Origin of the sequence: Veillonella agrestimuris (assembly GCF_943193065.1) — a bacterium.
In the GTDB taxonomy this organism is placed as follows: domain Bacteria; phylum Bacillota; class Negativicutes; order Veillonellales; family Veillonellaceae; genus Veillonella; species Veillonella agrestimuris.
Map to the genome: position 1 here is coordinate 1 of NZ_CALPCS010000013.1, position 57,671 is coordinate 57,671.

Sequence of the window (57,671 nt, forward strand, 5' to 3'; positions counted from 1 at the left end):
TTATTTTTTTTGCAAAAAAATAATGTTGGTTGTGCCACCTTGATGGTGACACCCCAACATTTATTATAGAACCTTTTAACATCATATTCTGTTTCTTATGAATAAGAATCCCAATCAACAATCTACCACTAATCAATCACCAATACGTGTCTTGGATTAGCAATAGTTACAACAGCATGTTTTGGATTGTTATTGTGTTCTAAATAAAGTTGATTACCTTCTAAATGGCCTCGCCAACCAACGACAATAGGATAGGTTTTACTGATTGTCTTCAAAATATCTAGAGGTTCTAAATTTAGAATTGGTGCAAATAATACATTGATGCCATCTAATAAAACGACTTCGGTATCACTACGGGTCAAAGCGCGGCGAATAACTTCTTCTGCTAATTCAGGTCTATCATCGCGAGGGACTAATAAAATTTCCTCTTCAATGAGCTGTTTCGCTTCCAAGTATTTCCAGCCTTTTTGCTCCGACAATTCACGTATAATAGCGCTTTTACCAGAACCAGGACCGCCTACGATAAACAGTATGCGATCATCATCATTTTGAATTTCTGCCCAACGTTCTCTCACATCTTGTACAGTAACCATATCCTCTTCCTCCTTGCTGAAATCAGCCTATTTAACTGGTCTATCAGATAACATAACGGACTTGATATATTGGTTTTTATCATCTAGAGCGAACTGTAAATAGGTATTGTTCGATCTTGGATGTTTGTACTCGTATACGGTAGCAGTCCCCATATCAGTAGTAGATTCTACAATACGCGTCGGCATGCCGTATACAAAGAGGAGCAAATACTTCGTATCTCCTAATGCAATGCCACGACGAGTTGGCGTATAAATATTAAGCAACACGCGATTGATGAGACTCGCATGGTCTACGCTAACGCCGTATTCATTATAGCCAATGAAACTAGACCCAAATAACATCCCCTGTGTACGCCATTCGCTATTGGCATCATTAACAAATTTCTCGTTTAAACGAAGCCCACGAAGGACGAAATCATCATCAGTCATTTGGCCTGCTCTGAAATCATACATAGCAGCTTTCGGCAATCCAAAACGGGTCCACACTTGACCATCAATAAAATCGATAGCTTCGATAGTATTATTTTTGATGGTGAAAGCAATATACCCTTTGCCTCTTGTAATAGTATTGCCAGATTGGCTATTACTATTAGTATTCGCTACGGCAGAGTTGAACCCCTCTTTTTGGGCCCATTCTTTTTCAGCATGGCCTTCATATAAAAAGATATATGATTCATTTTTCGCGTCGCGCCACATAGCATTTGGGCTACCATAGGCGAAAATCAATTCCATGCGCGAATTGCCAATACCAATATCGCGAACAGTGAGATAACCTTTATCGGTAGTGTGAATATTAGTAATCGTTCCTGTTGGGTAAAGATAAGTTGCCCCTTGTCCACGCAATTGATTATTATCCAATCTAGATTGATCAGGACCAGTATAAACAGTAATATCCGTGTTATCTCCATGATAAGTAGTAAATACACCTTTTACAGTCTTTCTGGTAAATTCTGTTTCTCTAGCAGAATCAAATACATCCCCAAGGGCATAGACGATAGGGCTATCTTCGATACGTTGGACTTTCTTTGCGAAAATTAAGAAATCATCTAACGCCCCTAATGCCGGTAGGTCATTCGATGTATAACTGCGCCCAATTTCTGCCAAATTATTACGCGAATCTACAGGCATAGAACCGCTATTTTCTTGTGCTGCTTGCCAGTATTGCAAAGAATCCCCAAAAGCAGTAATAGCCAACTGTTCCGCTAACCAGCCTTTTTTAGATCGCACCGGTTCTTCACTAGGGTCTACTATAACAATATTCGGTAGGTCGTCAAAGTCATCATCTCCGTCTGTCGTACGAATTCCTGCTGATTCGTCACGCTCAGATACATCAATGTGATCAGCTATTTCAGAACTACCATTATCATCAACCTTATTCTCATCACTTTTAGCAGAAGTCTCACTTGTAATAGAGGCAATTGCTTGGCTATCGTTAAGCAATCGCTCCAGGGAAAACTCATTCGTCGCCCCGCTAGCAGCATAGCTCGTCGTCGACATAGCAGCGAGGACGACAGCTGCTAAGGCAAGTCGTGATACTCTATCTTTCATCGTCTATTCTCCATTTGTTCTCGTACCCATGCGAGCCATGGTGCTAAACCGTCTTTTGCAGTACAGCTCACTTCAAAGACAGCCCCTGTAGGATTTAAATTGTTAATATCTTTGAGGGCTTGCTCTCTGTTAAAAGGCACATACGGGAGCAAGTCTATTTTATTCAATAGCACTGCTTTTGATTCTTTAAAAATAAGAGGATATTTCAATGGTTTATCTTCTCCTTCAGTGACGGATAAAACAGTAACCTTCATAGCCTCACCAATTTCAAATTCCGCAGGGCACACTAAATTCCCTACATTTTCTATTATGATCATGTCCAATGCATCTAAGTCTAATTCTTCTAAGGCATCTTCGATCATATGCGCATCTAAATGACAGCCCCCTACAGTGTTGATTTGGATAACTGGCACGCCTAGGGCATGAATGCGTTCTGCATCTTGGTTCGTAAATAAATCACCTTCAATGACGGCAATGTTGTAATCTTTTGATAAGTCTTGTAACGTTGCCTCTAACAACGATGTCTTACCGGCCCCAGGGGAGCCCATCAAATTAAAGACGAATATATTTTTTTCTTCGAATCGTTGTCGCAATGTATCGGCAATGGCATCATTTTTAGCGAGCACATTCGTTTTAACTTCTACTTGCATAATAACCTCAATTTATATAGATACTGTGTTCATGTCAGGCTGAATCAAGGGGGGTAATTTATATAAGCTTAATTAACACCAAATTAATATATACAATTAATCAATATCGATAGACGTAACCTGCAATTCCCGGCCCCCGATAGTATTGATTATATTACTTTCACAACTAGGACATATGAAAGTTCGATCTTTCACATCAAATACGGTGTTGCAATCTAAACATTGTCCAGTAATAGGAATTCTGCGAATGTCTAGTGTAGACCCTTCTGCAGGAGAGCCTTGCGTAACCGCATCCCAACAAAAGAGAAGCGCATCTGGCTCGACACCGCTCATGAGACCTAAGTCAAGTTGTACCGAGTGAATAACGGTAGCCTTATGTTGATGCATCGTATCTAAGGAAATATCGAGAATCCCTTCAGCGATAGACATCTCATGCATGGTAAGCCTCATATACGGCGGCTAGCATCATCGTAGTCGTCACAGAACCTACTCCACCTGGTACAGGTGTAATAGCGCTAGCTACTTGGCTAACCGCTTCATAATCGACATCACCTACAGTTTTTCCATCTAATTCATTAATGCCTACGTCAATAACGACAGCACCAGCTTTCACCATGTCGGCCGTAATCATATGGGCACGACCAGCAGCGGCGATAACAATATCACCTTGGCGAACGTGATGCGCTAAATCAGCGGTCCGAGAATGGCAAATTGATACGGTTGCATTCCGCTCAAGAGCCATCAACGCTACCGGTTTACCGATTACTTGACTGCGACCCACAACAACGACGTGTTTCCCTTCCACAGGAATGTCATAATAGTCGAGAATCGCCATGCAAGCCTTCGCTGTACACGGTGCAAAACCACCTTTACTAGCCGTTACGAGACCGATATTGTAAGTCGTCAATCCATCAATATCTTTTTTAGGATTGAGAGCGTCAATGAGCTTTTCTGTATCGACTTGTTCTGGCATTGGCATGAGTGGCAAAATACCATGAATAGAGTCGTCATCGTTGAGCTCCATTAAAGCCGCATATACTTCGTCATGGGTCGCTGTCTCAGACAATTGGGTGCGCACAAAGCGATAACCAAAATTTTTCGCTGTTTTCTCCATAAAATCAGCGTACATCATCGCTCCGTGATCATTGCCGACTAGAAGCACCGCCATAGTAATAACATCACTTCCGATGGCTGCTACTTTTTCTTGCAATCTAGCTTTATGAGCATCAGCTACAGCTTTACCACGCAATTCTATCATATCTTTACCTTTCTCGTCATAACTAATTAATGAGTGAAATATACGGTCACAGCAGTACCTTTGTCGACTGCGGACCCTGGTTCTTCATCTTGGGAAATAGCTCGCCCCGTCCCTTCTGGTTTAAAAGATAAACCTGCTTTATGGAGCCAATCACGCACTTCCCCAAAGGTAAAACCTGCGAAGTTCGGCACTACCACTTGCCCAGAAGCATTCGTATTAACCGGTGGTAAGGATAATGTTTGAACTGGCACCACTGGTACATCGTCTTTTACATATGGTGAAATTTGGTAATACCGTACCAATTGAGAGACAATATCTTTAAATACAGGAGCCGCAATTTGACCACCGTAAATTGAACCCTTCCCTGGATCATCGATAGTGACAAGAACAACAAATCGTGGTTGTTCTACAGGACCAAAACCAATAAAAGACGCAATATAACGGCCCGCTAAATAACCGCCATTTTTGGTATCTAGTTTTTCCGCCGTCCCTGTTTTACCGCCAAAGCGATAGCCTTCTACCATGGCTTTCGCTCCGCCCCCTTCGGATACTTCTTTTTCCAAAATCTCTACGATTTCTTTAGCAATTTCTGGGGGAACCGGTTGACCGACTTTTTCAGGTTCCGTCGTTTTCACAACTTCCCCTTTGTCGTTGTTGTAGGACTTAATGATGTGTGGTTTCATCATAATGCCACCGTTAGCAACAGCACCAAAGGCACGCACCATTTGGAGTGGCGTTACTGCAATACCTTGACCGATAGACATAGTCGCAATATCAAGGCGGCTCATGTCAGCTGGATTGTCATATAAAATACCATCCCCTTCGCCAGGCAATTCAATACCCGTAGCGTGACCAAATCCGTAGGCATCCATATATTTTGAAAGCGTTTCTGCCCCTGTGGCATTACCAATTTCCGCCATTCCCGTATTGATGGAATATTTTAAAATATCGATGAGCCTAACAGGGCCATAACCTTCACCATTCCAGTTCCGTATCACATGACCATTCGCCATAAAGGAACCAGTATCATTATAGACTTGATTTAAACTCCATTTGCCAGATGCCAAGGCAGCCGACGCAATGAGCGGTTTAAAAGTAGACCCTGGTTCGTATAAATTCGTAACGGCAATATTTTTAAACTCCGCTTCTGTCCCTTTGTCATAGAAATTAGGATCATAGGTCGGACGATTAGCCATAGCTAAAATTTCACCTGTCATCGGGTCCATAACGATAACGCTAGCATTCGTAGCACCTGTATCGTCCATGGCTTTATCAAGGGCCCGTTCCGCGATGAACTGTACGTTCTCATCGATGGTGAGGGTTACACTTTTCCCTTTATCAGGTAAATATTTAGAAAGGACGGAGCCAAAAATAGCGTACCCATTGCCATCAGTAGCAACGAGCTCCATTTGAACGCCCCCTTTTAATTCTTCGTCGAGAACCATTTCAAGGCCCCCTAAGCCTTTGTCATCCGTTCCTACAAAGCCAAGAACTTGCGCCGCCAAATTGCCATTAGGATAGTAGCGCTTAGACTCTTCCACGAAGTTGAGACCTACAATTTGATGTTCCTCTATAGCTTGCTCTAAAGCCTTCGATTTATCAGCATCCATCATGCGATTAATCCAAACGAAAGCCGTATCTTCTTTGAGAGCTTTTGCGATGTCCTCTTCTTTCATCTCCACATAAGGAGCAATGATACGAGCAATGTCCTCAGGCGTTTGTTTAATCATCTTCGGATCCGCGTAGAGAGACTTCGTCACTACACTCATAGCCAAAGGACGACCATGGCGATCATAAATAGTACCGCGCGGCGATTGAAGTTTTCGATTCTCTTGAACTTGGCTCAAGTTCTGCGCTTGCCGCTCCGCCCCTTGGACGATTTGAATCATCCCTAATTTACCGACAATGCCTACAGCAGATAACAATAAAATCCAAGCAAACAATTCAATGCGAGCATTTTTACTGCCAAAGGTATTACGGCGTATTAACTTTTGTTTCCATTTTGCAAAGAAACCTTGTTTCATCTTATTGAACTTCCTCTTTTGGTGCTATAGGGCGTTGAAATTTATTGGACAACGCTTGTACTAGCACATCTGGTTCATTCTTCAAAACTCCATTTTGTACTTGTTGCAATAAATACTGCAAGCCTTCTGCAATACGATTACCGGCTACAGTAAAAATACGATTATCGTAATTCAAATCTTTCGTATGAACAGGTATTAATAGACTCAAATCTGCCATACACTCTGCAAACGCCAAGGTCCCATCCGTAGCAGCATAAGGCTTGCCGCAACCTAATACATCGGCGGCACACACATGGCCCAATTGTAACCACGCTTCTCGCATGATTTGACTATCTCTAAACTCACCGCTTCGCGCTTCTTTGCGAACCCACTTCTTCTCATCGGCCTCTCCATGCTGCACGAAAAAATGAAAGCGCATATGATTTTTCACAATCCACGATACGCGGCGCACAAATGTTTTTGGATAACCGAGACGAGTCAATAATTCCTGTGCCATTTCAGCTCCTAATACATCGTGCCCGCGGTCCGTAATGCGACCATCAATGATGGCTCGTATGCCAGGCATACCTTTTGCTACATCATGCAATAAAGCCCCCCACCGCAACAACAGATCTGGTTCCGTATGAGACACTACCGCCAATGTATGATACCATCCATCAAACTCATGAAATGCCTTCTCTTGAGGTAAATCCACCAAATGGTAGAGCTCCGGTAATATCGGTAATTCTCGCACTGTTCCATGGTCTACAACGCGGCACGAACATTCGGCTAATCGAGATTGAACGAGTATATCGAGCCCTTTAGCTACTGCCGGTTCCATCATGAGACGATCAATTTCATTGCGCACACGCTCTAGTGATAAACCTTTCACTCGATGAAATGCTTTCGGCATAGCCGCTAACAAATCCTGATGAGGCAAGAAATCTAGCTTCGCCACAAAACGACAAGCTCTAAATAGGCGGAGTGCATCTTCTTGAAACCGTTCCACTGGATTACCGATAGTGCGGAGCACTTTATTCTTTAAGTCCTTTCGCCCTCCTACGAGGTCAATAACTTCTTGGTATCGGTTCATAGCCATCCCATTAACGGTAAAATCGCGGCGCAACACATCTTCTTCTAATGTATCTGCATAAGTAATCTCTTCTGGTCTATGACTATCAATTCCATAACGCTCTTTGCGATAGGTAGCAATTTCATAGTGTGCCCCATCGAGGATAGCCACCACAACGCCAAAGGACTTACCTACAACACCAGGTGTATCGATACCGTACTGGTCTAATACTTGAACCACTTGTTCTGGACGAGCAGACGTAACAATGTCAAAATCATGAGGCTCTACGCCCATCAGTACATCTCGAACAGCGCCACCAATAATGAAAGCTTCATAACCGGCATTCTCCAATATAGTTAATAATCGCAAAGCTCCTTCCATCGTCACGCCTCCTTTCCTACTCATCTATCAAAACGCGCCTACTACACGCTTAGTTAAGCCTATGTTTTATTATACTATACATAAAATAAAAACGTTTAGTCCTAGTACAACAAACTATAGCGATTGTACTCGTTCTGCTATGGCCAAACCTGTAGGTGTCACCGCAAGGCCCCCATCGCTCGTTTCTCGTAACGCCGCTGGCATTGCCCGACCAATATTATTCATCGCTTCGATGACATCGTCAGCAGGAATTTGGCTTTCAATACCTGCTAGGGCTAATTCTGCAGCCGTAATTGCATGCACAGCATACACACCGTTCCGCTTCACACAAGGCACTTCTACGAGACCTGCTACAGGATCGCACGCAAGACCGAGCAAGTTTTTCATACCTAATGCAATGGCTTGCACCACTTGGTATGGCGTGCCCCCTAGCATTTCTACGATAGCAGAAGCAGCCATACAAGCAGCTGTGCCGATTTCCGCTTGACAACCGCCAACAGCACCAGCTACACAGGCGCGGTTGGCTACTACATTGCCTACCCCAGAAGAAGCAAGGAAACCTTTCACCATCGCATCTGCATCGAGTTGATACTCCTCTGCTACGGCTTGTACCGCACCAGGCATAACACCACAAGAACCAGCCGTCGGACATGCTACGATGCGGAACATTTTAGCATTCGCTTCATTCACCGCAATGGCATAGGTCATCGCTTTGTACGCAATATCACTCATCAAACGAGGCTTACCAGCATGTAAAGTAGCTGCATCACCGCCAGACATGTTCGACTGAGTTCGTTCTATATGATTTAACCCATCTTGAATAGAGCTTTCAAAAATAGCGAGGCGCCGTTTAATTTCAGCAACAATTTCCTCTTCGCTACGATCGTAAGCTTCTAATTCATGGCGGATCACTACGTCACCGAAGGAAATCTGATGCTCTTCGGCGAGGCGCAATATATCGCCAATCGTTTCATATGTATAACTCATCATACCTCCTATAATGCTTCAAAGGTCATAACGTCTTGAATGCCTGGGCACTCGCGCATAAATTGAACGGTTACAGGATTTACAACAGAATCGGTAGTAATCACCATAACCGCATCTTTATATTTTTCTTTCCTGAATACCCGCATAGAAGCAATGTTAATATCCGACTCACTCAAAGCTTGGCTAATGAGAGAAATAGCTCCAGGACGGTCAGAATGGAATACAACAAGAGTAAATTCATCACCCGTAATCGACATATCATGACCATCTACTTCGGTAATCATAATTTGACCGCCTCCAAGAGACCGTCCTACCACCGACATATAACGGTCATTGTCACCATAGACATCAAATTTCACCACATTAGGGTGTCCAATATCGAGGGGAGATTCAATGAAAGTATAGTCTAACTGCGCTTCCTCTGCCAATACACGAGCATTGCGAATGCGCTCATCATCTTCTCTAAATCCCAATAAGCCCCCTAATAGAGCTCGGTCTGTACCATGCCCTTTATATGTTTTTGCAAAAGACCCGTATAAGGTCATGTCAACGCGTTTTGGCATAGCACCAAAAATACAGCGCGCCATTTTTCCCAATCGAGCAGCACCAGCAGTATGAGAACTAGATGGGCCAATCATTATAGGGCCAATAATATCAAAAATACTATTCATATAGCACCTCGATGCATAATATTAAACATCATTTATGGAGTAAAGATGTATAGATATGGTTAATTTATTCAACACTCTATTATACCACGAAAGATACAAAAAGACTGCATCCACAAGAGTGAATGCAGTCTTTTAGGGATATGAGGAGAAACTTATATATGTACTGTCTATTATCCTAAGATCGCCTTCATATCTGCTTCTGGCGTTGTAATAGGATGTAATTGGAATTTCTCTACTAAAATGTTCAATACATTGGAAGAGAAGAATTTAGGCAAGGATGGTCCGATATAGATGTTGCGGATACCTAATGCCAACAATGTTAACAAGATACATACTGCTTTTTGTTCGTACCAGGACAATACCAATGTCAATGGCAAGTCGTTTACATCACATTCAAATGCACCCGCCAAAGCGACAGCTACTTGAATAGCAGAGTAAGCATCGTTACATTGACCCATATCAAGGATACGAGGGATACCACCGATTTCGCCGATGTTCATATCGTTGAAACGGAATTTACCACAAGCCAATGTCAATACTACAGTATCATCTGGAGTTTGTTTAACGAATTCAGTGTAGTAGTTACGGCCTACTTTAGCACCGTCACAACCACCTACTAAGAAGAAATGTTTAATAGCACCAGCTTTTACAGCATCAATCACTTTATCAGCAATACCAAGCACTGTGCCGTGACCGAAACCAGTCGTTACTTCTGTACCACCGTTGATGCCAGTAAATACTTTTGCTTCTTTATATCCACCAAGTTCGATAGCACGTTCAATAATTGGCGTGAAATCTTTTGTACCATCTGCTTTTTCTTCGATATGCGCACAACCGTCGAAACCAACCATGTCAGTCGTGAAGATATTAGCACGGTAATTTTCTTTTGGCGGCATAATGCAGTTAGTCGTGAAGAAGAACGCACCTGGTACATCAACGAATTCATTTTGTTGGTTTTGCCAAGCCGTACCGAAGTTACCTTTTAATTGAGGGTGTTTTTTCAATTCAGGATACGCGTGACAAGGCAACATTTCACCATGGGTATAAATATTAACACCTTTACCATCTGTTTGCTCTAACAACATTTTAAGATCGTGTAAATCGTGACCTGTTACAACGATGAACGGACCTGGTTCAACTGTCAATGGTACTGTTGTAGGAACTGGCGTACCATACGTTTCTGTATTAGCTTTATCGAGAATAGCCATGCATTTCAAGTTCACATGACCAAATTCCATCAACAAATCAAGCCACTCTTCAGCACTGTGGTCTTTCGCAAATTCTACTAACCCTTTTACGAACCATGCATCTACTTCAGCATCGTGGAAACCTAAACGAGCTGCATGCCATGCATACGCAGCCATACCACGCATACCAAGCAATAAAGTAGAACGAAGAGATACAATATCTTCTTCACCTTTCCACAATTGTTCCCAATCAAAGTTTTGTTGTGTGCTATCCACTTGTGCATGGTATGCATTTACTTCGTCGATGAACGCTTGCATACGGCTTTCAGAGAAATTAACATTTGTGACGCACATGAATAAACCGCGCATTAAATAAGCAATGCCTTCTTTTGTATGGCCTTTCACATCTAAGGCGCGCGCCAAACCAACCAAAGCCGCTGTTAATTCGTCTTGTTGATTCGCTACTGTTGCCGTTTTACCACATACACCTTGTACTGTACAACCTACTGGTGCTGCAGATTGCTCACATTGATAACAAAACATACTCATAATTTCCTCCTTGCAGGACTTTCCCAGCATAATAAAACATATATCCGACCGTAGCCTACGACGCATTACCCTATCGTTAGCTTAGGGCACCGTTTTCAAGATACGCTCATGGATAAGACCTTTCTGATTACATTGAAAGTATAGCCTATGCGTGATACAATTTCTGTAGCCTGAGCTACATAATAAATAATTATTTTAACAGGAGGCTTTTATGAAACAATTATTATCATCATCCCTAATTGATCAATATATCAGCGTATTAGAACAATGCCCTCTATTCCAAGGACTAGGGCGCCCAGAATTAACTAGTTATTTACGAAATGCCTCTGTTATTGTACGCAAATATAAGAAAAACGATTTTATCGCTATCTCCGGCGACCCTATGGAAGGTATCGGTGTCATTCTCGAAGGGAGTACTATGTTGACCCGCGAAAACGTCCTCGGTCAACGCGTCATCATGGCTACCTTTGAAAGCTCCGCCATGTTCGGCGAAGCCTTACTTTTTAGCAAACGTCCTCTTTGGCCCGCTACCATTAAAGCTTTAAAACCGACCACCATTATGTTTATCCCATTGGAAACATTTATCGAAACATTACCAGACTGTCAACAATGCCAAACGAAAATCCTTTCTAACCTACTAGAAGATTTATCTGAAAAAGCATTAATACTAACAAAAAAAGTCCACTACTTAACACTAAAAGGCATGCGCGAAAAAATCTTTGCCTACTTTACTGACTTACACACGGCGCAACATAACCAAACCATTACATTACCACACAACAGAGAACAAATGGCTGAGTTCCTCAACGTCTCTCGCACCTCCTTGAGCCGAGAATTAGGGCGACTCCGAGATGAAGGCATTATTGACATTAAAGGTCGGAAAGTGACGTTGTTGCAATTAGAGGACATATTGGAATATGGTTTCAATTAGTAACATATGAGCAATTAAATACTAAAACACCATAAAGCTAATACAAGGGGCTGTAACACAGCCCCTTTTTGTATATTCAATTAGTTGTCATTTAGTTAATAATCCTCTTTACGATTAGCCATCTCTATAAACATGGTTGCGCGCTCTTTTAGATATGTTTCTAATGCGCGTACTTTATATTCATCAAGAATATCAGATGGAACTCTATTAAATGAAAACGTCTGCATCTTTGTAAGCATCGGAATATGTCGTTTCCGAATATACAACTCAGCTTGTGTATCAAATGACATCCCCCAAAAGCTGATATTATTTTTCACTTGATATAAATCCTCATAATCTGAATCTAGTGCTTTATAAAATAAGGAATTACCATGATCAAATAATGGTGCTGCTTGTATAATCTCATTAGTATTATTATTAACTAATAATCCAAAATTATTAAGATGACGGTCAGTATTTTTAATTAATGCATCGAAAACCATCATATCCTCAAATTGTTCCATACCATACTTCATACCAATTTCTAACTGAGTTTCATATTGAGACAAATCATTTCGACTCGTCAAATGTTGTACTACTGAAGCCATTGGAATATACCCTACATCTTCAGAGGTAAATAATTTACAAGCGCTAACAGATTGATTATGAAATGTTGTTAATTCATATGTCACATGATCTATTCCTAAGTGATTAGCTACTTGTGCAGCATAGACCTCAATAACCGCTTCTTGTCCGCCATTAGCAAATCGTTCACTAGATCCTTTATATAAATACACCACATCATTATAACGATGCCAACATTTTTTCAAGGCTCCATTCGTCGTAAATTCAGGAGAGGTAACTAACCCATTAATATAACTGTGTTCACCAGTAAAAGCAATGCGAGCCACAATTTCATTAAAGTTATTATGATATAAATTTATATCCTCCCATTTTATATTGTCATTATACGGGCAAATCCAATATGAATCATTCAAAGAAAGACCATAACTAACATCTATATATTTGTAAGGATTATCTACATCAGAAATGGCCTCTAGCAATTCTTCTACATATGCTCGATTATTAGGTATTTTACGTTTTGATAACCACTCATGTAAACTCTCAGCAGTAGACGTTAAATCAATAGGCAATAAGGTCTCATTCTCTATAGATTCAATATTAATCTGAAATGAGTTGAATGTGATAGTATTAATTTCTTTTTGTATTTTTGTAATGGAAAATAGCAACACATTGTTGTCTTTATTTTTTAATATATATTTCATATCACACCTCCTTTATAACAATTAATTGGTTACTATTTACCTAAATTCTATTCTTGATTCTATTATAGCCTTAAAATATAACAGCTACAAGATAGATTAAAAGCCTACTCCACATAAGAGTAGGCTTTTAGTGTTATCTAACAACTTATTCAATTTAATTGGTTATTAATCGTATATCCCATTAATGTTTTTTGTACATAATTTGAATCTACTAATAACTGAATCCCTAGCGCTATTTCATCATCTGTAAACCGCGCTCGTTTTTGTACAGACCATTCACTAAAACCATCTATAATATCTTGCTCGTTAGCTATTTGTTTAGTTTGTACAATATACATAATAGTACCAACAGCTTCAATCATATGTCTATCATTTATATCATTAATAAAATGTATAGCCTTATTTAATGATGGCTTTAGCTCAGCAAATCTCCTAAGAATACGGTCACTCATAATCTCTAATTTAATAGCATCATATAATTTTTCAGTACTCTGAATATTAAAAAACTGCTTATATTCTGCTATCTGCGTTGAAATAATGCGAATAACATCATCGTAAGGACCAAATTTATCTGCCTTAAATCTAAAATAAGGTGACTTTAGTTTGCAATCCATAAAAAACGCTGTTTTTTGCAAAACTAAGCGATTTTGTAACTTCTTATTTAAATGCCTCTTAATATATACTAATACTAGCGATGATAATGAAAGTTGTGGTTTAATCGAAATTATAGTCGATCCATGTACACCTGGTTCATAAATATAAATATCAATATTTTCTTCTATTGGTTTAAGTTTATCAAGAATCAATTGTTTAACGTCATCCCAATTTAAACCTCCATTACCACTACCTAAAGGTGGTATTGCAATAGATGTGACCTTATACTCATCAATGAACCGTTTTAAATCATCTAATCCTTGCTCAATATATTCTATTCGAGATTTTTCTCTCCATCTATTTTTAGTAGGGAAATTAATAATAATTTTATTATTTTCCCTATGTACATGTATTTTTCCAATACCAATTTCTTTTTTCTTACACGCTGCCATATAGGATTTATTATTCTCAGGGAACCGATGCTTAAATTGATAAGCTAAACCCTTCCCCATATAGCCATCTAAATTAACTGTATTTACCAATACTTCAGCAGGGGAATCAAATATATTATCATTTACAAACATAATCATAGTATCCTCCCCTTTCAAATTACTTTACAATTGGAAATAATGTAAGATTACTACAAACCCTTAAATCTGAATAGTGACCGTCTAATAATTTTTCCACCTTTTGTTTAATCGCCTCCGTTGGCGTTATAATTATATTAATCACATCAAACTCTATATCTTGATGTGGTGATAAACACTCAGCCATCCTAACCTGTGAATCATAATCTATAGAACCATACTCCATAGCATCCCAATCTATTATCTCAACGCCTTCATTATAGTTATATATTTCTAGCTTACTAATTGACAAAGGATGCTTAGGTATAATTAAAAACTTATTTTCTTCTGCCTTATTCCTATATATTCCTAAATAGACAAATTCTTTATTAGGTTCATTATGTACTACAGCTACATCAAAATCAGTATACGTACAAAATGAAATGGCACACAATCATGTAATCCTAACTCTTTACGTTTTTGTATAATCTCAGGATCAGCTATATCTTCAAACGAACAAAGATTCTTTTGCTCTAATGATGCCCGAGACAATAAGCCATACTGAATAATACTTTCTAAATTAGATAATGCAGTTAAATGCCAAATACACTTATTATTCTTAATATCTCCCATTTACAACTCTCCCTTATTATAAAATTAATCTAAGGATATGTATTACAGATATCTAACTTATGTACTTCAATATTTATAACTCTTTTTAAAACAATCTATATTTACAGTATAACATTCCTAAGAAATTATCGTCCATACATTTAATGTTTATAAACAAAACTAAAACGAGCGAATTCAATGAGTATTATTACTCGTTGAATTCGCTCGTTTTTATAGCCATTTTTACAATTATAATCTATCCAGATAAAAGAATAGAATTACTCTTGCGGTTCGTTAATTGCTTTTTTCAAGTCTACTACATGATCTACCATTGGATCTGGTTCATCAGTGGCTTTATTTTTCACTGTTTGTTTAGATGCGAACCATACTGTTTCGTTCATGTAGTGGCGCAGTTCTTCTACTGCTACATGCTCTTGGTCTTTAGCCATAATCGCTAGGATTTGGTCTTCCAAGGCTTGTGCTTCTTCCATAGTCATAGGACCACCAATTTCTTTTTGGTGTTGAATGACTTCGTTGATTTCATCAACCATGCCGCGCAATACATTGAAACCATAGCTATTTACAAAGCCATCTTTTTCGTTGTATTTAGGCATATCAAAGTAGTTATACTCATTTTTGTTGCGGTTTTCACCGTTCCAATTCATCGCTACTTCGTAACCGTGAACACGACCTAAGGAATGTGTACGGAAGTAATCTGCATAGTTGTGTTTTTTCATGGAGTTAAGCCATTGTTTATCGGCTTTCGTCAATTTTTCATTAGCTTCCATTTTTGCTTTTGCTTCCGCAATACGCTCATTAGCATGTTGCCAAGCCATAACATAATCATGTACCGCTGCCACAGTTTGTGGACTTGCTACTGGTACAAGAACAACGGAACCTAATGTAGGTGTTACTTTAGGGTTTTTAGTAATCAATACATCATCATAAGTAGGTGCACTTGCTGCATAGCCTGTGGAAGCAAAGCCAGTGATAACTGCAGCAGCAAGGAAGCCGAACCATTTGGATTGTTTCATATTTATTTCCTCATTTCTTCTACGGAATAACAGGTGAAAGAGCAGGAACAAAATTGTTCCTGCACCGTTTCACTTCATTACTAAGGGTTAGGGATAGTCATCGCTATCTCTAGTCTTAGCATTTGAATGACTCAGAACTATGAATTATAAACCTAATTTAGCCATCATAGCTTCAATTTTAGCTTTCATTTCTTCGTTTTGAGCTTTCAAGTCAGCTACTTCACCTTTTAATCCAGCATTTTCAGCTTTCATAGCAGCCATTTCGTTTTGCATTGCGTAAGCAGAACTGATAGGTCCTTTGCGGTAACGATCAGCAATTGCTGCTTCGGAATCGCGGTTACCAATTTTCCAAGTTACACCAGCGTTAGCCATCATGTGACGACCATCACCAGTAGCCCAAGAAATACCACCATGAATCATTGTAGATTCGTTTTTGTAGTGTGCTACGCCCAATGCAAGAGCAGAGTTGCCACGGTAGTTACCATAACCAGCCATGATTTGAGTTGGCTCTAATGGATCGTATTGGATTGGTTTCAACGCTGCAAGAGCGGCACCTTGTGCACCAACACGGCCAATTTCTCTACCTAATTCATCGATTGCATTAGGAATTGCAGGGTTAACAGCTAAGTCGTATACTTTAGCACCATCATCATTAATGGATTCAATAACTTGTACAGATTTGTTATTAGATGTTACTTGAGTCATTTGACCTACTGTAGCAGCATCAGTTTTGTCTGTACCAGGTTTTAGGTTAGTAATTTTATTACCACCCATATTGAGGTTACCACCATTGATTGTAACCGCATTACCACCGTTGTTAGCAGGGTTTTCATTCAATGTAATGGAAGAGTCACCATTAGTAATTGTGTTGATACCTTGAAGGTCTTTATTCAAGCGTACTTCTAAAGTATCAGAACCATTAGCTACTACGTTGATGTTACCAGCTGCAGATTTGAAGTTAGCAGATTGCTCTTTGCTTACACCTTCACCTTGTACTTTCACAGTAGTATTCAATTTATGAATATTTGTTGTGTCAGTATTGTTACCAGTGAATTTCAAGCCGTCGTTTAATGTAGCTACTTCTTCGGTTACTGGTTTACCATTAGCATCTTTTGTTTCGTAAACGATACGAGTTTTTGTGTCACCATCTTTACCGTCTACGCCTGGTTTACCATCTTTAACGGAAATCGTAGCAGATGCACCATCTTTACCGTCTGCACCTTTAGGGCCAGTAAGACCGATAGAGCCGTCTTTACCATTGATAACTACGCCAGAACCGTCTTTACCGTTTACGCCGATAGAGCCGTCTTTACCGTCTTTACCAGGTTGACCTAATTGGATATCGTCTTTTAAGCGATAGCTATAGGTTTGAGTATTGTTCTTAGCATCGATAGTTTGCGTAATTTCTAAGTTGTTACCAGCATCGAAGTTAACAGTCGTATTTGGTGTTACTTTTGTTGCTTCAGACTTACCAACAACATTACCTGTTGCATTTGCTTTCCAACCAGAATTATTTACGATATCACCAGCGATATTTTTCACGTCACCGATGTTAGCGCCGTTTGTATCATTGTTGTAAACAGGTTTGCCATCAGCATCTGTACCAGTTGCACCACTACCTTGGTTGATGATTTGGTTACCACCATTGTTAAGGTTTTTGTCTGTCAAAGATACTGTTTTATTAGGATCTGTAGGGTTTGTAATTGTAATACCATCGTTATTTACAGTAGTATTACCTGTTGTTACAGAACCATCTTTAGTAAGGTTAAGATCTTTGTTCAATTGAACTTCTAATGTACCCTTACCATCAGCTTTTACATTGATGTTACCTGTAGCAGATTTGAAGCTATCAGATGCAGCTTTATCTACACCTTCACCTTTAATTGTTACAGTACTGTTCAATTTATGGTTATTTACAACTTCATTGTTACCAGTGAATTTCAAACCATCATTCATAGTAGCAACTTCGTTTTCTTTACCATCTTTGTCAGTGTAAACAATGCGGCTAGAGCCATCTTTACCGTCAAGACCAACTGCACTATCTTTAGTAGTAATGTTAGCGCTAGATCCGTCTTTACCAGCGATGCCTACAGAACCATCTTTACCGTTAATAACTACACCAGTACCATCTTTACCGATAGCAGAAATGGAACCATCTTTGCCGTCAATTACAACAGCATTACCGTCTTTACCAGTTACACCGATAGAGCCATCAACGCCATCTTTGCCGTCCTTACCAAATACTACGTTATCATTTACGTTCACTTTGTATGGATCATCAGCTGTACCAGTACCTGTTACTGTAGTGTTTTTGCCATCTACTAAATGAGTTTTATTTTTCTCAATAGTATCTTTCAATTGTTTTACGTTAACTGCATCTGTATCATCAGTACCTTCTGCAACATTAATAATTTTGTTACCGCCATTATTAAGGCCACCATTTGTTAAAGATACATTTTTAGCAGGATCTGTAGGATTTGTAATTGTAATACCATCATTATTTACAGTAGTATTACCAGTTTTTACAGAGCCTTTATCAGTAAGGTTAAGATCCTTAGCCATTTTCACAGTTAATGTAGAACCACCATCAGCCTCTACAATTAAGTTGTTAGCTGCACTTTCGCCTGCTGCATACGTTGTTTTACCATCCGTACGCTCACCTTGTACTTTTACAGTGCTATTCAATTTATGAATATTTTCTTTATCTGTATTGTTACCAGTGAAACGCAATCCATCGTTTAGTGTAGCTACTTCTTCTGTAATCGTTTTGCTTGGATCTGTTGGATCTGGACGTTCGTATACAACACGAGTTTTTGTTTCCCCATCTTTACCGTCTACGCCTGGTTTGCCATCTTTAACAGAAATCGTAGCAGATGCACCGTCTTTACCATCTGCACCTTTAGGGCCAGTAAGACCGATAGAACCGTCTTTACCATTGATAACAACGGAAGAACCGTCTTTACCGTTTACGCCGATTGTGCCATCAACACCAGGTTTTCCAGGTTGACCATCTTTACCAGGCTCACCTTTCTCACCGATTTGAATGTTGTTGGATAATGCTAAGGAAATTTTACCATTCGCATTGTCAGCTGTTGTAGTAATGTTGGAGTCACCTTCGATTTTCAATGTGTCTCCTAAATTACGATGTACAGTTGTGTTTGCATCCCCTGCATTTGTATTATCTGCTGTAAAGTTCAAGCCTTTATTGCCGATAGCATCAGCAGTGTTTTTCAAATCAGATACGTTAACGGCAGAGTTTGGATTGCTATTGTTTGCATTGTCCAATTTATCCAAGAATGTATCGCCATCTTTACCTTGAATAGCGGAACCAATGTTATTCACAATAGTACCACCATCAGTTGTAGAACCTGCTGGAGATTCGAAGGATGTAATGATATCGCCTGCATTTACAGTTGTACCACTACCATCTGGTTGTGTATTCCAAGTTACATTACCATTCGCATCTTTAACTGGATATACTTTGTTACCATCTTTATCTGTATAAACAGCTGGAGTAATAGCGTTTACAGTGTATGTTGTTGCGCCATCAGTCGCAGTAGCAGATGTAACAGTTACATTATCACCAGCTTTTACAATTGTTTTATTAGCAGCAACTGTTTTATTCAACTGATCCACATTAACAGCGTCTGTACCATCTGTACCAGGTGCTAGGTTAGTGATTTTGTTACCATCCATGTTGAGGTTGCCACCACCGATAGTAATGTCATTACCACCAATTGTGATGCTAGGACCATTTGCTGTGTTTTTAATGGAGTTGATATTTTGAAGATCTTTATTCAATTGAATTTCAAGAAGATCTTTACCATCAGCTTTTACATTGATGTTGCCAGCAGCAGATTGGAAAGTAGCAGAAGTAGCTTTGTTTACGCCTTCACCTTGTACTTTTACAAGACTATTCAACTTATGCTTATTCACTGTATCTTCGTTATTACCAGTGAATTTCAAGCCATCGTTCATTGTGGCTACTTCATTTGTTTTGCCATCTTTATCTGTGTAAACAATACGACTAGAACCATCTGCGCCATCTAAGCCCACTTTACTATTGTTATTAGTGATGTTAATACCATCTTTTCCGTCTTTACCAGCAATACCGATAGTACCTTTTTCACCATTAATAACAACGCCAGTGCCATCTTTGCCAACGGCAGAGATAGAACCATCTTTGCCATCTACCACTACACCATTGCCGTCTTTACCCATAACAGTGATGGAACCATCTTTACCATCTTGACCAGGTTTACCTAATACAATATCATTTGCCAAACCAATGTTAATAGTTGTATCACCAGTTGTTTGATCTTGGCTAATAATAGTTTTAATATTATTCGTATTGTACTCAGTATCTGCTTTATCACCAGTACCTTGAATAGTTACTTTAGAACCAAGTTTATTGGTTTTCTCACCACCAGAGTTAGCATCGAAACGTAACCCTTTGTTTGTTAAACCATCAGCAGTGTTTTTCAAGTCAGATACGTTAACCACTGCATTTGGTGTTGCCGTGTTAGCCGTATCTAATTTAGTCAAGAAATCACCGGTAGAACCTGGTGTATTAATCGCGGAACCAACGTTGTTTACAATCATTGTACCGCCTTTAGTATCACCAGTAGGTGTTGTGAAAGATGTAATCACATCGCCAGCATCAATAGTTGTACCACTACCATTTGGTTGTGTATTCCAAGTCGTATTACCAGTAGCATCTGTAATAGGATATACTTTATTCCCATTTTTATCTGTATAGATAGCTGGAGTAATGGCATTTACTGTGTATGTTGTACGACCATCACCATCAGCATTGGATGTTACGGTTACATTATCACCAGCTTTTACGACGGTACCTAGCTTAGTGATGTTTTTCTTACCTTCATCTGTGATATTAGACAAATCGGACTTAGCCACGCCTTGGATAATAGCAAATTTATTAGCTACTTCCTGACCATTGCCATCTGTGTATGTCAATGTGATTTCATCATCTTTAGCATCAGTGCGCTTAGTTTTGTCGCCAACTGTGTATGTCGTATCTGTAATATGAATCTCATCACTTAAGTTAGCAATTTTATTAACCGTTGTGCCACCGTTACCATCTGGAGTTGTGTAGGTAATACGATCGCCATCTTTCTTGATGGAAGTATTATTATTTTCGTCACCAAGCTTGATTTCTTTCGTAGTTACACTCTCTAAACCTTTCAGGTTTTTGTTTAACTGAATCGTTAATTTACTTTGATTACCGTCTTGACCATTAGCTACTACATTAATATTACCAGAAGCGGATTGGAACGTAGCAGATTCAGCTTTAGAAACACCTTCACCTTCTATAGTTACAAGGGTATTCAATTTATTTTTATTTACAGAATCTGTATTATTACCAGTAAACTTCAAGCCGTCGTTTAATGTAGCTACTTCTTCTCTAATCGTTTTGGTGTTATCAGATGGATCTGGACGTTCGTATACAATACGAGTAATACCATTGCCACCATTTACGCCAGGCTCACCTTTATCACCTTTAATCGTAATGCCATTGGCACCGTCTTTACCATTGAGGCCGATAGAACCATCTTTACCGTTAATAACAACAGCGGAACCGTCTTTGCCGTTTACGCCGATTTTGCCATCAACGCCATCTTGGCCATCTTTACCGATAACAATGTCATCTGCTAAAGAGTATTCTACTTTTGCATTGCCATTTTCATTGGTTTGTTTGATAGTCAAGTTTTTGCCAGCTTGCATTTCTACAGTTTTTCCATCTGTAATAGCTTGCACGCCTTGAGAACCTGCAGCTACTGTACCGTCAGTTGCAGAGGATTTCACATTGAAGGAATCCATGCTACCGCCTGTTGGCAAGTTGGACAAGTCAATAACAGCTTTAGTATCAGATACTGCTTTACCATTGCCATCATTATATGTCATGACAACTTGTTTAGTTGTAGGGTCATATACGTACGTATTTGTACCATTATTAGCAGTACCACCTAATGCTTCAGTAGAACCAGCTTTCACATTTGTTGGCGCAATGTGTAACTCGGACGCTTTCAATGTATCATGAACAACTTTCAATTGGTCTTCTGTAGCAGCTTGACCAGATGTGAAGTTATTAGGATCGAATGTTTTATTAGTTAATCCACCAATATTACCTTTACTACCGTCTAAGTTAATTGGGTTATTACCACCAATTTGAACTACACCATTAGGGTTCAAGTTAATTTTGCCAGAACCTTCACTATTAGTAATGGAGGAGATATCTACTAAATCACCTTCAACGTCCACTTTGAAAGTTTTCACTCCGTTTACATCACGGTCAGATGCTTTCGTATTTTTACCATCTTCCATATCGATAGCAGTTTTAGCAAGATTTTTAATTTTAGTCTCGCCTTCGTTAGTGATGTTAGACAAGTCGGACTTAGCTACGCCTGTAATAACTGCCGTTTGATTTGCTACGTCTGCACCATTACCATCTACATATGTCATTGTCACGTTGCCATCTTGACCAACTGTGTATGTACCTGGTTTGATGTGTTGTTCAGTAGCTTTCAACTGATTAACGTTAACTGCATCTGTACCATTTACACCTGGCATTACATTAGTAATTGTTTTACTACCAGCATCAATACCTTTGTTAGTTACAGATGGACCATTGTTAATAGTTAAGCCACCATTGTTAACTGTAGTGTCACCAATTTTGAGGGAACCATCTTTTGTTAAATCAATGTCTCTTACTAATTTAACTTCTAACTTACCATCTTTAGCGTTTACACCGATGTTGTTATCTGTCAATTTGCTAGCGTCAGCACCACCAACAATATCTAAACGTTCGTTTAGTTTTTTGTTGATTACCTTAGTAGCATCAGCTTGTCCATTATCGCCAGCATATTTCATGCCATCATTTAATGTAGCAACATCTTGTTTGTTACCATCTTTATCTACATATTCAATACGAGTAATATTCGTACCATCTACGCCTGGTTTACCATCGCCGCCTTTAATAGTAAGACCATCTTTTCCGTCTTTACCATTAATGCCGATAGAATCTAAACCAGTAAGATCTTTGTTCAACGAATATTCTACTTGCGCATTGCCATCAGTTGTGTTGGTTTGCTTGATGGTCAAGTTTTTACCAGCTTGCATTTCTACAGTTTTGCCGTCTTTAATCGCTTGTGCTGTAGTAGCAGAACCTGCAGCTACTGTACCACCAGTTGCAGAGGATTTCACATTGAAGGAATCCATGCTACCGCCTGTTGGCAAGTTGGACAAGTCGATAACTGCTTTAGTTTCAGATACTGCTTTACCAGCACCATCATTGTACGTCATAACAACTTGTTTAGTTGTAGGGTCATACTTATAGGCTTGTGTAGCTGCGCCAGTAGCAGTATTACCACTTGCAGTACCTCCTACTGTTTCACCAGTACGGTTTGTTACTGTTGGTGCAATGTGTAACTCAGACGCTTTCAATGCATCAGATGTATTTTTCAAGTCAGATACGTTAACCGCTGCATTTGGCGTTGCCCCGTTAGCTTTATCTAATTGAGTTAAGAAAGTATCTGTAGAACCTGGTGTTTGAATAGCGGAACCAATGTTATTAACTATTTTGCCACCATCAGTTGTAGAACCTGCTGGAGATTCAAATGATGTAATCACATTATCAGTAGTTACAACTGTACCAGTACCATCTGGTTTTGTATTCCAAGTCGTATTACCTGCAGCATCCTTAATTGGATATACTTTATTACCCGCTTTATCTGTGTATACAGCTGGAGTAATAGCGTTTACTGTGTATGTTGTACGGCCTGTTGTTGGATCACTAGAATCTGTAACTGTTACATTATCACCAGCTTTTACGATAGTACCTAACTTAGTAATGTTTTTAGCACCTTCGTTAGTGATGTTGGATAAGTTTTTATTAGCAGCATTCTCAATTTTATCTTTTGTCTCTTGTGTCAAATCTACAGTAACATCTGTACCTGCTGCTTTAGTAGTTACATAGGTACCATCGCCTTTAACGTTAAATTGCAATCCACCGTTTTTATTTAACGCTTGTGCATCTGTGGTACCAGAATTACTACCTAATTTAATATTGTTAGTAGACAAATCAGCTACTACTTTATTTGTTGCATACAATTGAGAGCCATTGATAGCATCTGTAGAATCAGCAGATACTTTACCAGCAGCTACATTTTTAATTTGACGCTCAGCACCTTGCGTACCTACACTTACATAATACCCGGTTTGAAGAGCACCACTTGTATCTGTTGGTGGTGCACCTACATATCCACCATATGTGAAAGTTCCACCGCCAGCAAGAGGTACTGTTCCTTGCGTTTCTTTTGTAGCTGTTAAATTACCAGCAGCGCCAGAACCTAATACTACAGAATTAGAGGTTGAAACAGTTTGATTATCACCAATAGATACAGAGTTATTACCAGTCACTTTATTTTTATAACCAATAGATGTAGCATCTACTGCAATAACTTGTGTACCAGTACCGATAGCCGTACTATAGTTACCTTCCACGACAGCACCAGCACCGATAGCAGTAGCCCCTTGAGAAGCCACCTTAGAATCTTGATTGCCAACACGTGCAGCCACACCCAATGCTGTACCAAGTTCTGCATTTTCATTAACAGCAGCAGTCAAACCAATAGCAGTACCCATCAATGTGCGAGAATAAGTTTTTTCACCAATGGCAACAGAACCTTTCATGGCAGACGTAGTTGGATAAGCAGACCCTATTTGATTATCAGGTAATTCAGCACCAGTAATAGCTTGATAAGTAGCTTTATTAGCTGTAGTAGCTACAGACTCCATATCATTACCACCAATAGCAACAGATGCATGTCCAGCCACAACCTGTGCACCGATAGCGATAGATTGGTCACCTACAGCACGTGCGTCAGTACCTAATGCAACAGCTTCATTACTGTGCCCTGTGTCGCCTCTCATACCAGCTAAATCCATAATGCTCAAATTAATATCATTATTAACACCTGTTAATCCGCCAGTATTCGTTTTATACGCATTATTAGTATCACTTGCAATACCATTTTCAAGAACACGGTTCGCCAATGCATTCGTACCAATAGCAATAGATCCACGGCCATAAATCGAACCATTATTCGCTCTACCACCGGCTACTTTACTGTCTTCACCAATTGCAACAGCACTTTTACCATACTCTGCATCTGTACCTTTAGTATTTGCGAGAGGTGTTACAACCGTAGCATTTCTACCAATTGCGACACCACCATGGGAACTCACATTCGAAGCCTGTCCCAAGGCAACAGAACCACGTCCCTCACCGCTAGCATTAATACCAGCAGTAACGGCTCCAGCGCCTTTTGCACCAGCAGCTTCACCGATTTTACCCAAGTTAGTAGAGCCATTGCCTGTGCCAGTATTCCCACCTGCAGTTGTACCAGCAGCACCAGTAATAGCACCAGTATTTACATGGAAATATGTATCAGGATCAGATGCAGTTCCAGTACCAGTGACTTTCAAGTCATATACCTTGCCACCATTAGCATTTGTACTTTCTTGAACACTTACGGAGTTATCACTAGATTTCACAACTGTCAATTGACCTACTGTAGCTGCATCAGTAGTAGCTGTACCAGGTTTTAGGTTAGTAATTTTATTACCACCTAGGTTAAGGTCTCCACCGTTAATCGTAACAGCTGGATTTCCATTACCTGGCGTTGGATTCAATGTAATAGAAGATCCTCCATTTGTAATAGAACTAATCCCCGTAAGGTCTTTGTTTAATTTGAAAGTATACGTTTGTGCATTATTAGCTGCATCGATCTCTTGTTTTACTGTTAAGTTATCGCCAGCTTTATAATTTACAGTATCACCAGGTTTTACAACTGTTGCTGTAGCATTGCCATCTGTACCATCTTTACCTGGTTTGCCATCTGCACCAGCAGCTGGAGTAGTGCCAAGTTTAACATCATATTTTACAACGCCATCCGCAGCAACAGTAGCCGTTGTATAGTTTCCATTTGTAAAGTCAAGTCCTTTATCTAATGTAACAGTTTGAGAATTTGCACCATTCGCTTTATAAGTCAATGGAATTTGCTTAGCTGCTTTACTACCATCAAATGTTACATTGTATGTTGTTGTATGAGTAGTTTCATCTGGATTAGGAGTTACTGTAATAGGATTATCCGTGTTACCACCATTATTTACAATAACAGCTTCACGAGCAGCGTCTTTAACAGCATTTTTAGACACGCCTACTTCGTATGTTGCACCAGCACCACCTTGCGTAGATCCAGAAGCTGGATTTACTTCAGCAATGTTTGTGTCACCAGCAGCTGCTGCTTTTTTCACTACTTGCTCAGTAGAAGCAGTACCACCACTTACAGGATCAACATGTACTGTATATGTAGTATTAGTTACACGACCAGCACTATCTTTTGTTTCTTTGCTTGATACTTTTGCCGCACCAGAGCCCTCTACAGTAACAGTACTATTCAATTTAACTTTAGCATCGTCAGACAAATCAACAGTTACATTATCACCAGCTGCATTAGTTGTAATATATTGACCATTATTAGCACCAACAATATTAAATTTCAAGCCGTCAGTTTTAGATAATGCTTGTGTAGCTGTTGTTGTGTTATTGTTACCGCCTAATGCGAAAGTATTATCACCAATTTTGCTTTCCGCTACCTTAGCAACCGCTTTCAATTGCGCTACGTTAACCGCATCGCTGTTTTCGGAACCAGCAGCAACGTTAATGATTTGGCGAGTCGCCGTACCATCATAAACTACTGTACCATCGCCTGTAGTATCATTAACAGTTCCGCCAACAGATACAGCACCTAAATTACCTTTCACGGTAGCTTCAATAGCAGTCTTATCGTCTGCATTGGCAGAAGATAAGGCATATACTTGGTTGTTAGCCACAGTAGGCGTTGCAGTCGCAGCACGCGTAGTCTCATTCAATGCAGCACGATCCGCCTTAGAGTATGCACCCAATGCAACACCACCTGTTATGTTAGATGTAGTCGCGCCCATACCGATTGCGGTACCTCGAGTTGCGTTAGTAACAGAACTTCTCGCGCCTAATGCAGTACCACCATTACTATTCTCAACAGTACTATGAGTACCAAAAGTTGAACCTCGTACAGAAGCTTTTACCCGAGAAGAATTACCAACAGCTACGCCCAATCTGCTACCTTCACTAGCAGTGTCAACCGTTGACTTCTCCGTTCCACCAGCAACCCAAGCGTTGATACCGATAGCAACAGATGCTTCACTTTCTGCAGTAGACCCAGAACCGATAGCAATCGCTGAATGCCCCTTTGCCGATACTGCTGGACCAATAGCTACCGTATTTCGACCAGTTGATTTAGAGCCTACACCAAGCGAAACGGATGCATCACCACTAGCATTAGTCCCTGCACCAATAGCAATGGCTGCAATACCAGATGATTTAGCTGCATCATAACGTTACCCCTTACCACCAGAGTTAATAACATATGCCGAATCTAGCATCGCACCAATAGCAATACCAGCATCCTTACTAGCATTAGCATCACGACCAGTAGCAATAGCCATCCGGCCGCTCGCATTAGCGCTATGACCAAGAGCGACAGCTTGTACACCAGTCGCACTAGCAGAGTCGCCAATAGCTATCGCAGCAGAATCAGTACCTACAGTCCCGCCACCTGCGGTATACGCACCAGCTTGACCGCCACCTAACGCAACAGTACCAGCTGTAAGCAACGCTGCCACAAGCATAACTGTGCTAGACTTAGTTTTGCCTTGTGCTTTCGTCACTTCTGGTACCGCTACCCAACATTGGGTTCTGCGATTCCAAATAACTTTGAAAATTTTATTCATGCAATAATACACCCCTTTTTCTACATTACAATAACAAATAAGTTCCAATTATAATTATGAATATTAATATAAATCATTTATATGCAATGGTAGGGACTCACCACAAACATTAAATCGACCTATATCAATATACTTTTCTTCATCATAATATCATTTACGACACGCTATGTAAACAACAAAATAAACTTTTTATAGTTATTTTACCCCCCTACTTTCATATTTAACTCATCTTTATTTTTTCGATAAATTTATTCTGTATTAGCACCGAACTATCATATAAAACACAAAAAAGGACACTATCATGCATAAAAAGCATAACAATGTCCTTATATAGTCTCTGTATGATTGTACAATCTCTATATATAACATATATATTATATATATCATATAACAGATGCTATAACACTTACCTAATAGCAGTGATTTTATTATAACCAATAGGAAATATCAAATTCTTCGCCGATAACAGCTTTCACATGTGCTCGTCCTAAATATAATCCTAACATCGTTAAAGACATGCGACTCATAGGTGTTTCATCATACAATGTAGCCACGTCGGACAGAACTGGTGAAATATCATCCATAATTTGGCGAGCCTCACTACCCGTAAAAGATGTAGGTTTGCTCTTCATAAGGGATATAAGGTCGCGTTGTATCGAAGGATTAGAGATGCGAGCCTGTCTAAAAAATTTAGACGTTAATGAATCGTCTACTACGGCTAATTTGTAAAGGTTTGAATTTAAACTACGTACCACAAAGCGAGGATTCACCCCAGCCCCACCCGTAGCATGAAGCAGTTCTTCTTTTGTAAAGCCACGATAATTGAAAACAAATGGGTACGAATTACTCAACAACTGTGTCAATGTCACTTGTTCCCGTTCCCATTGAATACAACGCAAGTAATCTAATTGACGATAAAACGATGAATCATGTGGCAAATTCGAGATAAATGGTTCAATATATTTTGCTACATAATGTTGAAAATGAAGACGTCCATAGTTATTAGAATTACGCGAGTATTGCAATAGCAAGAGTAACGCCATCACTTGAAAATGTCCTAATGTAAGATGAGGCAAAATGAGTAACGCATCAAAAGCAACTAAATAGTGCGTACTTGATTTAGGGCATTGCGCTACATCTATAAAGGCTTCTAAGGCAGTCATTTTCATCCACGGTGTTGGCGTCGTAGCATAGGCCTTTTGCATACCTAGCAAAGCCTCTTGAACGACTATATTTTGTAACAGCCCTTGCACTTCGGTAATTTTAGTAATTTCTAGTTCCGCAAGAGCTTTTCGCGTAATGGATTCCACATGGGCGATGGCATCACTATGTACAGTTCCAAAGGAAGCCATAAATGGTTGCATCGCTAGTTCTACACGATTATCTTCTTGTGTAGCTTGTGCCCACGGACCAAGCCCCTCTTCTTCTGTCTCTGTTGCTGCATGAATAGCATCTGCCATCTCATTAGCATCAAACAATCTCGTTTCTTCTAATAGTGACGGCCCTTGTGGTTCCAGCTTTGCTCCTCCGTCAGTACCGATCATTTGTGTTAATTCCGCCTCTACATGATTTTCCTCTTCTAAGGCAGCTGGCGATTCACCAAGAGCAAAGGTGTCTTCTATATCAGGTTCATGCATCTCTCGAATGATATTGTTTTCTTCTGAAGGCGGTTCTACCACATTCAACTCTTTATCAACAGATGTATCTATTGATGTATCAACATTCGGTATCGACACTATCAATTCGTCAGTATCCATCTTTGTTGGCTCGTCAACATATGGTGTTATGTTACTTACTTCATCGTTAGGTAGTTCTGTTATATGGCTTTCACCATTCGTTGTGGTCTCACTGTTACGAAACAGCGCATAACAAACGATGAAGAACACGATGGCTACTACCGCCAACACAATATAAGGGGTTAAACCGGACATTCTAATCTCCTCTTACAATAACGAATCATTATAGATGGCGCGAACACCACCGATACTCTTAGGACGCACACGACAGGCTGTAATATGAGCATCCCCGATGTTTTGAATGGATAGGCGAACGGGAACGGCCACATGTTTCATATGCATACCAATGAACGTATCGCCAATATCGATACCTGCATGAGCCTTTACAAATTCAACGGCCACTGGATCCTCAAAACGATGATACGCTGTAGTAGCCATAGCGCCACCGGCATGTGCGTGCGGTACTACATTAACCTCTTCTTCCCAGGTGAGAGCACTTCGTTCCATAATAAGAGCCCGATTTAGGTGTTCACAACATTGTACTGCTAAATGCATGCCCTTATCCTGTACAGCTCTATGTATTTCGTCAAACACAACCTCTGCTACATCCATATGCGAATCGGTACCAATCGTTTTGCCCATTACTTCGCTGGTAGAGCAACCTACCACAAATAGTTGACCTGTTCGTACTTTAGCAGCTGCTAACAACTCTGTCATAGCCGTCCTGGTAGCATTGCGAATAGTCTCTAGTGTATGCATAGTATCGCCTCTTTTCTGAGCATAGTATACAAATGTGTAGTATGAATCAGCGCCATTAACTCTCCACATAGAGATTCTTGACGCTTTGTGCTATAATAAATGTAAAGGGATAGCAAGCGACTGTAAACGCTAGGCTCATCTCAGAATAACTTAACAAGAAATTGAGAAATGGCCTAGTGTTTCAAATATTAGGTCATTTTTCTATTTCAGAATCATGACTATAAGAGTTGCAAAGGTTATCATCAATAATAACGCTTCAAAAACGCTCATAGCATCACCACCTTGGTGATGAACCTAACTCGCTTGCTATCTTATGTATAGTATACCATATAAGTTGTATAAAATAACTACTAATAACATACGATTACTGTATCGTACCCAAACAAATTAAAGAGACAAAAGACAAAAAAGAGACTTGTTTCCAAGTCTCTTTTTTGTCGCTCAATGGCGATTATACGTCTTTACGGTATGGTTCTTGACCCATTTCGTAGAAGTTGTTGCCTTCGCTGTCTACTACTACGATTGCTGGGAAGTCTTCTACAGTCAATTCAGCCAACGCTTCTGGACCTAAGTCTTCGTAAGCGATAACTTCGTATTTTTTGATGGATTTCGCAATCAATGCTGCAGCACCACCAACAGCTGCGAAGTAAGTTACACCGTTTTTCTTCATAGATTCTACTACTTCTGGTTTACGGGAACCTTTACCGATCATACCTTTAATGCCTTGGTCAAGCATTGTTGGTGTGTATGCGTCCATACGACCGGATGTAGTAGGGCCTGCGGAACCGATTGGGTCTCCAGGTTTTGCTGGGGATGGTCCTAAATAGTAAACGATTTTATCATGCCAATCGATAGGCAATTCTTCGCCACGTGCTAATGCTTCAGTCATAACTTTGTGAGCAGCGTCACGAGCGGAATAAATTTTACCAGTAATTAATACGCTATCGCCAGCTTTTAATTTACGGGACATTTCTTCTGTGAAAGGTGTTGTAATGCGAATTGTTTCAGCCATTGCTATTTCCTCCTAAGTTTTTCTTATATTATAGAACTACTTCAGCGTGACGAGCTGCGTGGCAGCAAATCGTAACGGCTACAGGAAGACCAGCAATATGCGTTGGGCCCCATTCGATATTAACAGCCAATGCTGTAGTAGTACCACCTAATTGAGGTCCAATACCAGTTTTGTTGATTGCTTCGCAGATTTCAGTTTCTAGTTCAGCATATTCAGCCATTTCATTGCGATCCTCTACGGAACGAAGCAAAGCGCGTTTAGAAAGCAACGCAGCTTGGTCCATAGTACCACCGATACCAACGCCAACTACCATTGGAGGGCATGGGTTAGGGCCGCCTGCCTTAACAATGTCAAGTACTGCTTTTTTAACGCCTTCACGACCATCTGCAGGAACAAGCATTTTAACGCCAGATTTGTTTTCAGAACCGAAGCCTTTTAATTCAACGTCGATTTTAACTTTGTCGCCTGGTACGATGTCAGTGTAGATAATAGCAGGTGTATTGTTTTGTGTATTTTTACGGTTGAACAATGGTTCTGCTACTACGGATTTACGCAAGTAACCTTCTACGTAACCTTTTGCTACACCAGCGTTAACAGCGTCACGAAGGTCGCCGCCTACGAAGTGAACGTCTTGACCTACTTCTAAGAATACGATAGTCATACCAGTATCTTGGCAAATAGGACGATCTTCGTCTTTAGCGATTTCTGCATTTTTAATAATTTGATCCAATACTACTTTACCTACTGGAGATTCTTCTGTATCGCGGCCTTTTTTCAAACCTTCATATACATCTGTTGGTAAATAGTATGCAGCGTCCATACATAACTTTGCAACTGCTTCTGTAATTTGTGATACTTGTATTTCGCGCAAAATAATCCCTCCTCAGGAACAATAATTGAGACTAACTCTATAGTTAAATGGTAACACACTGAAAGTAGGCTTTCAACGCCTTATCTATACAGTTTCATCAACTAAGTTTATCAATTTAATAATGATTCTCATTGTTTAAATATACTTATTTTCTTCACTTTTTTGCATTACTAATCGTTCTATACACTCCTATATCTCTCATCGAAAGCAGGTACTCACTAGCATTTATCTCCATCCATTATATGGAAGCAACTCACTCGACTTTAATTCTATTATTCATTCCTATCAATTCAGCCAAACTATCCATCAGTCTTCTTGTTTGCAATTGATATTATTTATCAATTAAATTGATTTCAGTATACTATTTTCTCTTTATCAATAAAAATATTTGCTCCTATGATTGAATCAAAACTTTTACTAATGATTCTCCTCTATTTGCCAATATACCGCTTATTTACTGACTATTTTATAGATAATCAAAAACATTATTTATTCTTAATAAGTTATCAATAAAATTAATAATTCCTTTTTGTTAGCCCATCTATGTGTTTTAGTTATACTTAGTTGATAGAAAATTTATAATTTTACACAAAAAAGACTTGCCATGCGTTATATATTCGTTTATAATTACGAGTATATTGTTCCTCGATAGCTCAGTCGGTAGAGCAATCGGCTGTTAACCGATCGGTCGTAGGTTCGAGTCCTACTCGAGGAGCCAATTTTATATGGCCCGTTGGTCAAGCGGTTAAGACACCGCCCTTTCACGGCGGTATCCCGGGTTCGATTCCCGGACGGGTCACCACATGGACGATTAGCTCAGCTGGGAGAGCGCCTGCCTTACAAGCAGGATGTCGGCAGTTCGATCCTGTCATCGTCCACCACAAAAGAAGCAAACTGCGGTTTGCTTCTTTTTTTATGCCTGATTCTATAGCTCTTACCCCTTCTCTATATATACTTCGTCCTTTTATATTGATGTATAGAGTATGTTATACTAAGCATATACTCATTAGTTAATTATAGTTAAATACATTTAAACATATAATATAAAGGAGTTTCTTATGACACATATACTACAATGTATTATTATGGCTATGCTCCTAGTAGGTGCTTTCACATATAGTGCACCTATAGCAGACGCAGCGATTGTAAAGGCCACAGCAAAAACGTCAGCCTCTATATCACAACCTATAGAATCCCTTTCCCGCGGCGATCTCCTTAACGATTCCTCTGCTAGTTCTCGTCTCAATGGGTCCCAGAATTCCATTATGTCTCAAGAAGGACCGTTGTACGATGGTTCCTTAACTAATTTCCCTACTCGCAAAGTAACCATCGCTGTTCCTACATCGCATCGTAACAATACGATGGATTTCAACAATTATCTAACGCGCGCTATTGCCAACGTATTAAAATACCCTTATTACGATACTACTATCATACGTGTACCAGCAATGGATACAAAAGTGTCCACCGAAGAAATGGTTCGTATCGCTGCTGAAGAACATGCGGACATCGTAGTCATTCCCATAGCACTACAAGATACGTATCGCCAAATCCCACGCCTCCATCGTTTCGGACTATTCAGCGATTACTACGATAGCGATATATATATCGAAGCACGCACAAGCGCTTTGATTCACTATTACGACACAACAGACGGCATAGCACATACCATCCGTAGCAGCTTCCGCCAAGTTGACGATAGTCTCACTGTCCCATCCCATCAATCTGTGTGGAACACAGTGACAACGCGACTACTCAACAAACTACCATACAAACGCGTACCTACTGACATCGACCGGTATACGCCACCAGCAGACACAAGCATAACTACAAAAATGCCAGAAGAACTACAAGTAGAACAGCCTAAGAATACAAAATATTCTTTGAAAGGTGTTAGTGTGCTGTAAGAAACTATATAATTAGCAAAAGGAGGTGACACTATGAGTAAACACTATATATTAATGCACAAAGACATTCCTGTACTGACTGTTTCATTAACGGATAGAAATAAAATCATCAAAATCAACGAGATACTATCTAGCGAACATACGCCATTAAACATGCACTCTGGAGAGAGTCCAGAAGCCGCATTAAGCGAATTTATGAAGCATCGTGCTATCCCTAATGTACGGCAAAATTTATCTAAAATTTTAGCTGCCTATGAAGCTAGCGACTCTTTAGAGTTATCAATTAAATCCTATCAATTGAGCTTATCCGACCATTACTGGATTAAGCCTACCGACTCCAGTATCACCTGGGATGAAGTTAATTTCTTTACCAATCCTTTCATCGACACGCCTGTATTCATAACCGAACAAGAACATATAGATGCCAACTTGATTACACCGAATTCATCCATTAACGGTTCTTTGCGCCAAATGTGGATCAAGGAACAAGATGATACAATTCTTTTAAAAGCTGGCAAAACCTTATTATTAGAACCTTTTAACGAAGTATTTATTTCACAGCTATTAAACGCTACACCTATCAATCACGTTCGCTATGATTTACGACAATTAGACAATGGCGAATATGTGTCTGCTTGTAATATATTTACTACTGAAAGCCTTGAATTCGTCCCGGCCTGGTATGTGGCTGGCACATTAAACCCAAAAGAAAACAAATATGCCGCTCTCGTTAACCGATGTCAGAGTCTCGATATCCCTAATATTCAACACGACCTCGACACGATGATTGCTATTGACTATCTTACAATGAATGACGATCGTCATTGGGGTAATTTTGGATTTTTACGAGACTCAACAACGCTCGAATTCAAAGGCATGGTTCCACTCTTCGATAACGGTAATACACTGTGGTACGACCAATATAAAATCAACGAAAATAAGCCATCCCACGCCTACGAAGCACAACCATTTACAACGACCCACGATAAACAAATCAAATATATTCAATCCGACCTCTCTCACATCAATATTGATATCATTTCGACTATCGCTCCTACATTAATGAAAGAAATTTATCCTAAAAATGATATAGTCACACCAGAACGACTAGAAATTATGGAGCGTTTATTCATGAGACGGGTTCGAGGATTAGCACGCGAGATTGATAAACAAAGGGAAATATAAATATGTGAAATTAATGTTTCAGAATATTACAATTAAATTAAATCGATCCATTTATTAGCAGCAAAACAAACGCCCTATCGGCTAGTCCAATAGGGCGTTTTTATATTTACATTTGTTTCGTTACTTTCAACCGCAGAAGAGCTCGTGCTAATGCATGTTCAGCTCGTTCTACATCAATGTCTGGAGTACGTTTTGCTAATCGTTCTTCAGCGCGTTCTTTCGCTCGTTTTGCTCGATCGATATCGATGGATTCAGGAAGTTCACAGTTTGGTGTAACAATGCTCACCTTATTGTGCTCAATTTCAACGAAACCACCGAAGATGGCTAATTCGTGCTGCGTTCCATCAGGATGGTCAATACGAAGCGGAGCAATATCGAGAGCAATAATCATAGGTGCATGATTTGGTAGAATACCAAATTCACCATCTATGGCACGGCCCACGAAAAAATCGGCTTTTCCATCATATACGACAGCATCAGGTGTAATAATCGTTAGGGTCATAGGTTCCGCCATGGATTAGTCCCCCTTCTCTTGCATATCCTTCGCTTTAGCAATTGCTTCGTCAATATTACCAACCATGTAGAAAGCACCTTCTGGTAAATCATCGTGTTTACCTTCTAGGATTTCTTTAAAGCCGCGCAAGGTTTCTTGTAACGGTACGTATTTACCAGGAGAACCAGTAAATACTTCGGCTACGAAGAATGGTTGACTCAAGAAACGTTGAATTTTACGAGCACGAGATACGGTTAACTTATCTTCGTCAGATAGTTCTTCCATACCAAGGATAGCAATGATATCTTGTAAATCGCGATATTTTTGCAATACTTCTTGTACACCGCGCGCTACTTCGTAATGTTCTTGGCCTAATACATTAGGATCCAAAATACGGCTTGTGGAGTCCAATGGATCTACGGCTGGATAAATACCGAGCTCTGCAATAGAACGTGACAATACAGTTGTGGCGTCTAAGTGAGCAAATGTAGCCGCTGGAGCTGGGTCTGTTAAGTCATCGGCAGGCACGTATACGGCTTGTACCGATGTAATAGACCCTTCTTTAGTAGATGTAATACGTTCTTGCAAAGCCCCTACGTCATTGGCTAGTGTCGGTTGGTAACCTACGGCAGATGGCATACGGCCGAGCAACGCCGATACTTCGGAACCAGCTTGAATAAAGCGGAAAATGTTGTCGATAAACAAGAGCACGTCTTGTTTTTTCACATCCCGAAAATATTCGGCCATTGTAAGACCTGTTAAACCAACGCGCATACGGGCACCAGGTGGTTCATTCATCTGACCATATACGAGAGCCGTTTTGCTAATAACGCCAGATTCTTTCATTTCATTCCACAAATCATTACCCTCCCGAGTACGTTCCCCTACACCGGAGAATACGGAATAACCGCCGTGCTCAGTGGCAATGTTGTGAATCAATTCCATAATCAATACTGTTTTGCCTACACCGGCACCACCGAAAAGGCCAATTTTACCACCTTTTACATATGGTGCAATGAGGTCAACAACTTTGATACCTGTTTCGAGAATTTGTGTATCTGGTGAAAGGTCGTCAAACTTAGGAGCTGGACGATGGATAGGCCATTTCTCATCTGCTACAACAGGAGCTGGATCATTATCTACTGTTTCACCTAATACGTTGAAGATACGACCGAGTACACCTTCGCCAACAGGAACGGAAATCGCCGCTCCTGTATCTTCTGCTTCCATACCTCGTGTCATACCGTCTGTAGAGCTCATAGCAACGCAACGCACTGTATCGTCGCCGAGGTGTTGCATAACCTCTACTACTATTTTTTGTCTATCGTGTGCTTTGTGGTCATGGTAGATGTGGATAGCGTTGTAAATAGCTGGCAAATGGCCAGATTCAAAACGCACGTCTACAACTGGGCCGATGACTTGCACCACTTTCCCAATATTATTACTCATTAAGAGGTCTCTCCTTATCTATCGTAAGGCATTAGCGCCACCAACGATTTCAGAAATTTCATTAGTAATACTGGATTGGCGTAATTTATTATATTGCAATCCTAAGGACTCAATTAACTCACCTGCATTATCTGTAGCCGATGTCATAGCGGTCATACGAGCCCCTAATTCACTGGCTGCAGATTGTAGCAATCCATTATATACCGTAATTTCTAAATATTTAGGTAGCACCGCATCCAACACTGATGCAGCAGAAGGCATAAAATCATATTCTTCACCTTTTACTTCATCATCTGGCTGTTCTAATGGTAAAATGCGCTCTGCCTGTGCAATTTGCGTCATAGAATTTACAAAACGTGTAAAAATCATGATTACTTCGTCCACTTCTTGGCGTTCATATAGTGAAAGCGCTTCGCTCATAATGAGACGCGCATGTTCATAACTCGGTTTATCAGAATATCCACTATGTCCGTAGTTCACATGATATCCACGAGATTTCAGATTTTCTATTGGTTTACGCCCAGATGCAATCAATATATAATCACTCGATGATTTCGTACCAATCTCTTCGATGGTCTTTTTCAATACATTAGACGAAAAAGCGCCTGCCAAACCTTTATCGGCACCGATTACAATATAACAAGTGCGTTTTACAGGACGGACTTCGAGCAATGGACTGCTATAATCACCTAAATCGCTATTAGAAATATGACGCAAGATTTGCCCTACTTTCTCTGCATAAGGCCGGGTCGCTTCCGCCTTGCCTTGAGCCCTACGCAAGCGAGCAGAGGCTACCATTTTCATCGCTTTTGTAATTTGTTGCGTGTTGGTAACACTTTTTATACGCTTTCGCAAATCTTGTGCACTAGCCATACATTACGCCTCCTTACGGGATATTAATGTATGTGTAGTACCAAAGGCTTCGATACATTCTGGAATTGCTTTTTTGAGCAAGTTTTCCGTATCTTCTTCTAGTTTATTAGAGCTTTCAATATTGCTGATAATTTCAGGATAATTAGCGCGGATAAATCGTACTAACTCACTGCTAAACGGCAATACGTCAGCCACTTGAACATCACTTAAATAGCCTTTTGTACCAGCATAAAGGGTAATAACCATTTCAGCCACACTCATCGGATGGTATTGATCTTGTTTTAACATTTCTGTTAAACGCTCACCACGATCCAATTGAGCACGTGTAGCCGCATCAAGATCAGAACCGAATTGTGCAAAGGCTGCTAACTCACGATATTGTGCCAAGTCCAAACGTAATTGACCAGCTACTTGTTTCATCGCTTTTGTTTGAGCACTACCACCTACACGAGATACGGATAAACCAACGTCAACAGCTGGTCGAATACCAGAATAGAACATATCAGTGCCCAAGAAAATTTGGCCATCTGTAATGGAAATTACGTTCGTAGGAATGTATGCAGATACGTCACCTGCTTGCGTTTCAATAATCGGCAATGCCGTAATAGAACCGCCACCTAATTCAGGAGACAATTTAGCAGCCCGTTCTAAAAGACGGCTGTGTAAGTAGAATACGTCACCTGGGTATGCTTCACGCCCTGGTGGACGGCGTAATAATAGAGACATAGCGCGGTAAGCCGCTGCTTGTTTTGTTAAATCATCATATACGCAAAGCACGTGTTTACCTTGATACATGAAGTGTTCACCCATTGCTACGCCAGCATACGGAGCAATGTATTGCAATGGCGCCCCTGTGGAAGCACTAGCAGATACAACAATGGTGTATTCCATAGCGCCAGCTTCTTCTAATTTTTGTACTACACGGGCAACAGTCGATTCTTTTTGACCAATGGCAACGTAAATACAAATTACATCTTTTCCTTTTTGGTTCAAAATTGTATCGAGAGCGATTGCTGTTTTGCCAGTACCGCGGTCACCGATAATCAATTCCCGTTGACCACGACCGATTGGCACCATAGAGTCAATCGCTTTCAAACCAGTTTGCAATGGTTCGTGTACCGATTGACGATCCGCAATGCCTGGTGCAGGATGTTCAATAGGACGGCGTTCAGTCGTTTGAATCACGCCTTTTCCATCAAGAGGTTGCCCTAATGGATTAACAACGCGACCGATAAGTGCATCACCAACAGGTACATCCATAATTTTGCCAGTACGGCGCACTTCGTCTCCCTCTTTAATGAGGAAATCATCGCCTAACAGCACGGCACCTACATTATCTAATTCTAAGTTTAAAACCAAGCCGTATACGCCGTGCGGTAATTCTAATAATTCGCCGGCCATGGCTCTTTCAAGACCATAAATATGGGCGATGCCATCCCCTACGTCGAGGACAGTACCAACATCATCGACATTGAGGTCAACATCGTAGTCCTGAATCTGCTGTTTAATTATAGCAGTGATTTCTTCAGGCTTCATTTTCATATATACCCATTCACCCCTATCTAATAGAGTCAGTTCGTAATAAAGATTTTTCTAAGTCTTCTAGGCGACGTGCAACGGACCCATCAATGCGCTTATCACCAAGTTGAATGACGATACCACCCATAATAGCTGGTTCTTGACGCACTGATAGAATCACTTCTTTGCCCGTCATTGTTTGTAATTTGCTAGATACTTGCTCCAACAACGCATCACTAATCGGCTCTGCTACCGTTACAGTAGCTTCTAAAATGCCGCGGGCTTCTCTCGATTTTTTGATAAAAGAACGAATGGCTGCTTCCATAAAACGGTAGCGTCCTCTTTTGATCATAACGTAGAGGAAGTTAAGCACTGTTTTTTGCACAGCGCCGCTGAAAATTTTCCCTACTAAAGAGATTTTAGCCTCTGTTGTGATAATTGGATTATTCAGGAATTGTGTTAACTCCTCTTGCTCTTTAAAAACAGAGTCTACATAAAGCAAATCTGTTTCTACATCTACTAAATTACCTTGTTCTTGAGCTAGCTCTAACATAGCTGAACTATATTTATCTGCTACAATTTCTGTGCTCATCGTATCACAACCCTATCGTTTTACTATCAAGTTGACGAATAGCGTCTTCAATTAGTTTTGTATTCGTTTCGCTGTTCATATCTTTATCCACAATTTTGGAAGCCATTGCTACCGATAAAGATACTACATCATTGCGTAATCCGAGCATCGCTTGTTCTCTTTCGTGCTCCATATCTTTGCGGGCTTTTTCTTTTTCCGCTTCAATACGAGCGTGAGCTTGAGCAATTTCTTCTGCCGATGTTAATTGCGCTTGATGATGTGCTTTTTCTACAATTTGCTGTGCTTCTTGACGTGCGCTAGAAATTTGAGAAGCATATTCTTCTTTCAATTTCTCCGCATCAAGACGAGCTTGTTCTGCATCAGCTAAATCTTTAGCAATGCGCTCACGGCGCTCCGTCATCATATTTAATAACGGCTTATAAGCAAAGCGTTTCAAAATCCAAACTAATATAAAGAAGTTTAGCATTTGAGCAAGAATTGTCCCTAGTGTTAAATCAACCAAGGTTGTTCCCCCTTGCTATTATCTAAATAACAAAATAAACGCCATAACAACGCCGATGATAGGCATCGCTTCGATCAAACCTACGGAAATAAATAGAGTTGTCATCAATTGACCACGCAATTCTGGTTGACGTGTAATACCTTCTACTACTTTGCTGGCTACAGCGGAGTTACCCAAACCTGCTGCAATCGCACCGAAACCCATAATAATAGCTACTGCAATAGCGTATAAACCTTGAACTTCCATGATTAATCCTCCATACTCATTAATGTTCATCACTGAGTGCCATCCCCAAATAGGACGTCGTAAGCACTGTAAAAATAAAGGCTTGAATAATGCCAATAAATAAACTGAAAGCGATCCATACCCAAGGAACAGGTACGAACCATGGTAATTTGTACAATAGCTCTAGCAAAATTTCACCGGCTATAATATTACCAAACAAACGGAAAGACAATGTTAATGGTTTTGCCAATTCCTCAAAGAGGTTGAGCACAAACATCGCTTTATAAGGTTGAAAGAAATGGTTAAAGTACGACAACCCTTTCACCTTAATGCCAATGGCCCATACAGAAAAACTACTACATAGCGCAAGGGCTACTGTCGTATTAATGTCTGCTGTAGGGGATGTAACGGTGCCCATTACTGGCATTAACCCTAATTCATTGCCTACAAAAATAAATAAGAAAAAAGTGAACAACAATGAACTCACCATCGACCAATGTTTGCCCAGTGTAGGGGCAAATTGAGATTCCAAGGCTTCAAGTAAACTTTCAATGAGGTTCTGAATGCCTGAAGGCACCAACGATAGGCTTCGAGTGGCCAACACCATGATTACAACAATAATAGCCATCGTAATCCACGTCGCGATGAGGGTATCAATGTGAAATGTCAACCCTAACCATTGGACGGCTTGATGGTGACCTGCATGCAGTGTCACACTTTTCACTCCTTCCTATTAATAAAAAAATATGAATATCTATGTACAATAATACATTGTTAGCCAATGATTATCAATACTTATAAGGTGCTTTTTCTGCATAATGCATTGTTAACATGCGTTTTAATCATCATTTTGCATATTATTCCTTAACAGTGCGCCAATAGGCAAAAAACATAAGTACTTGCATCATTCCAACGGCTATACCCATCGTCATATTGTCAATGCTCGGTAGTTGCACACCTATCAACGCGAGCGATGCAATGAGTATAAATCGACTCAAGCCATTACGCCCTGTTCTACCTGCAATAGCATGAGCCTCTTCACTGTCTAATTTATAAGACTGTACCGCTAAGAGTACTGCATAGGCTAGGACCATACCTATTCCCCACAACCAACCTAATATATATTGTGGCAAATTGAGACTATAAAAAACGATAGTCCCCATAATAGCCATAAAAAAACAGGTTAGTAGTACATAGGTTATGAACTTTACATATTGATTCATAGTCACCTCACTACTTAACCTGTTTTAACTGTTTGTACATCATATAAAAGCCTGTGACGGCTCCTATTAAACCTAACAGAGCCATACACATAGGTGTTGTATCTAGCCATGTATCAATTTGATAACCAATCCATACAAAACCACCAATACAAGCTAGAAAGGTCGTCCCCGCCGATGTAGCAACGGCGAGGGATTTCAATAACTGTTTATCCATAGCGAATCCAGTCGATTTAATTACCAAAGCGGCTCGGTTTATCGACAGTGCCTAAAAATTCGTGGCGCAAAGCTTGTACGATACGTTCAGAGGCTTTACCGTCACCGTATGGGTTAACAGAGTTGGACATAGTTTTATATGCCTCTTCGTTAGCAAGCAATTCATGGGCCGCGTTGTATACTGCTTCTTTATCAGTTCCTACTAAGCGAACGGTACCGGCTTCTACGGCTTCTGGCCGTTCTGTGGTGTCCCGTAATACGAGAACTGGTTTCCCGAGGGCTGGCGCTTCTTCTTGAATGCCGCCAGAGTCAGTTAAAATCAAATAGGATTTAGCCATCAAATTAGCAAATGGTTCATAATCGAGAGGATCGATAAGCGTCACTCGTTCTACATTGCCCAATTCTTCTTCTACGACTTGACGCACTTTCGGATTTTTGTGCACTGGAAAAACTACTTGAATGTCGTCGAAATCGCTCAACAATTGACGAATCGCTTGGTACACATGACGCATAGGCTCCCCTAAGTTTTCGCGGCGGTGAGTCGTCACTAAAACGGTTCTCTTATTGTTATCAAGGGCATTGATGGCATCATCGGCAAATACATAATTATCTTGTACTGTTGTATCTAATGCATCAATAACAGTATTGCCAGTTACGTATAAATGGTCTTTCTCAATATTTTCGCGCAGTAAATTCGCTTCTGAACTCGCTGTAGGCGCAAAGTGGTACGTCGCAATAGAACCAGCCAACTTACGGTTCATTTCTTCTGGGAACGGAGAGTAAATATCACCTGTTCGAAGGCCTGCTTCTACATGGCCTACAGGGATTTCTTGGTAAAAGGATGCCAATGCACCGGCAAAAGTTGTTGTAGTGTCCCCATGAACAAGTACTACATCAGGTTGTGCCTCTTCTAAGACTTCTTTTAAGCCCATCAAAGCGCGATTGGTTACATCGTATAATGTTTGGCCTTGGCTCATAATATTTAAATCGTAATCTGGTGTAATCCCAAAGAGATTAAGCACTTGATCTAGCATGTCGCGATGCTGCGCCGTTACTGTTACAATAGGCTGCATATCAGGAGCGGCTTCTAAAGCTTTCACAAGAGGTGCCATTTTGATGGCCTCTGGACGGGTGCCAAATATTGTCATCACTTTTAACATATATCTATCCTCCAAGGAGTCTATAAAAAAGGGGCGCCTAGCGCCCCTAAGATATCAAATTTATTTAGATTCATTACCGTCATCCAAGGCCTTTTTCATTTCATCGCGGTCAAAGGATATGGTTTCATCTAAATCGCTCCGTTCAATCGTAGGGCCTTGCAACGGATGTCCTGCAGCATCGCTATTAGTGATTACCCCTAGGCGACGCGCTACGTAAATACTACACAAGAATATAGCTGCTACTAAGAGGATGCCAATCCATGCATTTACTTCTGCAACGATTACCGATACACCACCGAATACAGCAGTAATGGCATACATCATAAGTACTGCTTGTTTTTGTGTTAGCCCTTGTGCTAGCAAGCGATGGTGTACGTGACCTTTGTCAGGTTTAAAGATAGGACGACCGCTGATTTTACGGCGCACAATAGCAAACAAAGTATCGAGGATCGGCAAACCAAGCACGATAGCAGGCACTACTAAGGCGATAGTGGCAGCTGTTTTCACAGCTCCCATAACAGAAATGGCTGCCAATGTATAGCCGAGGAGCATGGATCCCGTATCGCCCATAAAAATCTTAGCAGGGTTGAAGTTATACCGTAAGAACCCTACCGTAGCTCCTGCTAAAGCAAGAGATATACAAGCCAAGTCGATTTGTCCCAATTGCAATGTCATGGCACAAACGGCAATACACGCAATAAAGGAAATCCCTGCAGCTAAGCCATCTAAACCGTCGATGAGATTCACAATATTCGTAAATCCTACAATCCAGAAGATTGTCAACGGAATTGCCCAATATTTGAGATAAACTACGCCTCCCCAAGGGAGATTGATATAATCAACGCGAATATCGTAAGCCACGAGGATGGCTGCAGCAATGATTTGGCCCATCAATTTCGTCTTTGGCTCGATTTGTTTAATATCGTCCCAAACTCCGACAATGACAAGAATCACTGTACCGAGAACGAAGCCAAATAATTTATGGTCGTGAGGAATACTGTCATTCATCAATACAGAGCCAATATAGCCGAGGAAAATCGCTAAACCGCCTAATCGTGGAATAGCTGCTTGATGCACTTTACGAGCATCTGGTTTGTCAATAGCCCCAACGGCGACCGCAAAGCGTTTCACCAAGGGCGTCAGTACATAGGTTATGATGAGGGCTAATAGAAAGGCCCACACATAATCCGGCATATACTCATTCATCAGTACACCTCCAACAACAAATTCCTTCGAAAGGCTTTCACCCAATTAGTTCGTCAAGCTCCGAATAGGGGCTGGAATGCGACCGCCGCGAGCGATGAACTCTGCTGCACTGTACGGACTCACTTCAATAATAGGAGCGTACCCGAGAAGGCCACCAAATTCAACCACTTCCCCTACTGTTTTTCCAGGAACAGGAATGACACGAACTGCTGTCGTTTTATTATTAATCATACCAATAGCAGATTCATCAGCAATAATAGCAGAAATCGTATCTGCCGTCGTATCGCCAGGAATTGCAATCATATCTAAACCTACGGAACATACGCAAGTCATAGCTTCTAATTTATCGAGTGACAAGCTACCACACGATACAGCATCAATCATACCGGCATCTTCTGATACAGGAATGAAAGCACCACTCAAACCGCCTACGTGAGAGGAGGCCATGAGGCCGCCTTTTTTCACTGCATCATTTAAAAGTGCTAACGCTGCCGTCGTACCATGCGTACCACAAGATGACAAGCCCATTTCTTCCAACACGTGAGCAACGGAGTCGCCCACTGCTGGCGTTGGTGCCAAGGACAAATCGATAATGCCAAATGGTTTATTCAATCGACGAGACGCTTCTTGCGCCACCAATTGTCCAACGCGAGTAATTTTGAAAGCTGTGCGCTTAATGGTTTCCGCCACAACATCAAAGGATTCGCCGCGCACTGACTCAAGGGCATGTTTCACTACGCCAGGACCAGAAACGCCGACAGAAATAGCGCTATCTCCTTCTGTAACGCCGAAAAAAGCACCTGCCATAAATGGATTGTCTTCTACAGGATTACAGAACACCACTAATTTAGCGCACCCAAGAGCGTCATTTTCTTTCGTTAACTCTGCAGTCTTTTTAATGATTATCCCAATGTCGCGTACCGCATCCATGTTGATACCGGTCTTGGTAGAACCTACTGCTACAGAACTACATACAATATCTGTAGTGGCTAAGGCTTCAGGGATGGAGTCGATGAGAATGCGGTCTGCTCGTGTCGCACCTTTTGTAACGAGAGCCGAGAAACCACCAATAAAGTTAACACCTACGGCTTTTGCCGCTTTATCGAGGGCTTCTGCTACCGGTACATAAGTTGTTAAGTCACTACCACCGGCTACGAGGGAAATAGGAGTGACGGAAATCCGTTTGTTAATAATAGGAATACCTAATTCTCTCTCAATATCTTCCCCTGTTTTTACGAGATATTCTGCTTCTTTTGTAATGCGATCATAAATGCGATTACACAATTCTGTACCAGAGCTAGAAGCGCATTCCAAAAGGCTAATGCCCATCGTAATGGTTCGCACATCTAGTTTATTATCGTGAATCATCTGATTCGTTTCGAGAATATTGTCGATGGATAACATAGCCCCTCCTATCCTACGCGATGCATAGCAAGGAAAATATCAGCATGTTGTGCTCTAATTTCCACACCGAGTTCCGTCCCCAACTGCGTCAACGCTTCTTGAATAGTTGTTAAATCCTTTGTGCTATCCGATTCTGTTTCACACATCATAATCATATTGAACAAACCATCTAAAATCGTTTGGTTGATGGACAAAATATTTACCTTGTGATTTGCCAACACAGTGCTGACCCCTGCAATAATTCCTACTCGGTCTACACCGACAACAGTAACGACTAACTTCATAACCTCACCTTTTCTCCACTACACTATACGACATGAAAGCAAGGGAAATATCCTACCCAGAGGAACATTCATTCTTTCCATGTGTAGGTTTATTCTTAGAAACATATTAATATATTATATCATATAAAACCGCTCATTGGCTATGTATGTAAGCCTATTCTTCATCATTGGCAAGAGCAGCATTGACAATTTCTTCGCCAGCTGTGAGCAATGCCACTAAACCATGCTCGCCTTTGTAGCTTTCACCATAGATTTTATAGAGATCTTCCGTTCCTGATGGACGCGCTACGAACCAACCTTGTTCGGTATCAACGCGAACACCATCAATTGGCATATCATTGTACAACGATGTAGTACGAATGGATGTAATTTCATCGCCATCCACTTCGGTCGCCGTAATGGCAGTGGCGTCTAATTTTTTCAACGCCTGTTTTTGTAATGTCGTACATGCTGCATCGATGCGGCCAAATTTTGGTTCCCCATATTGAGCGAGGAACTCATCCGCCATTTTAAGGCCTGTAGTCCCCATAACGGCGCGAATTTCCATACCTAATAAGGCCATAATGATGCCATCTTTGTCAGTGGTCCACACAGAGCCGTCTTTTTTGAGAAACGACGCACCAGCACTTTCTTCCCCTCCGATGCCAATGGTGCCATCAAACAATAGTTGAGCAAAGTATTTAAAGCCTACTGGCACTTCGTACACAGGAATGCCAACGGATTCTGCCCATTTATCGATAAGAGTAGTACATACAACGGTTTTACCTACCCCTTTATCTTTCCAACCGCGGGTAGTGAACAAATATTTAGCTCCTACAGCAAGCATTTCATTAGCACTGATTAAGCCGTCCTCTTTTACGACGATACCATAGCGATCGTAATCTGGATCATTGCCTACAGCAATATCATAGTGACCGATTTGATCGATAACAGCCGCCATCGCATGTGGTGAAGAACAATCCATGCGGACTTTTCCATCATGGTCATACGTCATAAAGCTAAAAGTAGGATCATAATCATCATGAATGATATCTAAATTGAGGCCATATCGCTCTTTAATAGCCGTCCAATACTTAGCGCCACTCCCCCCTAATGCGTCTACTAGCACGCGGATATTAGAGGCTTTGATAGCTTCCATATTGATTACATCGTCTAATTCTTCTACATAGAGGCCTTTAAAATCATACGGTACTTGCGCCGTTGGCTCAATATTATCAATAGAGATACGTTTAAACTCATCATGTTCGCAGTAGGCCGTCAAATATTCATTAGCTCGTACTTCGATCCATTTTGTTACTATCGTGTCAGCAGGACCACCGATGATGGTGTTGTATTTAATCCCTCCATTATCTGGAGGATTATGGGATGGCGTAATAATAATGCCATCCGCCTTTTCATCGTGACTTTCATTATAACGAATGATAGCCCGCGACATAGACGGCGTTGGCACAAAATCCATATTGCTATCTACCATCGCCGTAATGCCATTGCCAGCGAGGACTTCGAGAACCGTAATCATAGCCGGTTGGGACAGCGCATGCGTATCTTGCCCTACAAATACAGGACCGGTAGCACCAAACTGACGACGACCGTCACAAATGGCTTGCGTAATAGCGGCCACGTGTAAATCTGTGAAAGTCCCGTTCAAGGACGTCCCTCGATGACCAGAGGTACCAAAAGACACTAACTGCGTTGGATCAGACATGTCAGGAACATTGTCAAAATACGCATCTACTAACGGTTGAATATCAATAACATCTTGTTCTAACACAGGTCTCCCTGCTAATTCATGAGCCATATTGTCTCCTTACTTCTATCTATGTTTCACATAATGTGCATTTGTTTCGCATTCTTTAACCAATGTTTCTAGTGGCATCGGCAACACTGGTGCAGTAAAGCCTTTCCCAATGACTTCTTGGGCGTCGCTAATCAATATAAAGGCATTTTCATCGGCAGCCATTACTTCTTCTTTCAATTTATTGACCTGCAACAAATTGACTGCTACCATAACGATTTGTTTCGGCGTTTTCGTATACGCCCCAATACCATCGATGATGGTAGCACCGCGACCTACTTTGTTAATTACAACTTGGCAGACTTCGTCGGTGCGGTACGTAATAATAAAAGCAACCTTACGCTGATTAAAGCCAATAACCACCTTATTGGTAATGATAGTTGTTACATAAAGTGCTATTAATGTAATGGCTACAGCTTCTAAGCCTACTACCCAGATAGCGCAAAATAAAATAACACCATTAATCATGCTGTTAATAGAGCCCATTTGAAGTCCATAATATTTACGCACAATCAAAGCAATAGGATCTAAACCACCTGTATTACCGCCAACTCGATATACAATACCTAATCCCAAACCTGTCGTAATACCAGCTAGCATGGAGCTGATAATAGGATCTTTAACAACCATTTCGTATTGGAGAAAATCGAAGAGGTACACCATAAGGGAGAACATGGCCGTCCCGTAGAGGGCTTTCACCAAAACCTTGGTCCCTAACCACCGATAAGCAGCCCACAAGATAGGTATGTTGAGGACTACATTCAAGTTAGCAATAGAAACGCCAGTCATATAGTGAAGCATCAAACCGATACCACTCACACCGGTACTCACTAATTTATGGGGTAATACAAAGGCATCAACACCAGCACCAAAAATGGCACATCCTACAGCGACCATGAGGTATTGATATACATCAAGTTTATATTTAGACCACATAGAGTCCTCCCAAATTGCCAATTTACCGCAAATATTCTATAATTAATTAGATTGATATAGTTTGGAAGAACTATATCATTTCTTATATATACTATCTAGTCCCATCATAAACTACTTAGTATATATTTTCAATAATTTTCAATAACTTACCTTTGTAAGAGGATCATATGACAAAAAGTATAGAACAATTAGGTTTTAGTAAAATCAATATCGGTCTTGCTATTACGGGCAAGCGCGATGACGGATACCACGATATTGATAGTATTTTCCAATCTATCCGTTTAGGTGATTCCATTTACTTTACGAACCATCATTCTGTGGTGTTTTCCGGCATTGCTCCAGAATTGCCACAATATATTCAAGACTTAATTCCTTATGACGAACGCAACTTAGCCTTGAAAGCACTACGAGAAGTGCAATCTTATACAGGGACAAAGCAAGGGGCCGCTATCCATCTTTTGAAACGTGTTCCTGCTGCTGCAGGCCTTGGCGGTGGCAGCGCTGACGCAGCCGCTATGTTATTGGGGCTTAATAAATTTTGGGATTTGCGCCTCACTACGGACGAGCTCCTCACTTTAGGAGCAAAACTCGGTTCTGATGTACCGTTCTTGTTGAAAGGTGGTACCGCTCGTGGCACAGGCCGCGGCGAAGCATTGACGTACCATGAATCCCCTAGTCCCCATTGGTTGTTCTTAGTAAAGCCAGAAATTTCTATTTCTACAGCTCACGCTTACAGCCACTACAATAATCATTCAGCGGTAAACTCTGACACCATCAGTTCTACCCTATCTCATGTATCATCTAACAATTTAAAAGACGCCTTCTTAACGAGTGGCAATACCTTTGAGGAATTATTATTCCCTCATCACGACGAATTAGCCCTTTGTAAAGACTTCTTCGTAAGCCGCGGCTACCCTACCATCATGACAGGAAGTGGCCCAACTATGGTAGTCCTACTAGAAAAAGCTACTGACGCATTATCCTTGCAAGAAGAAATTACTGCTGCCGGTCACAACTGGCTTTCATTAATTACAAAAACATGCACACAGGAGGATATACAATGACCAAACGATTGGCACCCATCCATTTAGATGCGTACAAACCGCTCCGCGAAGTGGTTGTTGAAACATTGCGCCAAGCCATTCAGAACGGGACCTTACAACCTGGAGAACGGCTCATGGAAATCCCATTAGCTGAAGAATTAGGAGTGAGCCGCACGCCCATCCGTGAAGCCATCCGCAAATTAGAATTAGAAGGATTCGTCATTATGGTCCCTCGCCGCGGCGCCTATGTTGCGAACATTACATTAAAAGATATTACACAAGTCTTTGAACTTCGTTCTGCTCTTGAAGAACTTGCTGCTGGTCTTGCTGCAGAACGCATTACAGAAGAAGAAATTGAAACCCTTGAACGCATGCTCGTGGAAATTGGGGAACATATGGAAAACAAAGATATAGACCGCGTCGTAGCTGCCGATGTAGCATTCCACGAAGTACTCTACAAAGCATCTCGCAACGATCGACTAGTAGAAATCGTGCACAACTTGCGAGAACAAACATACCGATTCCGCAGTTTCTCCATGAACCAACCAGGGCGATTGCGCAAAACTTGGGAAGAACATCGCTTGCTCGTAGAAGCCATTGCGTCTCATAACGAATCGCAAGCCCGCAAATTAGCCCGTATGCACATGGAGCATTCGGAGCAAACTCTCTTAAAAGGGATGGAAGAAGCACAATCATTTACTACAGAACAATAAAGACGATTGCCAAAACTCTTTATTACAGCAATACAGGTTAGTATACATATATTCGTTACAATTGCACTATCACCTGTTACAGTTGTACTATCGTGTATAATAAAAGTATAACGGTTGCATACTTAAGCTTTATTATTTCTTATCTTTGAAAGGAGAGAGTCTATGGAGCAAATTATTAACCAAGCCGTATCCTCATTTAATATGTATTTGTGGAACTACTTGATTATTTTTATTCTCATTGGTGCCGGTATATTCTTTACCATCTCCACTGGAGCTGTTCAAATTCGTCTATTCAAAGAAATGGTTCGACTCGTTACAGAAGGTGCTGGTACTGGTACACACGCCAACCAAGTATCTTCGTTCCAGGCTCTTTGCGTTAGCACCGCTTCCCGTGTAGGCGTTGGTAATATTGCAGGCATTGCTATTGCCGTTGTTCTTGGTGGTCCAGGTGCTATCTTCTGGATGTGGGTCATCGCCCTCATGGGCGCCGCTACCAGTTTCATCGAATGTACTTTAGCTCAAATTTATAAAGAGCCTCTTCCGCAAGGCGGTTTCTATGGCGGCCCAGCGTACTACATTCGATACGGGTTAAACAGTAAATTCTTATCCGTTTTATTTGCCATTTTAATTACCATTACCTTTGGCTGGATTTACAACTCCGTACAAGCTAATACATTAGTGGCTTCCCTTGCTACTTTCGGTCTCGACGTTTACATTACAGGTGCTATTACAGCAGCCTTGACAGGTCTCGTTATTTTTGGTGGCATTAGCCGCGTTGCAAAAGCCTCTGAAATTATCGTACCAATTATGGCTCTTCTCTACATCGGCACGGCATTCTTCGTAGTCATTATGAACATCACACAATTACCGCATGTATTGTGGACTATCGTGTCTTCTGCTCTCGATCCGTACGCTGCAGGCGGCGGTTTCTTAGGGGCAACCATGATGAATGGTATCAAGCGAGGGCTCTTCTCTAACGAAGCCGGTGAAGGTTCAGTACCGAACGCAGCAGCTACGGCTACCGCTCATCATCCAGTAGAACAAGGCTTAGTGCAAGCCTTCGGTGTATACTTAGCAACCTTCGTTATTTGTACAGCGTCAGCTTTCATCGTTTTAATCATTGGCGACTATAGCGCTACTGGTCTTACTGGGGTGGCTTTGGTTCAACACAATCTAGAACAAGAGCTAGGTTTTTGGGCTCCTTATGCAGTGGCACTATTTATTGTTCTCTTCTCTTTTAGTTCCCTCGTTGGTAACTATTATTATGGCGAGATTAATATTAATCACTTAACTGATAAACGCTATGTACTACACGCATTCCGTATTGGCGTTATTGCTATGACATTTATTGGTTCCATCGCGTCTCTTGACCTCGTATGGAATTTGGCGGATTTATTTATGGCCTTTCTAGTACTAACCAATGTAAGTTCTATCCTTCGCATGGGGAAAACAGCGAAAATTGCCTTACAAGATTATGTGGCGCAACGTAAAGCAGGTGTAAAAACACCAATCTTTAACCGTAAAATTTTAACAGAAACATACGGCATCGTATGGTGGGGTGACGGTCAAGTAACAGACTCCTCTGTACCAGCAACGCCAGTAGAAGAAACGATAAAACGATCGTAATTACTCGCCTAATTGGCGTCCCTACAGCGATTAAGAACATAGACATGCTTTTCGCCATTAATAACATATTCAATAGGCTCCTTTGGGAGCCTATTTTTTATTCCTAATACTAATTCACTTTAAAATTATATAGAATATAGTTTACACCTTATACAGGTTATTCATTGTATAATAGAGAATATATACAATATGCATATCCATTCTGTTTTTTTAGATTACATTTAGAGGATTTTCAGTTCTATTTCATCTTAGGAGGTTCACATGACACAATACAATCCTTATGAAAATATGTTAAACACATTAGACGTAGCTGCTGAAAAGCTCGGCTACAGCCGCAACGATTACGAAGTATTGCGCCATCCAGAACGGGAATTGAAAGTAGCAGTGCCACTTCAATTAGACAATGGCGAAGTACGCGTATACGAAGGCTATCGCTGCCAACACTCCACATTGCGTGGCAGTGCTAAGGGTGGCCTCCGCTTCCACCCTGATGCAGACGAAAACGAAGTGCGTGCATTAGCAGCGTGGATGACTATTAAAAATGCCATTGCTAACATTCCTTACGGCGGTGGTAAAGGCGGCATCAAAGTGGATCCTAAAACATTGTCTCACCGTGAGTTAGAACGTTTAACTCGTAACTTCGTACGCCGCATTGCCCCAATCATCGGTGTGAATACAGACGTACCGGCACCAGACGTAAATACAAATGCACAAATCATGAGTTGGATTGCCGACGAGTATAGCACATTAAAAGGCGAATGGAGCCCTGGTATCGTAACAGGTAAACCAATCGAAGTAGGCGGATCCTTAGGGCGTAGCGAAGCGACAGGCCGCGGTTGCCTTATCGCGTTGCAATGCTACTTAGCTAAGAAAAACTTAGACCTTAAAAACTTAACGGTTGCCGTACAAGGCTTTGGTAACGTAGGTTCTGTAGGTGCTCGTCTCATGGCGCAAGAAGGTGCAAAAATTGTAGCTATCGGCGATGCGTATGTAACGATTTACAATCCAAACGGTTTAGACGTAGAAAAAGCTTACGAATACGCTAATGCTAACGGCCGTTCCTTGGAAGGTTACTCTGAGCCAGGTATGACAACTATCAGCAAAGATGAATTATTAACGCAGCCAGTCGATGTATTGTACATGGCAGCTTTGGAAAACCAATTAAACAAAGACAATATGGATAAGATCCAAGCAAAAATCATTTTAGAAGGTGCTAATGGCCCGACTACGAATGATGCAGACAAATATTTCTACGAAAAAGGTATCGACATCATTCCTGACGTTCTCGCTAACGGCGGCGGCGTTGTCGTATCTTACTATGAATGGGTACAAAATAAAACAGGCTTATACTGGTCCGAAGAAGAAGTTAACGAACGATTAACTCGCAACATGCAAAACAGCTTTGAAGCAGTATGGCAAATGCAACAAAAACACAATGTATCCCCTCGCCAAGCAGCTTATATGCTAGCGTTGGAACGCCTCGTTATTGAAACAACATTGCGTGGCTATAACTGCTAATCATCCAACCAAAAAGGACTAACTCCAACTAGAGTTAGTCCTTTTTTCATATCAAAAACTTATCAACTTTTCAGTTTATAGATTCATTAATTTTTATTTCATAGTCCCCATCAATGTGGCTATAGAACGACGACCCGATAGGGCTTTCACCAAGATGGCACCGACGATGCCAGGAATGGTTTGCCCTACTGCAAGGTTCAGTACTAAGGCCCAATATGGCACGCCGATAAGCGGACTAAGCCATAACGGCACGCAGAGGGCTGGCACGAAAATAATAGGCAGCGCCACCCACCATGCAGAAAGGCCCATACGGCGCATCAATACAATAATGGCCGTTGTGAGGACGCCTACACCAAAACCTCCCACCATGTCTAGTATACCGAGACCGCCAAAGAAATTAGAAACAAGGTTGCCTACGCCCATAGGAATAATCAAAAACGGAAAGGCATAAGCAAGTGCATAAAGCGATGTAGCTATACGAATTTGATAAGCCCCGAAGGAAATCCCTTGGGTTACATAAATTAAAACGATATATAAGGCTACAACCATAGCCGAAATAGTTAGTTTACGTGTAGTCATCATGCACTCACCTCCTTCAAATAAAAAAGAGCATGGAAAATAAACCATGCTCATACGTGCTTATGTTTCCGTAGTTTTGTTTAGAGACAGGATGGTTTCAAACTGTCTTATTTAGTTATATTCCAAAGGATCCTCTACGCCATTAGCGCGGAATGCGGCGATACGGTCGATACAAGTACCACAATGACCACAAGGCTTATCTCCGCCTTCATAGCAAGACCAAGTGAGTTCGTAAGGAACACCTAAACGCAATCCTTCACGAACAATGTCCGCCTTATTGCTATTAATGAAAGGCGCTTCTAAGGCACAGTCTTTACCGGATCCTTCAAAAATAGCATCCCCCATAGAAATGTAGAATTGCTCCGTACAGTCTGGGTAAGCGTTGCCTGCTGCATCATCGGCATGAGCGCCGTAGTAAATATAGCCACAATCAAAAGATAACGCCAACGCAGCCGCAGCAGATAAGAATAGACCATTCCGGAACGGCACATAAGTACTCACAGGACATTCACCGTGCGCTTCTTGTTGTTCTTTATAAGAGCCTGTCGGCAAAGCCTCTGTAGACTGGGTCAACAACGAGGAATTGCTGAATGCAAAGAGCTTCGTCACATCTATAGTCTTCCCTTCTATGCCGTAGTGGGCTAGCACCTTAGCTGCCGACTCTAATTCTTTGCTATGTTTTTGTCCATACAATATGGATAAAGGCACTACATTGTCTTTCCCAAAGCGTTCGATAGCTAAGGCTAAACACGTAGTACTATCTACGCCACCGCTAAACAATACGACGGCACGCTGTTGTTGTGCCATACACTCTCCTTATCTATGGATACTTACTATATTATTACAAATCAATATCTAATTCAACTGGACAATGATCACTACCGAATACTTGTTGATGAATTTTCGCTTCTTTAATGTGCCTGTCTAGGCGTTTTGACGTGATGAAATAATCAATTCTCCAACCTACGTTTCTTTCACGGGCTTTGCCCATGTAGGACCACCAGCTGTACTCATCTACCGCATCAGGGTAGAGATAGCGGAACGTATCGGTGAAACCAGCATCTAATAATTCCGTCATTTTCGCCCGTTCTTCATCGGAGAAGCCTGCGTTTTTGCGATTTGTTTTTGGATTTTTTAAATCGATTTCATTATGAGCCACATTGAGATCGCCACATAAAATAACAGGTTTCTTTTCATCTAATTCCAACAAATAATTACGGAACGCATCTTCCCAAGTCATGCGGTACTCAAGACGCGCCAATTCTCGTTGGCTATTTGGTGTATAGCAACATACGAGGTAGAACTTATCGTATTCTGCGGTAATAACGCGCCCCTCTTGATCGTGTTCTTCAATGCCAATACCGTTAGTTACAGACAATGGCTTGATGCGCGTGAATACAGCGGTGCCACTGTACCCTTTTTTCACAGCACTGTTCCAAAATTGCTCATACCCAGGTAATTCCATCTGAATTTGCTCCGGTTGCAACTTCGTTTCTTGTAAACAGAAAATATCTGCATCTAATTCGTTAAAAGAATCCATAAATCCTTTAGTTACGGCCGCACGTAGACCGTTTACATTCCATGATATTAATTTCATCATAACTCCTCATTCTAATCTATTATTTCTTATGTTTGCCATGCGCTCTCTTCATCCGATGTTCTTTGTTAGCTTTCATAGCACTTTCATTGCGATGTTTAAAATAATTGGCCACCACAGACAAGATAAAAATAACTAGCACAGTTACATTGAAAGCACCTGCTCCATAGGCGTAAATATGATATAGCAAATAGATGAAAGCAATAACTGACAAGCCGTGTTTCAATATATTCATAGTTCTCCCCTTATCCTAACGTTTCTACGCCGCGCTGAATAGGGCTATCATCATAGGTCACCCAATCGCTAGAAGAACCGACATATAAAGCCGAGTCGATGCCCACTTCATGCATAGTGAGCATAGCATTACAAGCAGTGACGCCAGATCCGCAATAAGTCACAATAGGGCGACCATCGTTCATCGCGGCCAAATACATATCTTGTAATTCCTCCGTTGTACGAGGACCGGCTGCGGTGTAACCGCTTTCATAGAAATGGTTAATAGCCCCTGGAATATGGCCTGTCATGCCGTCCATCGTATCTGGTACAACTCCAGAATACCGTTCTGGCGAACGGGCGTCAATGATGACATGAGATTGGCTGTTGCTGGCCTCTAAGACTTCGTCACGGCTCATCACCATGTGATCTTGCAAGGTATAATTAAACTCTGTTGCATCTTGTACTAACGGGGTCGGGTCTTTCGTGAGAGGATACCCTTCTCGTACCCAACGTTCGATACCACCCGCTAGGACTCGCACATCGGTGAGACCCATGTAGCGTAATAACCACCATAAACGGCCTGCCAATAAGAGCCACGAGTCGTAAATGACAACCTTCGACTCTGTAGTGATGCCGAACGTTTCCAACCGGCTGGCCAATTGATCCATATTTGGTAACGGATGGCGTCCCCCATGTTCCCCTACAGGACCGGACAAATCCTTTTCTATATCTACTGGAAAGGCCCCTTGTACATGGCCTTTTTTATAATCGTGAAAGCCCCTGGCATCTAAGATGATGACATCGTCCATGATGGATGACAACTCTGCAGGGCTTATAAAATTAGACATAGCCACTCCTTGTTTCTATATCGAAAAATACAAATGTGTTACTTCTATTATATACGAGGGATGAATGCAAGACAATGTGTAGAATTAAATAACAATAGAAATAAGAAGCTACACCCTACATTATTTTAATGTTGAGTGCATTTTCTTATTATGAATCATATAATAATATCCATTCGTCATTAACCCAGAATTCCACATTTTCCCATCAGAAAAGTATTTAGATACTTCAACTATGTCTGTAGCCAATGGATTAACAATCGCTCTGTTTTTCACAGCTACCAATTTAACAGGAAATATACTGAATAATACATCTGTACCGAAATCAATGGAAAACATCCTACATTCACTTACAGTTTCATATATCTAGGCAGCCATTTATGTTATAATAACCTATATCATTTCTACTAATAACTACGACTATACAATTTCTA

The 57,671-nt window shown here is 40.9% G+C and carries 51 protein-coding genes, 3 tRNA genes and 1 pseudogene; 10 read left to right on the forward strand and 45 right to left on the reverse strand.

Going from position 1 to position 57,671, the window contains the following annotated elements:
- Window positions 1-128: 128 nt before the first annotated feature.
- The 10 genes from brxF to hcp form a co-directional block, all read right to left on the reverse strand.
- The gene (brxF, locus tag NFR29_RS06805) at window positions 129-593 is read right to left on the reverse strand and encodes a BREX-3 system P-loop-containing protein BrxF (protein WP_251424825.1); all 465 of its coding nucleotides are present in this window, start codon (window positions 591-593) and stop codon (window positions 129-131) included.
- Window positions 594-620: 27 nt separating this feature from the next.
- A complete protein-coding gene (locus NFR29_RS06810; RefSeq protein ID WP_251424827.1) occupies window positions 621-2,141 on the reverse strand; it encodes a hypothetical protein in 1,521 nt (506 codons plus the stop codon).
- A complete protein-coding gene (gene hypB / locus NFR29_RS06815; protein ID WP_251424829.1) occupies window positions 2,138-2,791 on the reverse strand; it encodes a hydrogenase nickel incorporation protein HypB in 654 nt (217 codons plus the stop codon). The genes NFR29_RS06810 and hypB overlap by 4 nt, the downstream gene beginning before the upstream one ends.
- A gap of 96 nt (window positions 2,792-2,887) precedes the next feature.
- Window positions 2,888-3,229 carry a hydrogenase maturation nickel metallochaperone HypA/HybF gene (locus NFR29_RS06820; protein ID WP_251424832.1) on the reverse strand — a complete coding sequence of 114 codons (342 nt, stop codon included), beginning with the start codon at window positions 3,227-3,229 and terminating at the stop codon, window positions 2,888-2,890.
- Window positions 3,222-4,049 (reverse strand): bifunctional 5,10-methylenetetrahydrofolate dehydrogenase/5,10-methenyltetrahydrofolate cyclohydrolase, encoded by an 828-nt coding sequence (locus tag NFR29_RS06825; protein ID WP_251424834.1) that lies wholly within the window; start codon window positions 4,047-4,049, stop codon window positions 3,222-3,224. The genes NFR29_RS06820 and NFR29_RS06825 overlap by 8 nt, the downstream gene beginning before the upstream one ends.
- A 26-nt stretch (window positions 4,050-4,075) precedes the next feature.
- Entirely contained in the window at window positions 4,076-6,073 is a 1,998-nt protein-coding gene (locus NFR29_RS06830) for a penicillin-binding protein (protein WP_251424835.1), read from the reverse strand.
- Window position 6,074: 1 nt separating this feature from the next.
- Window positions 6,075-7,505, reverse strand: coding sequence for a CCA tRNA nucleotidyltransferase (locus NFR29_RS06835; RefSeq protein WP_251424837.1), 1,431 nt, complete (start codon window positions 7,503-7,505; stop codon window positions 6,075-6,077).
- Between the two features lie 114 nt (window positions 7,506-7,619).
- Window positions 7,620-8,492, reverse strand: a complete 873-nt coding sequence (gene sdaAA, locus NFR29_RS06840) for an L-serine ammonia-lyase, iron-sulfur-dependent, subunit alpha (protein ID WP_251424931.1) — start codon at window positions 8,490-8,492, stop codon at window positions 7,620-7,622.
- Window positions 8,493-8,500: 8 nt separating this feature from the next.
- Window positions 8,501-9,163, reverse strand: a complete 663-nt coding sequence (gene sdaAB / locus NFR29_RS06845) for an L-serine ammonia-lyase, iron-sulfur-dependent subunit beta (RefSeq protein ID WP_251424839.1) — start codon at window positions 9,161-9,163, stop codon at window positions 8,501-8,503.
- Window positions 9,164-9,333: 170 nt separating this feature from the next.
- On the reverse strand, window positions 9,334-10,899 hold the full coding sequence (hcp, locus tag NFR29_RS06850; RefSeq protein WP_251424840.1) for a hydroxylamine reductase: 1,566 nt from the start codon (window positions 10,897-10,899) through the stop codon (window positions 9,334-9,336).
- Window positions 10,900-11,110: 211 nt separating this feature from the next.
- Here hcp and NFR29_RS06855 point away from each other — a divergent pair, with 211 nt between their 5' ends.
- Window positions 11,111-11,830: a Crp/Fnr family transcriptional regulator gene (locus NFR29_RS06855; RefSeq protein WP_251424842.1), complete on the forward strand. Its 720-nt coding sequence runs from the start codon at window positions 11,111-11,113 to the stop codon at window positions 11,828-11,830.
- A 95-nt stretch (window positions 11,831-11,925) separates the two neighbouring features.
- On the opposite strand, the gene NFR29_RS06860 is transcribed toward NFR29_RS06855, so the two are convergent.
- The 13 genes and pseudogenes from NFR29_RS06860 to NFR29_RS06915 form a co-directional block, all read right to left on the reverse strand.
- On the reverse strand, window positions 11,926-13,095 hold the full coding sequence (locus NFR29_RS06860) for a HipA domain-containing protein (RefSeq protein WP_251424844.1): 1,170 nt from the start codon (window positions 13,093-13,095) through the stop codon (window positions 11,926-11,928).
- A gap of 149 nt (window positions 13,096-13,244) precedes the next feature.
- Window positions 13,245-14,279, reverse strand: coding sequence for a type II toxin-antitoxin system antitoxin DNA ADP-ribosyl glycohydrolase DarG (gene darG, locus NFR29_RS06865; RefSeq protein WP_251424846.1), 1,035 nt, complete (start codon window positions 14,277-14,279; stop codon window positions 13,245-13,247).
- Window positions 14,280-14,298: 19 nt separating this feature from the next.
- Window positions 14,299-14,709, reverse strand: coding sequence for a DarT ssDNA thymidine ADP-ribosyltransferase family protein (locus tag NFR29_RS06870; protein ID WP_251424848.1), 411 nt, complete (start codon window positions 14,707-14,709; stop codon window positions 14,299-14,301).
- On the reverse strand, window positions 14,667-14,888 hold the full coding sequence (locus NFR29_RS06875) for a DarT ssDNA thymidine ADP-ribosyltransferase family protein (protein WP_251424850.1): 222 nt from the start codon (window positions 14,886-14,888) through the stop codon (window positions 14,667-14,669). The genes NFR29_RS06870 and NFR29_RS06875 overlap by 43 nt, the downstream gene beginning before the upstream one ends.
- 257 nt (window positions 14,889-15,145) lie before the next feature.
- On the reverse strand, window positions 15,146-15,901 hold the full coding sequence (locus tag NFR29_RS06880) for a hypothetical protein (protein WP_251424852.1): 756 nt from the start codon (window positions 15,899-15,901) through the stop codon (window positions 15,146-15,148).
- 144 nt (window positions 15,902-16,045) lie between these two features.
- Window positions 16,046-27,082: a YadA-like family protein gene (locus NFR29_RS06885; RefSeq protein ID WP_251424854.1), complete on the reverse strand. Its 11,037-nt coding sequence runs from the start codon at window positions 27,080-27,082 to the stop codon at window positions 16,046-16,048.
- Window positions 27,083-27,175: 93 nt separating this feature from the next.
- A pseudogene (locus tag NFR29_RS08345) lies at window positions 27,176-27,337 on the reverse strand (hypothetical protein); the annotation flags it as partial.
- 27 nt (window positions 27,338-27,364) lie between these two features.
- Window positions 27,365-27,757 carry an ESPR-type extended signal peptide-containing protein gene (locus NFR29_RS06895; RefSeq protein WP_251424859.1) on the reverse strand — a complete coding sequence of 131 codons (393 nt, stop codon included), beginning with the start codon at window positions 27,755-27,757 and terminating at the stop codon, window positions 27,365-27,367.
- 428 nt (window positions 27,758-28,185) lie between these two features.
- Window positions 28,186-29,688 (reverse strand): LPO_1073/Vpar_1526 family protein, encoded by a 1,503-nt coding sequence (locus tag NFR29_RS06900; protein WP_251424861.1) that lies wholly within the window; start codon window positions 29,686-29,688, stop codon window positions 28,186-28,188.
- A 12-nt stretch (window positions 29,689-29,700) separates the two neighbouring features.
- Window positions 29,701-30,252, reverse strand: a complete 552-nt coding sequence (locus tag NFR29_RS06905; protein WP_251424862.1) for a TIGR01440 family protein — start codon at window positions 30,250-30,252, stop codon at window positions 29,701-29,703.
- A gap of 201 nt (window positions 30,253-30,453) precedes the next feature.
- The gene (locus NFR29_RS08350) at window positions 30,454-30,522 is read right to left on the reverse strand and encodes a putative holin-like toxin (RefSeq protein ID WP_420908284.1); all 69 of its coding nucleotides are present in this window, start codon (window positions 30,520-30,522) and stop codon (window positions 30,454-30,456) included.
- Window positions 30,523-30,703: 181 nt separating this feature from the next.
- Window positions 30,704-31,264, reverse strand: coding sequence for a Fe-S-containing hydro-lyase (locus NFR29_RS06910; protein WP_251424864.1), 561 nt, complete (start codon window positions 31,262-31,264; stop codon window positions 30,704-30,706).
- Between the two features lie 28 nt (window positions 31,265-31,292).
- Complete coding sequence (locus NFR29_RS06915) at window positions 31,293-32,135, reverse strand: fumarate hydratase (RefSeq protein WP_251424866.1); 843 nt, start codon at window positions 32,133-32,135, stop codon at window positions 31,293-31,295.
- A 642-nt stretch (window positions 32,136-32,777) separates the two neighbouring features.
- On the opposite strand from NFR29_RS06915, the gene NFR29_RS06920 reads away from it, so the two are divergent.
- The 5 genes from NFR29_RS06920 (at window position 32,778) to NFR29_RS06940 (ending at window position 35,227) form a co-directional block, all read left to right on the forward strand.
- A tRNA-Asn gene (locus NFR29_RS06920) sits at window positions 32,778-32,853 on the forward strand.
- A 9-nt stretch (window positions 32,854-32,862) separates the two neighbouring features.
- Window positions 32,863-32,937: transfer RNA gene (locus NFR29_RS06925), tRNA-Glu, on the forward strand.
- A gap of 3 nt (window positions 32,938-32,940) precedes the next feature.
- Window positions 32,941-33,016: transfer RNA gene (locus NFR29_RS06930), tRNA-Val, on the forward strand.
- Window positions 33,017-33,193: 177 nt separating this feature from the next.
- A complete protein-coding gene (locus NFR29_RS06935) occupies window positions 33,194-34,042 on the forward strand; it encodes a hypothetical protein (protein WP_251424868.1) in 849 nt (282 codons plus the stop codon).
- 33 nt (window positions 34,043-34,075) lie between these two features.
- Window positions 34,076-35,227 (forward strand): HipA domain-containing protein, encoded by a 1,152-nt coding sequence (locus NFR29_RS06940; RefSeq protein WP_251424869.1) that lies wholly within the window; start codon window positions 34,076-34,078, stop codon window positions 35,225-35,227.
- A gap of 106 nt (window positions 35,228-35,333) precedes the next feature.
- Here the strand turns inward: NFR29_RS06940 and atpC are convergent, their stop codons facing one another.
- From atpC to NFR29_RS07020, 16 genes are all read right to left on the reverse strand, one after another.
- Entirely contained in the window at window positions 35,334-35,741 is a 408-nt protein-coding gene (gene atpC, locus NFR29_RS06945; RefSeq protein WP_251424870.1) for an ATP synthase F1 subunit epsilon, read from the reverse strand.
- A gap of 3 nt (window positions 35,742-35,744) precedes the next feature.
- Window positions 35,745-37,169, reverse strand: a complete 1,425-nt coding sequence (atpD, locus tag NFR29_RS06950) for a F0F1 ATP synthase subunit beta (protein WP_251424872.1) — start codon at window positions 37,167-37,169, stop codon at window positions 35,745-35,747.
- Window positions 37,170-37,187: 18 nt separating this feature from the next.
- On the reverse strand, window positions 37,188-38,042 hold the full coding sequence (atpG, locus tag NFR29_RS06955) for an ATP synthase F1 subunit gamma (protein WP_251424874.1): 855 nt from the start codon (window positions 38,040-38,042) through the stop codon (window positions 37,188-37,190).
- 3 nt (window positions 38,043-38,045) lie between these two features.
- Window positions 38,046-39,584, reverse strand: a complete 1,539-nt coding sequence (gene atpA / locus NFR29_RS06960) for a F0F1 ATP synthase subunit alpha (RefSeq protein WP_251424876.1) — start codon at window positions 39,582-39,584, stop codon at window positions 38,046-38,048.
- A 16-nt stretch (window positions 39,585-39,600) separates the two neighbouring features.
- Window positions 39,601-40,152 carry an ATP synthase F1 subunit delta gene (atpH, locus tag NFR29_RS06965; RefSeq protein ID WP_251424878.1) on the reverse strand — a complete coding sequence of 184 codons (552 nt, stop codon included), beginning with the start codon at window positions 40,150-40,152 and terminating at the stop codon, window positions 39,601-39,603.
- Between the two features lie 4 nt (window positions 40,153-40,156).
- The gene (gene atpF, locus NFR29_RS06970) at window positions 40,157-40,654 is read right to left on the reverse strand and encodes a F0F1 ATP synthase subunit B (protein WP_251424880.1); all 498 of its coding nucleotides are present in this window, start codon (window positions 40,652-40,654) and stop codon (window positions 40,157-40,159) included.
- Between the two features lie 18 nt (window positions 40,655-40,672).
- Window positions 40,673-40,900 (reverse strand): F0F1 ATP synthase subunit C, encoded by a 228-nt coding sequence (gene atpE, locus NFR29_RS06975; RefSeq protein ID WP_251424882.1) that lies wholly within the window; start codon window positions 40,898-40,900, stop codon window positions 40,673-40,675.
- A gap of 19 nt (window positions 40,901-40,919) precedes the next feature.
- Window positions 40,920-41,594 carry a F0F1 ATP synthase subunit A gene (atpB, locus tag NFR29_RS06980; RefSeq protein WP_251424884.1) on the reverse strand — a complete coding sequence of 225 codons (675 nt, stop codon included), beginning with the start codon at window positions 41,592-41,594 and terminating at the stop codon, window positions 40,920-40,922.
- 142 nt (window positions 41,595-41,736) lie between these two features.
- Window positions 41,737-42,102, reverse strand: a complete 366-nt coding sequence (locus tag NFR29_RS06985; RefSeq protein ID WP_251424886.1) for a hypothetical protein — start codon at window positions 42,100-42,102, stop codon at window positions 41,737-41,739.
- 10 nt (window positions 42,103-42,112) lie between these two features.
- A complete protein-coding gene (locus tag NFR29_RS06990; RefSeq protein ID WP_251424888.1) occupies window positions 42,113-42,316 on the reverse strand; it encodes an AtpZ/AtpI family protein in 204 nt (67 codons plus the stop codon).
- A 16-nt stretch (window positions 42,317-42,332) separates the two neighbouring features.
- Window positions 42,333-43,475 (reverse strand): non-hydrolyzing UDP-N-acetylglucosamine 2-epimerase, encoded by a 1,143-nt coding sequence (gene wecB, locus NFR29_RS06995; protein ID WP_251424890.1) that lies wholly within the window; start codon window positions 43,473-43,475, stop codon window positions 42,333-42,335.
- 60 nt (window positions 43,476-43,535) lie between these two features.
- On the reverse strand, window positions 43,536-44,681 hold the full coding sequence (locus NFR29_RS07000; RefSeq protein WP_251424892.1) for a glycosyltransferase family 4 protein: 1,146 nt from the start codon (window positions 44,679-44,681) through the stop codon (window positions 43,536-43,538).
- A 45-nt stretch (window positions 44,682-44,726) separates the two neighbouring features.
- A complete protein-coding gene (locus NFR29_RS07005; protein WP_251424894.1) occupies window positions 44,727-46,085 on the reverse strand; it encodes a PFL family protein in 1,359 nt (452 codons plus the stop codon).
- A gap of 8 nt (window positions 46,086-46,093) precedes the next feature.
- Window positions 46,094-46,369, reverse strand: a complete 276-nt coding sequence (locus NFR29_RS07010) for an ACT domain-containing protein (protein ID WP_251424896.1) — start codon at window positions 46,367-46,369, stop codon at window positions 46,094-46,096.
- 154 nt (window positions 46,370-46,523) lie between these two features.
- Window positions 46,524-48,167 carry a phosphoglucomutase gene (locus NFR29_RS07015; protein WP_251424898.1) on the reverse strand — a complete coding sequence of 548 codons (1,644 nt, stop codon included), beginning with the start codon at window positions 48,165-48,167 and terminating at the stop codon, window positions 46,524-46,526.
- A 15-nt stretch (window positions 48,168-48,182) separates the two neighbouring features.
- Entirely contained in the window at window positions 48,183-49,100 is a 918-nt protein-coding gene (locus tag NFR29_RS07020; RefSeq protein WP_251424900.1) for a YitT family protein, read from the reverse strand.
- 167 nt (window positions 49,101-49,267) lie between these two features.
- On the opposite strand from NFR29_RS07020, the gene ispE reads away from it, so the two are divergent.
- The 4 genes from ispE (at window position 49,268) to NFR29_RS07040 (ending at window position 54,000) form a co-directional block, all read left to right on the forward strand.
- On the forward strand, window positions 49,268-50,164 hold the full coding sequence (ispE, locus tag NFR29_RS07025; protein ID WP_251424901.1) for a 4-(cytidine 5'-diphospho)-2-C-methyl-D-erythritol kinase: 897 nt from the start codon (window positions 49,268-49,270) through the stop codon (window positions 50,162-50,164).
- Entirely contained in the window at window positions 50,161-50,856 is a 696-nt protein-coding gene (locus NFR29_RS07030; protein WP_251424903.1) for a GntR family transcriptional regulator, read from the forward strand. Before ispE ends, NFR29_RS07030 begins: the two co-directional genes overlap by 4 nt.
- Window positions 50,857-51,018: 162 nt before the next feature.
- Window positions 51,019-52,482, forward strand: coding sequence for an alanine/glycine:cation symporter family protein (locus tag NFR29_RS07035; protein WP_251424905.1), 1,464 nt, complete (start codon window positions 51,019-51,021; stop codon window positions 52,480-52,482).
- Between the two features lie 261 nt (window positions 52,483-52,743).
- Window positions 52,744-54,000 carry a Glu/Leu/Phe/Val family dehydrogenase gene (locus tag NFR29_RS07040; RefSeq protein WP_251424907.1) on the forward strand — a complete coding sequence of 419 codons (1,257 nt, stop codon included), beginning with the start codon at window positions 52,744-52,746 and terminating at the stop codon, window positions 53,998-54,000.
- 93 nt (window positions 54,001-54,093) lie between these two features.
- Here the strand turns inward: NFR29_RS07040 and NFR29_RS07045 are convergent, their stop codons facing one another.
- The 6 genes from NFR29_RS07045 to NFR29_RS07070 form a co-directional block, all read right to left on the reverse strand.
- Entirely contained in the window at window positions 54,094-54,582 is a 489-nt protein-coding gene (locus NFR29_RS07045) for a QueT transporter family protein (RefSeq protein ID WP_251424909.1), read from the reverse strand.
- Window positions 54,583-54,690: 108 nt separating this feature from the next.
- Window positions 54,691-55,386: a 7-cyano-7-deazaguanine synthase QueC gene (gene queC / locus NFR29_RS07050; protein ID WP_251424911.1), complete on the reverse strand. Its 696-nt coding sequence runs from the start codon at window positions 55,384-55,386 to the stop codon at window positions 54,691-54,693.
- A 34-nt stretch (window positions 55,387-55,420) separates the two neighbouring features.
- A complete protein-coding gene (locus tag NFR29_RS07055; RefSeq protein ID WP_251424933.1) occupies window positions 55,421-56,176 on the reverse strand; it encodes an exodeoxyribonuclease III in 756 nt (251 codons plus the stop codon).
- Window positions 56,177-56,198: 22 nt separating this feature from the next.
- Window positions 56,199-56,411 (reverse strand): hypothetical protein, encoded by a 213-nt coding sequence (locus NFR29_RS07060; RefSeq protein ID WP_251424913.1) that lies wholly within the window; start codon window positions 56,409-56,411, stop codon window positions 56,199-56,201.
- A 10-nt stretch (window positions 56,412-56,421) separates the two neighbouring features.
- The gene (locus NFR29_RS07065) at window positions 56,422-57,240 is read right to left on the reverse strand and encodes a sulfurtransferase (RefSeq protein ID WP_251424915.1); all 819 of its coding nucleotides are present in this window, start codon (window positions 57,238-57,240) and stop codon (window positions 56,422-56,424) included.
- 120 nt (window positions 57,241-57,360) lie between these two features.
- Entirely contained in the window at window positions 57,361-57,576 is a 216-nt protein-coding gene (locus tag NFR29_RS07070) for a hypothetical protein (protein WP_251424917.1), read from the reverse strand.
- Window positions 57,577-57,671 lie beyond the last annotated feature (95 nt).

What these genes read in the sequence shown, in the direction of transcription:
- darG (WP_251424846.1), bottom strand. Translation starts at nt 14,279, where the DNA reads ATGATTATGTTTGTAAATGATAATATATTTGATTCCCCTGCTGAAGTA.
- atpD (WP_251424872.1), bottom strand. Translation starts at nt 37,169, where the DNA reads ATGAGTAATAATATTGGGAAAGTGGTGCAAGTCATCGGCCCAGTTGTA.
- atpE (WP_251424882.1), bottom strand. Translation starts at nt 40,900, where the DNA reads ATGGAAGTTCAAGGTTTATACGCTATTGCAGTAGCTATTATTATGGGT.
- NFR29_RS07030 (WP_251424903.1), top strand. Translation starts at nt 50,161, where the DNA reads ATGACCAAACGATTGGCACCCATCCATTTAGATGCGTACAAACCGCTC.
- brxF (WP_251424825.1), bottom strand. Translation starts at nt 593, where the DNA reads ATGGTTACTGTACAAGATGTGAGAGAACGTTGGGCAGAAATTCAAAAT.
- NFR29_RS06880 (WP_251424852.1), bottom strand. Translation starts at nt 15,901, where the DNA reads ATGAAACAATCCAAATGGTTCGGCTTCCTTGCTGCTGCAGTTATCACT.
- hcp (WP_251424840.1), bottom strand. Translation starts at nt 10,899, where the DNA reads ATGAGTATGTTTTGTTATCAATGTGAGCAATCTGCAGCACCAGTAGGT.
- NFR29_RS06810 (WP_251424827.1), bottom strand. Translation starts at nt 2,141, where the DNA reads ATGAAAGATAGAGTATCACGACTTGCCTTAGCAGCTGTCGTCCTCGCT.
- NFR29_RS06835 (WP_251424837.1), bottom strand. Translation starts at nt 7,505, where the DNA reads ATGGAAGGAGCTTTGCGATTATTAACTATATTGGAGAATGCCGGTTAT.
- NFR29_RS07040 (WP_251424907.1), top strand. Translation starts at nt 52,744, where the DNA reads ATGACACAATACAATCCTTATGAAAATATGTTAAACACATTAGACGTA.
- NFR29_RS06940 (WP_251424869.1), top strand. Translation starts at nt 34,076, where the DNA reads ATGAGTAAACACTATATATTAATGCACAAAGACATTCCTGTACTGACT.
- NFR29_RS07000 (WP_251424892.1), bottom strand. Translation starts at nt 44,681, where the DNA reads ATGAATGAGTATATGCCGGATTATGTGTGGGCCTTTCTATTAGCCCTC.
- NFR29_RS06990 (WP_251424888.1), bottom strand. Translation starts at nt 42,316, where the DNA reads ATGGATAAACAGTTATTGAAATCCCTCGCCGTTGCTACATCGGCGGGG.
- wecB (WP_251424890.1), bottom strand. Translation starts at nt 43,475, where the DNA reads ATGTTAAAAGTGATGACAATATTTGGCACCCGTCCAGAGGCCATCAAA.
- NFR29_RS06825 (WP_251424834.1), bottom strand. Translation starts at nt 4,049, where the DNA reads ATGATAGAATTGCGTGGTAAAGCTGTAGCTGATGCTCATAAAGCTAGA.
- NFR29_RS07060 (WP_251424913.1), bottom strand. Translation starts at nt 56,411, where the DNA reads ATGAATATATTGAAACACGGCTTGTCAGTTATTGCTTTCATCTATTTG.
- ispE (WP_251424901.1), top strand. Translation starts at nt 49,268, where the DNA reads ATGACAAAAAGTATAGAACAATTAGGTTTTAGTAAAATCAATATCGGT.
- queC (WP_251424911.1), bottom strand. Translation starts at nt 55,386, where the DNA reads ATGGCACAACAACAGCGTGCCGTCGTATTGTTTAGCGGTGGCGTAGAT.
- NFR29_RS06910 (WP_251424864.1), bottom strand. Translation starts at nt 31,264, where the DNA reads ATGGCTGAAACAATTCGCATTACAACACCTTTCACAGAAGAAATGTCC.
- hypB (WP_251424829.1), bottom strand. Translation starts at nt 2,791, where the DNA reads ATGCAAGTAGAAGTTAAAACGAATGTGCTCGCTAAAAATGATGCCATT.
- NFR29_RS06855 (WP_251424842.1), top strand. Translation starts at nt 11,111, where the DNA reads ATGAAACAATTATTATCATCATCCCTAATTGATCAATATATCAGCGTA.
- NFR29_RS07065 (WP_251424915.1), bottom strand. Translation starts at nt 57,240, where the DNA reads ATGTCTAATTTTATAAGCCCTGCAGAGTTGTCATCCATCATGGACGAT.
- NFR29_RS07055 (WP_251424933.1), bottom strand. Translation starts at nt 56,176, where the DNA reads ATGAAATTAATATCATGGAATGTAAACGGTCTACGTGCGGCCGTAACT.
- atpC (WP_251424870.1), bottom strand. Translation starts at nt 35,741, where the DNA reads ATGGCGGAACCTATGACCCTAACGATTATTACACCTGATGCTGTCGTA.
- NFR29_RS06900 (WP_251424861.1), bottom strand. Translation starts at nt 29,688, where the DNA reads ATGTCCGGTTTAACCCCTTATATTGTGTTGGCGGTAGTAGCCATCGTG.
- NFR29_RS06935 (WP_251424868.1), top strand. Translation starts at nt 33,194, where the DNA reads ATGACACATATACTACAATGTATTATTATGGCTATGCTCCTAGTAGGT.
- NFR29_RS07005 (WP_251424894.1), bottom strand. Translation starts at nt 46,085, where the DNA reads ATGTTATCCATCGACAATATTCTCGAAACGAATCAGATGATTCACGAT.
- NFR29_RS06905 (WP_251424862.1), bottom strand. Translation starts at nt 30,252, where the DNA reads ATGCATACACTAGAGACTATTCGCAATGCTACCAGGACGGCTATGACA.
- NFR29_RS06830 (WP_251424835.1), bottom strand. Translation starts at nt 6,073, where the DNA reads ATGAAACAAGGTTTCTTTGCAAAATGGAAACAAAAGTTAATACGCCGT.
- NFR29_RS07035 (WP_251424905.1), top strand. Translation starts at nt 51,019, where the DNA reads ATGGAGCAAATTATTAACCAAGCCGTATCCTCATTTAATATGTATTTG.
- NFR29_RS07070 (WP_251424917.1), bottom strand. Translation starts at nt 57,576, where the DNA reads ATGTTTTCCATTGATTTCGGTACAGATGTATTATTCAGTATATTTCCT.
- NFR29_RS06820 (WP_251424832.1), bottom strand. Translation starts at nt 3,229, where the DNA reads ATGCATGAGATGTCTATCGCTGAAGGGATTCTCGATATTTCCTTAGAT.
- NFR29_RS06875 (WP_251424850.1), bottom strand. Translation starts at nt 14,888, where the DNA reads ATGGGAGATATTAAGAATAATAAGTGTATTTGGCATTTAACTGCATTA.
- NFR29_RS07010 (WP_251424896.1), bottom strand. Translation starts at nt 46,369, where the DNA reads ATGAAGTTAGTCGTTACTGTTGTCGGTGTAGACCGAGTAGGAATTATT.
- atpH (WP_251424878.1), bottom strand. Translation starts at nt 40,152, where the DNA reads ATGAGCACAGAAATTGTAGCAGATAAATATAGTTCAGCTATGTTAGAG.
- atpG (WP_251424874.1), bottom strand. Translation starts at nt 38,042, where the DNA reads ATGGCTAGTGCACAAGATTTGCGAAAGCGTATAAAAAGTGTTACCAAC.
- atpA (WP_251424876.1), bottom strand. Translation starts at nt 39,584, where the DNA reads ATGAAAATGAAGCCTGAAGAAATCACTGCTATAATTAAACAGCAGATT.
- sdaAB (WP_251424839.1), bottom strand. Translation starts at nt 9,163, where the DNA reads ATGAATAGTATTTTTGATATTATTGGCCCTATAATGATTGGCCCATCT.
- NFR29_RS07015 (WP_251424898.1), bottom strand. Translation starts at nt 48,167, where the DNA reads ATGGCTCATGAATTAGCAGGGAGACCTGTGTTAGAACAAGATGTTATT.
- NFR29_RS06860 (WP_251424844.1), bottom strand. Translation starts at nt 13,095, where the DNA reads ATGAAATATATATTAAAAAATAAAGACAACAATGTGTTGCTATTTTCC.
- NFR29_RS06895 (WP_251424859.1), bottom strand. Translation starts at nt 27,757, where the DNA reads ATGAATAAAATTTTCAAAGTTATTTGGAATCGCAGAACCCAATGTTGG.
- NFR29_RS07020 (WP_251424900.1), bottom strand. Translation starts at nt 49,100, where the DNA reads ATGTGGTCTAAATATAAACTTGATGTATATCAATACCTCATGGTCGCT.
- NFR29_RS07045 (WP_251424909.1), bottom strand. Translation starts at nt 54,582, where the DNA reads ATGATGACTACACGTAAACTAACTATTTCGGCTATGGTTGTAGCCTTA.
- sdaAA (WP_251424931.1), bottom strand. Translation starts at nt 8,492, where the DNA reads ATGAGTTATACATATGAAACGATTGGCGATATATTGCGCCTCGCCGAA.
- NFR29_RS06985 (WP_251424886.1), bottom strand. Translation starts at nt 42,102, where the DNA reads ATGAATCAATATGTAAAGTTCATAACCTATGTACTACTAACCTGTTTT.